This is a genomic window from Ruegeria sp. BHSB172 (assembly GCF_059613165.1).
Genome location: NZ_JBXWRZ010000002.1, coordinates 57,074 through 112,959, shown reverse-complemented (window position 1 = coordinate 112,959; position 55,886 = coordinate 57,074). Strand labels below are relative to the sequence as shown.

Sequence of the window (55,886 nt, the reverse complement as noted above, 5' to 3'; positions counted from 1 at the left end):
GACCATCGTCCTGCAGGACGGAGAGCCGGTTCTGGCGATCGGATCGCCCGGCGGCAGCCGCATCATCGGCTATGTCGCCAAGTCCATCATTGCCTGGGCCGACTGGGGCATGGACGCGCAGCAGGCGGTCGCCCTGCCGCATCTGGTCAACCGCTTCGGCACCTATGACGTGGAGGCCGGGACCGAGGCCGAGGGGCTTGCCGATGCGCTGGCCGGGCTGGGGTTCGAGGTGAACGCGCGCGATCTGACATCGGGTCTGCACGCAATCGAGATCCGCGACGGGTTGCGCGGTGGCGCGGACCCCCGGCGCGAGGGCATCGCGCTGGGCGAGTGATCACGTCGCAGGGGCCGGGGATTGCCTGCCGCGCGCGGGCAATCTAGTCATTGAAACGCTTTGCGCAGAGTGGATCAGAAAAGGGGGATGCCATGGGCCGTGCAGCCACATTGGAGAGAAACGCGGCGGGGATCGAGACCGCAATCGGCATTCTCAAGCAGCGTTTCGGCGACCGTTTGCAAACCGGCGCCTCGGTGCGCGAACAGCACGGGCACACCACGACCTGGATCGAGAACCAGAGCCCGGATGCGGTGATCTTTGCCGCCTCCACCGAAGAAGTGGCCGAAATCGTTGAAACTTGCGCCGCGCACAAGGTGCCGGTCATTCCGTTCGGAACGGGCACGTCGCTGGAAGGGCATGTGAACGCGCCGGCGGGCGGAGTCTGCATTGATCTGGGCCAGATGAACAGGATTCTGGCCGTGAACGAGGGCGATCTGGACTGCATCGTCCAGCCCGGTGTCACGCGTGAACAGTTGAACACCCACCTGCGTGACAAGGGGCTGTTCTTTCCAATCGACCCCGGCGCGAATGCCTCGCTGGGTGGCATGGCCGCAACGCGGGCATCCGGCACCAACGCGGTGCGCTACGGGACGATGAAGGACAATGTCCTGAGCCTGGAAGCCGTCATGCCCGACGGCCGGATCATCCGCACCGGCCACCGCGCAAAAAAAACCTCGGCCGGGTATGATCTGACCCGGCTGCTGATCGGCGCCGAAGGCACGTTGGGGGTGATCACCCAGTTGACCTTGCGCCTGCATGGCATCCCCGAGGCGATCACCTCAGCACGGTGTTCCTTTCCGTCCGTCGATGCGGCCTGCCAGGCGGTGATGGCCACCATCCAATACGGTGTGCCGGTGGCGCGGATCGAACTTCTGGACCAGCTGTCCGTCAGGGCCGCCAATGCCTATTCCGGCCTCGATCTGCCCGAGACGCCGCTGCTGCTGCTCGAGTTCCACGGCTCAGACGCGGGCGCCGCCGAACAGGCCGAGACTTTCGGCGACATCGCCGACGAATTCGGTGGGACCGGGTTCGCGGCAACCGCGACCGTGGAAGAGCGCAACAAGCTGTGGCAGGCGCGGCACGACATGTACTGGGCCTCGTTGCAGCTGCGGCCGGGCGCGCGCGGGATCTCGACCGATGTCTGCGTGCCGATTTCGCGCCTGGCGGAATGCGTGACCGCGGCTCAGGACAAGGCGGCAGAGCTTGGCCTGTTGGCGCCTGTCGTCGGTCACGTCGGCGACGGCAATTTCCATACGCTGCTGCTGATCGACATGGACAACCCGGACGAGGTCGCCAAGGCCGAGGACTTCGTCGGCTGGCTGAACGATCTGGCCATCTCGATGGAGGGAACCTGCACGGGCGAACACGGGATCGGGCAGGGCAAGAAGCCTTACCTGACGCGGGAACTCGGGCCGGCCGTCGATTACATGCGGGCGATCAAGGCCGCGCTGGATCCGCACAACATCATGAACCCGGGCAAGATCGTCTGATCTGAACCGGATGGTCGGTCTTGGCAAAGGCAGTCGGGAACAGGTGAAAGAGGCGCGGCGCTTCATCCGCCGTTGGGTCCCCGAACCACCCGTTTTGCCGAGCATTCTCCGGCGCTGAGGGCGCGCAGGTCGGTTTTGTACCGTTTTGCGTCGGATGGACTTGGCGGTTTGCCGTGCGCTTGGGCATAAACCTTGCCAAACAGACTCAATCCGGAGAGCGGGCACATGAAAACCCAAGTCAAAGCATTGATCGTTGGCGGCGGCGCCATCGGCACATCGATTGCCTATCACCTGGCCAAGGCGGGCTGGGACGATGTCATGCTGATCGAACGGGACGAACTGACTGCGGGGTCCACCTGGCACGCGGCGGGTCTGCTGCCGCTCTTCAACATGTCCTACGCGACGACCCACATCCACAAATACTCGGTGGATTTCTATAAGACGCTCGAGGCGGAAACGGGCCTGAATGCGGGCTTCTCGGTGGTGGGCAACCTGCGCATGGCCCAGACGCAGGAGCGTATGGACGAATACATGCTGTATGCCTCGACCGCCGAAACCTGCGGTGTGCCCTACGAATGGCTGAGCCCGGCCCAGATCAAGGAGCGGTGGCCGCTGGTGCGGACCGAGGATCTGGTCGGCGCGATCTATCATCCGACCGACGGCTACATCAACCCGGCCGACGTGACCATGGCGATGGCCAAGGGCGCCCGTCAGCGCGGCGTTATGATCGAGCGCAAGTGGCAGGCCGATGCCTTTGAATGGAAAGGCGACCACTGGGACGTGACCCTGACCAAGATGGTCGAGAAGGGCGGCAACCTGGTGCCGTCAGACGAGCAGATCGTCGTCTCGGCCGAGCATGTGGTGACCGCCTCGGGCAACCACGCGCAGCGCACGGCGCGGATGCTGGGGATCAAGATCCCCGCGATCCCGGTCGAGCATCAGTTCATCGTCACCGAACCCGACGCCGAGCTGGTCAAGTTCCGCGAGGCCGGCAACCCCGAGCATCCGGTTCTGCGCGACGCCGACGCCAAGTGGTATGTGCGCGAGGAACGCGGCGGCTGGATCCTGGGCCCCTACGAGCGCAACGCGCCGGCCCGTTTCGAATATGGCGTGCCCGACAGCTTCCGCGCCGACCTCTTCCCGCTGGATCTCGAGCGGATCGAAGAGGAATACATGAGCATGATCCACCGGATTCCGTCCACGGAAACGGTTGGCCTCAAGGACGATTTCAACGGCCCGATCTGCTATACCCCCGATGGCAACCCGCTGGTCGGCCCCGCGCCGGGTCTGCGCAACATGTGGCTGGCCGAGGGCTTCTCGTTCGGTATCACTGCCGCCGGCGGCACCGGTTATTACCTGGCGCAGTTGATGGTCGAGGGCGAGGCCGAGATCGACATGGCCTCGCTGGACCCGAAACGCTACTCCAGCAACTGGATGACCACCGAGTTCGCCGCGCGCAAGAACGAGGAATGCTACGAGCACGTCTACATCCTGCACCACCCGGACGAAGAGCGCGAGGCCTGCCGCCCGCTGCGCACCGCCCCGGCCTATGACCGCCAGAAGGCGCGCGGCGCGCAGTTCGGCTGGGTCAACGGCTGGGAGCGTCCGAACTACTACGGCCCGCTGGACGCGCCCGAGAATTTCGACCACGACGCCCGCAGCTTCCGCCGCGGCGGCTGGTGGCAATATGCCGTGGAAGAGGCCAAGGCGATCCGCAACGGGGTCGGCCTGATCGACGCCACCACCTTTACCAAGCACATCATCAAGGGGCCGGGCGCCACGCAGTTCCTCGACTGGTTCACCTGCAACAAACTGCCCAAGGTCGGCCGCATCAACCTGACCTATGCGCTGACCGATCACGGCACCACCCGCACCGAGTACACTATCGTGCGCCTGAAAGAGCACGAGTATTACCTCGTCTCGGCCGGTGCCTGGACCGAGTATGACGCCGACTTCCTGCGCAAGGCGGCCGAGGACAAGATGGCCGAGTTCGGCTATATCGAGATCCAGGACGTGACCACCCAGTGGGGCGTCTTTGCCATCGCCGGGCCCAAGTCGCGCGACGTGCTGAAAGAGGTCATCAAGGACGCCGAGCCCGAAACCGCCCTGTCGAACAAGCGCTTCCCGTGGCTGTCGGCCCGCCGGATCGAACTGGGCATGTGCCCGGTCAACGCGATCCGCGTGGCCTATACCGGCGAGCTGGGCTGGGAACTGCACCACCCGATCGAGATGCAGAACTACCTGTTCGACCTGCTGGAGAAAGCCGGAGAGAAGCACGGCATGAAGCTGGTCGGCGCCCGCGCGCAAAACTGGCTGCGGCAGGAGAAATCCTATCGCGCCTTCGGCACCGAACTGGGCCGCGACGCGACGCCGCTCGAGGCCGACCTGCCGCGTTTCGTCGATCTGAACAAAGAATTCCACGGCAAGGACAAGCTGATCGAGACCGGCGTGCGGGTGAAATGCTGCACCCTGCTTATCGACGGGCCCGAGGATGCCGACCCGTGGGGCCGCGAGGCGCTCTATACGCCCGAAGGCGAGCGTGTGGGCCGTCTGACCTCGGGTGGTTATTCGGTGGCCTTCGAGAAATCGATCGGCATGGGCTACGTCAAGCCCGAGCTGGCCGTGGAGGGCACCAAGCTGAAGGTCAAGATGTTCGACAAGCTGTGGGATGCGGTCGTGACCTGCGACAGCCCCTACGACCCGAAGAACGAAACCATCCGCAAGGACGGCTGATTGCTCCCCCTGCCTGGCGGCGCGCCCCGAATGCGCCGCCTGCGGCGGCCCATGCCTCCGGCGGAGGTATTTTCAAACAGAAGAAGCAGCCGGATCGAGAAATGATCCAGCCCCCCGCCTGTGGCAGGGGGCCTTCTCCTGTTGCGGTCATCGGCGCCTCCGCCTGTACCGCATCTCCAGACTTTCAGAGAATGGTAAACAAAACCCTTCTTCTGTTCAAAAATACCTCCGCCGGAGGCAAGCCTGCCTTGGCAGGCTTTCCCGGTGGGGCACCTGGCTCAGTCCGAGGTCAGTTCATCGAAACATTCCAGCGCCTTGGCCGCATACATCATTGACGGCCCGCCGCCCATCTGGATGCTCATCGCCAGAACATCCGCGACCTCTTCGCGGGTTGCGCCCGCCTTGATCAGGGCTTCGACATGCAGCGAGATACAGGGCTCGCACCGCACCGCGACCGAGATGCCGAGGGCGACGAATTCCTTGGTCTTGTAGTCGAGCGTTCCGCCTTCCTTGACGGATTTGCCCAACGCGCCAAAGGCGCGGGCGGTATCCGGGATCGCGCCGTTCAGGTTCCTAAGCCCCGATCGCGTGGCAGAGAGTTTTTCTTTCCAGCTCATGAGCAGCTACCTTTTGCAAACATCTCATTGTCTGCATGTGTAGCCGGGATTCGCGAGGCCTCCTTGATCTCGATCAGGTGGCCGGTTTTTCGGCGACAAGGGCCAGATTGTTTGCAGGCATCTCCACGACCTGCACCAGTTCCAGCCCTGCGTCCTGAATCAGGTCGATCGTGTCGAAATCGTCCTTGTAGCCGATTTCCGGGTCCTGCGCGGTCAGGGTGGCGTGAAATCGGGCATCGCCTTCGCTGGTCAGTTCCCCGGCCCGCATGAACGGACCATACAGGACGAGACGCCCGCCCGGAGCAAGGGCGCGGGCGGTCTCGGTGATGATGGTCTCTGCCTCGGGCTGGCTGATGAGGTGCAGCAGGTTGATCAGCACGATCAGATCCTGCCCACCGTGCCGGTCCGACCAGCCACGCTCGGTCGCGTCCAGCGCGATGGCCGGGGCCACGTTCGGCAGGTCGCTTGCATAGTCGTCGATGCTGGCGCGCCGCGCGGCGTCGATCTCGGTCGGCTGCCATTCGAGCCCGGGCAGCCGCTCGGCAAACGCAGCGACATGCTGACCGGTGCCGCTGGCCAGCTCCAGCGCGCGGCCTCGGTCGGGGGCGACCTCGGATAGCAGAGCGCACAGGTGTGCGACGTTCCTGCTGGCAGCCGGGGCGACCAGCCGGGCGCCATCGCCCGGAGTGGCGACGCTTGCGCACGGGGGAAGGGGGCGCCGGGTCATGATCGCAGTCGCGCTGGGGACAGCGCCGTGACGATCTCGGGCGGCAGCTCGGGCGGCAGGCCCAGCGCCAGGTCGGCGACCAGCCGCGCTGCCGCAGGTGCGGTCTGAAACCCATAGCCACCCTGCGCGGCCGACCAGACAAAGCTGGCATCCGCCGGATCCGGACCCAGAACCAGCGTGCCGTCGGGCGCAAAGCTGCGCAGACCGGCCCAATTGGTTTCCACCCGCACAACCGGGCAGATGACCATTTCCTCGTAACGCGCCAACCCTTCGGCCAGCACCATGTCATCGGCCCAGGCGTCCTGTGGGGCAACGGGGTCGGCGTCGGCCGGGGACACCAGCAGCTTGCCGGCGTCGGGCTTGGCATACCAGGTCTCGCCCGCGCCCAGCATCATTGGCCAGTGGCGCAGGTCATGGCCGCCGGGCGCGGGCAGGCGCGCCATCGAGCGACGCCGCGGCGTGATCCCGATCGGGTCGATCCCTGCCATCGTTGCCACCTCATCCACCCATGCGCCTGCCGCGTTGACGATGGTCCGGGCTTCGAATTCCTGCTCTGCCGTCACGATCCAGTGTCCGGCCTTGCGGATACCTGTCACCGCCTGCCCGGTCAGGACCGTCCCGCAATTGGCGCGGATCGTGCGGGCGAAATCCTGCAGGACGCGGTCGGTGTCGATGTCATGGGCGGCCTCGCTAAGCGCGGCGCGGGTCACCGTTTCAGGGTTCAGAATAGGGACATGCGCCAGTGCCTCTGAAATCGGGATTTCCGTCATGTTCAATTCGGCCACGTCCAGGGCGAACTGTTCGGCCTGATTCTGCTTGGCCAACAGCATCAGACCGCGCGGCGTCAGGTATCCGCTGTCGGCAAAGAACCCGGCACTGGCCCTGTTCAATGCAACCACCGAAGCGGGGCCATACCCCTCCTCGAATAGCGCGGCCGAGCGCCCCGAGGCGTGGTAGCCTAACGCGTCTTCGGCCTCGAGAACGGTGACCGAGCCGTGTTCCGACAGGCGGGCGCCTGCACTCAGCCCCGCGACGCCGCCGCCGATGACCAGAAAGTCGATCATGTGGCCTCCTCGAGCCTGTCGGTGGCGGGTGGCGGCGATACGCTGAGCGCGGTGATGCGGGCACAAAGATCGGGGGACATTTCGAAGGTCAGCGCGGCCAGCGACGGGTCCAGTTGTTCGCCGCTGCGCGCCGAAATGATGGGGGTCGGCGCATAGGGGCTGGCGGAGACCCAGGCCACCGCCAACGTCGCCGGATCGACCCCGGTTTCGGCCGCCAGATCGGCCAACCGGGTCGCGGTTTCGGCCATCCAGTCGGCCCCGTAGCGGCTGGCATAGCGTTCATCTTCGGCCAGCCGCCCGCCGCCGCCGCGCGCATACTTGCCGGTCAGCAGACCGCCGCCCAGAGGAGAATAGGAAAACACAGCGATTCCCTGATCGGAACACATGGGCAGGATCTCGACCTCGGCCTGACGCTTGACGAGGTTGTACATCGGCTGCAGCGCGTCGATCGTCAGATCGAACTGCGCGGCGATCTGTGAGGCTTTCATCACCTGCCAGGCGGCAAAGTTGGACAGGCCGACATAGCGGATCTTGCCGGCCTGTTTCAGGCGGGCGAAACACTCCATCGTCTCGGCCAGATCGGTTCCGGGGTCGAACCGGTGCAGGTACAGCAGGTCGATCACGTCCTGCCCCAGTCGGGCGCGAGAAATGTCAAACTGGCTTTCGATATTCGCCGCCCCCGCGCCACCCGTGTACCCGACCTTGGTCGCAATCAGCAGATCGTCGCGCTCGGGCGCGATCATCTGGCCCAGCAAGGTTTCCGAGGCGCCATCGGTGTAGGCATATGCCGTGTCGAAATGCGCGATCCCTGCGGCCCGGCAGGCATCATACATCGCTCGGCTCTGGTCCGCATCGGCGCGGCCGCCGAATTGCATCGTGCCGAAGGCAAATCCGCGCAAGGGGGCGCCGTTCAGGGTGGTAAGGTACTGGGTCATGTCTGCGTCCGATTGGTGATCGTTTGGACGAAACGCCGGAACAATCCGTCCCCCTTGTTTAAGCGGGGTTGAATTTGCGCATCAACCCATCAAGTCCCTTTCTGCAGGATTTTCCGGAGGCGGATTTTACCGGCGCAGATATTCACCCGATGGCCACGGGGCATATCCCCTCGTATGTGACAGAGGCGGTTGGAAGCGACTTTCTGTTCACCTTCATTGTGTTTTTCACCGTCGGCGTGGTCGTTCTGATCGGGGTCGGGTACCTGACCCTGAATTCGGTGCCGGAAAAGATGGCGCATGAAAACAACCACCCTCAGTTTAAATTGGTCAGGCTTCTGGCGCTGCTGGCACTGTTCATCCACGACGGCATCTTCTGGATTGCGGCGATCCTGATGGCGGGTTTCCAGTTTCCGAACTTCGCTGCTCCGCTGCGTTCGATTGCCGATGCCATCCGGTCATTGGCACCGGGCCGCGGCCAGCCACCCGACCCAGAGGCGCCCGCGGCACCCGTGACCGCCCAGGGGCCGCGCACTGACGGAGCTGCGGCCGATGCTTGAAACACTGATGTGCGCGCTGGTCACCGTGCTGCGGGATTTCCTGTTCCGCAGGTTCGTGCAGGGCAAGCGGATCGCGCATGAAATCACCCTGTTCACCATGTGGTACGAGCTGCGCTGGGACCTGACCACCTGCGCGATCCTCGCGCTCGTGATCACCATGTTGTTCTACTTTCATCCGGCCAGCAAGACCGCGGCGTCGTATTTCCGCACGGTGACGATCCTGCCGCAGCTAGGCGGGCGGGTGTCCGAGGTCTATGTGACCAACAACCAGATCGTCACCGCGGGGCAGCCGATCTTCCGGATCGAGGATTTCACCCAGAAGGCCCAGGTCGAGGCGGCCCATGCGCAGATCGCCCAGATCCAGGCCTCGTTGAAAGTGACCGAGACCGACTTGGCCGAAGCCGAGGCTGGCATTGCGGCGGCCAAGGCCGCGCTGGATCAGGGCCTTGAGGACCTCGAGCGCAACACGACCCGGCGCGACGAGGGCTCCAGCGCCGTGCGGCTGGCCGAGATCGACCGGCTGGAAAACCTGGTGGCCGAGCGCCAGGCCCAAGTGCGTGCGGCCGAATCGAAGAAGGCCGCTGTCGTTCAGCAGATCGAGGAATTGATCCCCGCCCAACTGTCCAGCGCCAATCCGCAGTTGGACGCGGCGTTGGCTGAGTTGGACAAGGCGGTCGTCAGTGCCGGCGTGACCGGCCGGGTCGAGCAGTTCGGGCTGCGGGTCGGCGACTATGTAAGCCCGCTTCTGCGTCGGGCGGGCATTCTGGTGCCCTTAAACTCGGGGCGCGACAGGTTCCAGGCCGCGTTCAACCAGAAGAGCGCGCAGGTGATCGAGCCCGGCAAGATCGGAGAACTGGGCTGCATGACCAAGCCGTTCACGGTGATCCCGGCCGTGGTGGTTCAGGTGCAGGACGTGATCCCATCGGGGTAGATCCGGCCCACGGACGAGTTGCGTGACGTGCAGGTCAATACCAATCCGGGTTCGATCCTCGTCTATCACGAGCCGCTGTATGGCGGCATGGCCGACACGATCCCGCCGGGCAGCAACTGCCTGGCCAATGTCTATACCGACAATCACCACAAGCTCGAGGATGAAAGCCTAGGGTTCTGGCAGAAGACGTTTTACCATGTGGTCGACACGATCGGTGCCTTGCATGCGGCGGGCCTGCGCCTGCGGTTGATCCTGATGCCGGTTAACACATTGGTGCTCAGCGGGCACTAGCCGCGTGCAGCAACTGCGCGCTCGCGCCATTGTGTCTGGCCAAAATCGGGATCGCAGGCTAGGAGCCGCGCATGTTCGATGCACAGATCCGACCCATTATTGATCCGGTGCTGAACGCGCAGGGGCGTGTTCTTGCCCGGCTGGGCTTTACAGCCAACCAGATCACGCTGATCGGGCTGGGGCTGGGGCTGGTGGCCTGCGGCCTGATCGCCGTTGGGGAAACGGCGTGGGCCTTGCTGCCGCTGCTGTTGTCGCGCTTGGCGGATGGGCTGGATGGCGCGGTGGCCCGCGCGCGCGGAGGGACCGATTTCGGCGGTTACCTTGATATCACCTGCGATTTCCTGTTCTACGGCGCGGTCCCGTTCGCATTCGTCGTCGCCGACCCTGCGGCCAACGGCTTTGCCGGGGCCTTTCTGCTGCTGTCCTTCTACGTTAACGGCACCAGCTTTCTGGGCTTTGCCCTGCTGGCCGACCGTCACGGACTGCGGTCCGAGGCGCGGGGGAAGAAGGCGCTGTATTTCACCGGCGGCCTGCTGGAAGGGGCAGAGACGATCGCTTTCCTGGTTCTGCTTTGCCTGCTGCCGCAGGCATTCGCGCCCATGGCTTGGGTGTTCGGGGGGCTGTGTTTCCTGACGGCGTCGTCGCGGGTTCTTCTGGCCTGGCGCAGTTTTCGGGACCAACTGTAAATAAAAAAGCCCGCCAGATGGGGCGGGCTTTCCGGTGTTTTTCAGATCCGGCTTACTGCGGAATTTCGCCTTCCAGGCCTTCGACATAGAAGTTCATGCCGGCCAGCGTGCCGTCATCGGCCACTTCGCCTTCTGCCAGCCAGGCGCTGCCGTCCTGCTTGTTCAGCGGGCCGGTGAAAGGATGGTATTCACCCGATGCGATCGCGTCCTTCAGAGCCAGAGCTTCAGCCTTGACGTCGGCCGGAACGGCATCGGAGATCTCGCCGATCTCGACCATGCCTTCCTTGATACCGTCCCAGGTGTTCACCGACTCCCAGGTGCCATCCATCACAGCCTGGGTGCGCGCGATGTAGTAAGGCGCCCAATTGTCGATGATCGAGCTGACGCGCGGCATCGGAGCATATTCGCTCATGTCCGAGGCTTGGCCGAAAGTGATCACGTTGCCGGCTTCTTGTGCGGCAGCCTGCGGTGCGGTCGAGTCCGTGTGCTGCAGGATCACGTCGGCGCCCTGTTCGATTAGAACCTTGGCGGCATCAGCCTCTTTCGCCGGATCGAACCAGGTGTAGGCCCAGACGATTTTGAACTCGACATCCGGGTTCACCTTCTTGGCGTGAATGAAGGCCGAGTTGATGCCGCGGATCACTTCGGGGATCGGGTACGAGCCGATATAGCCGATGATGTTCGACTTGGTCATCTTGCCGGCGATATGACCTTGGACAGCGCGACCCTCATAGAAACGCGCCGAGTAGACCGACACGTTGTCGGCGGTCTTGTAGCCGGTGGCGTGCTCAAATTTCACGTTCGGGAATTTCTTGGCCACGTTGATGGTCGGGTCCATGTAGCCGAACGAGGTGGTAAAGATCAGGTCGGCCCCTTCCAGCGCCATCTGGGTCATGACGCGCTCGGCATCCGGGCCTTCGGGCACCGATTCCACGTACACGGTTTCGACCTTGTCGCCAAAGTGCTTCTCGACAGCCTGACGGCCCTTGTCGTGCTCGTAGGTCCAGCCGCCATCGCCCACCGGGCCGACATAGACGAACCCGACCTTTGTCTTGTCCTCGGCCACGGCGCCCGTGGCAAGGCCAAGTGCCATGGCGGCGCTTGCCAGAAGTGAAGTGAATTTCATTTAGTTACTCCCCAATTTGGTACAGTTGGCCCCTAGTGCGAGGCGTGGAAGGTCCGGCCAAGTGAGGCAGGTGCCCTGCTCTTGTCGGCCGAAAGGATCACGAGCACAAGGATCGTTATGATGTAGGGCGACATTGCCAGATACTCGACAGGGATGGCAACGCCCGCTGCCTGCAAATTCAGCTGCAGAACGGTGATGCCGCCGAACAGATAGGCACCCAGCAAGGTGCGCCACGGTTTCCAGCTGGCGAACACCACCAGTGCCAGCGCGATCCAGCCGACGCCAGCGGTCATGCCTTCGGTCCATTGTGGTACCCGGATCAGGCTGATATAGGCCCCTCCCAGCCCGGCGCAGGCGCCGCCGAAGAGGATGGCCAGAATGCGGATCCGCACCACCTTGTAGCCCAGTGCATGGGCGGCATCGTGGTTTTCCCCCACCGCGCGCAGGATCAGACCCGCTCGGGTGTATTTCAACATCGCCCACACCCCTGCGGTCAGCGCGATGCCCACATACAGGATCGGATCATGCTGGAACAGGATGGGGCCGATCACCGGCAGGTTGCTCAGGACGGGGATGTGGATGTCGCCCATGCTGGGCGGCTTGATGCCCACATAGCTTTGCCCCAACAACGCGCTGAGGCCCAGGCCGAACAGCGTCAGGGCCAGGCCGCTGGCCACCTGGTTGGCCAGTGCGAACTGGGTCAGCAGCACGAACAGCAGCGACAGCAGCGCGCCGCCGATGGCCGCCGCCACGAAACCCAGCCAGGGCGAGCCGGTCTCGACCGAGATCGCAAAGCCGCTGATCGCGCCCACGATCATCATGCCTTCGACGCCAAGGTTCAGTACGCCAGCTTTCTCGACGACCAGCTCTCCGATTGCGGCCAGCAACAGCGGGGTGGCCGCCACCATCAGCGAGGCGATCAGCAGAATGGGGTTGATTTCACCAAGGTTCATGGGTCACGCCACCTCGCTGCGGGCCGCACGGATGCGGTAGTTGGTCAATAGGTCGAAGGCCAGCAGGAAGAACAGCAGCATCCCCTGAAACACCTGAATCGCGGCGGCGGGCAGCCCCAGCTGAGACTGCGCGATCTCGCCGCCGATATAGGTCAGCGCCATCAGGCCGCCGGCCAGAAGGATGCCCACCGGGTGCAGACGGCCGAGGAAGGCCACGATGATGGCGGTAAACCCGTAGCCCACGTTGAAGTCGATGCTCACCACGCCCGCGGGGCCGGACACTTCGAACATGCCCGCGAAGCCCGCCAGGGCACCCGAAAGCCCCAGGCAGAACAGGATCAGCCGGGGCGGGTTCACGCCTGCGAATCTTGCTGCGCGGGGGGCCTCGCCCGTCAGGCGGATGTGAAAGCCCAGCATGTGCCGGTTCAGCAGGACATAGGCAAAGATCACCGCAACGAAGGCCGCGACCACACCCCAGTGCATGCCCGATCCTGCGATCAGTTCCGCGTTGTGCGCGGCGTCATAGGATTGCAGGTTGCGCGAGCCCGGAAAGCCGAACCCCTCGGGGTTTTTAAGCAGCCCCAGCGAGACCGAGGCCAGGAATTGCTCGGCCACATAGACGAGCATCAGCGAGACAAGAATCTCGTTGGTGCCAAAGCGCACTTTCAGAAAGGCCGGGATCATCGCCCAGATCCAGCCCCCAAAGGCCCCGGCGAGGACCATCAGCGGAAATACATACCAAGCATCAAGCGGATAGAAGGCCAGCCCGATGCCCGCGCCGAAAATCGCCCCCATGATGTACTGACCCTCGGCGCCGATGTTCCAGATCCCGGCGCGAAAGCCCAGCGACAGCCCGATGGCGATCAGGACCAGCGGCGCGCCTTTCACCAACAATTGCGGCCGGTAATAGAATGAGAACTCGCCGAACAGGGGCTCCCAGAAGATCGTGCCGATCGCCTCGACGGGGTTTTTGCCCAAGATGGCGAACAGCAGCCCGCCGAACACCATCGTGGCCACCACCGCCACCAGCGGCGTGGCGTAGGACCACGCCTTGGACGGCTGTGGGCGTTTCTCCAGCACGATCATCCCGTGATCCCCCTGCCTGTTGCGTTCTTGTTGATGTGCGCCGGTCGAAAGCCGCGCCGAGGCCTATACATGCGCCACCTCCATGCCATGCGCGCCGCCCATCATCAGGCCGATCTCTTCGACGCTCAGGTTGGCCGTGGGCCGCGGCGCGCTCAGTCGCCCCTCGTTCAGCGCGGCGAAACTGTCCGAGATCTCCATCAACTCGTCCAGGTCCTGGCTGATGCAAACCACAGCCGTGCCCTGGGCCGCAAGGTCCAGAATAGCCTGACGGATCGCGGCGGCTGCGGCGGCATCGACCCCCCAGGTCGGCTGGTTCACCACCAGAACCTCGGGGTTTTGCAGCACCTCGCGGCCGATCACGAATTTCTGCAGGTTGCCGCCCGACAGCGACCGCGCGGCGTTCTCAGGGCCGGGCGTGCGGACGTCGAAGGTTTTGATGATCCGCTCGGCGAAATCCCGGGCTTCGCTCCATTTCAGAAAGCCCCGGGTTTCAAGGTTTTCCCGCACCGACCCGGTCAACAGGGCGTTCTCGGTCAGACTCATGTCCGGTGCCGCCGCATGGCCCAGACGTTCCTCGGGCGCGGTCAGTACGCCAAGCTCGCGCCGTGCAGTGGGCCCCAGCCGGCCGATGGGCTGGCCGTTGAATTTGATGGCGTCGGCCGTGGTCAGGATTTCGCCCGACAGCGCACCCAGCAACTCGTCCTGCCCGTTGCCGGCGACGCCGCCGATGCCCAGAACCTCGCCCTTGCGCACGGTCAGGTGCACGTTTTTTAGCGCCGTGCCGAACTCGGACGGAGACGGCACCGACAGGCCGGTCACATCCAGCGCCACCGGGCCGAACGCGCGCCCCGCGCGTTCCGGTGTCTGCAAGGCCGAGCCAACCATCAGTTCGGCCATGTCGCGGGCCGAGGTCTCGGACGGTACGCATTCGCCCACATTCTTGCCCAGCCGCAGGATGGTGGCGTGGTCGCACAGCGTGCGGATTTCTTCGAGCTTGTGCGAGATGTACAGGATCGAGGTACCCTCCGAGCGCAGCTTTTTCAGCGTCTCGAACAGGATTTCCACCTCTTGCGGTGTCAGAACCGAGGTGGGTTCGTCCATGATCAGCAGCTTGGGGTCCTGCAACAGGCAGCGGATGATCTCGACCCGCTGGCGTTCGCCCGCGGACAGGTCGCCCACGGTACGGTACGGGTCGAGCGGCAGGCCGTAATTTTCCGAAACTTCGCGAATACGCGCAGCCAGGTCGCCCATGGGAGGCGGGTTTTCCATGCCCAAGGCGATGTTCTCGGCCACGTTCAGCGCGTCGAACAGCGAGAAATGCTGGAACACCATCGCGACGCCGTCGGCGCGCGCCGCGCGCGGTTCGCTTGGGGCGTAGGGCTGGCCGCGCATCAGCATCGTGCCGCTGTCGGGCTTGACCAGCCCATAGATCATCTTGACCAGAGTGGACTTGCCGGCGCCGTTCTCGCCCAGCAGGGCATGGACTTCGCCTTCCGCTATGTCGAAGGACACATGGTCATTGGCCACGACGCCGGGATAGGCCTTAGTCAGTCCCTGCAGGCTCAGAAGTGGAGTGGTCACGCGCTCAGGTCCTTCTTCAAGTCATTCTGCCGGGCGGGGCGCAGGATATGTGCCGCCACACCGATTGCGATCATCTGCGGGTGCTTGCCCAGGGCCGGGTCCCCGATGGGGCAGGTGATCCGGCTGATCTGCGCCGGTGAATGCCCCAGCGCGGCAAGGCGCGAACGGAATCGCGCCCATTTCGTAGCCGAGCCGATCAGCCCCGCAAAGCGGAAATCATGCCAAAGCAGCCGGTTGCACAGTTCAAAGTCCAGATTGTGTGAATATGTCAGCACCAGGTGCTCGGCATCTGGCGGAGCGTGGTGCACCAGATCCGCCGGATTGGCTGCCGGCACTGCGGTAACACCCGGCGGAACCATCTCGGGAAAACGGTCGGGCGCGGTGTCCACCCAGGTGATCGCCAGATCGGGCAGGGGGGCCATCACACCGACCAGCGCCCGCCCGACATGTCCGGCCCCCCAGATCCACAGCTGGCGGAAGGGGCTGTGCACCGGTTCGATCATCCAGCCGTCGATCAGTTGGGGCTCGGGGCGCTGGCCCTGGTTGCGGGCCTGTGCCAGCAGCCGTTTCACCGAAAGCGGCATCGGAGCATCCGTGACGGGGCGGGCGATCACCTCGCGGTCCAGCTGCGCGACAGCTTCCGCGTCATAGACCTCGCTCAGCAGCGTGACGGCGCCGCCGCAGCATTGCCCAAGGTCCGGCCCCAGCGCATGTCGGGATAGGCGGGGCCGGTCTTGCTGGCCCCGGGCCGCCTCGGCCGCCTGAAACTCGAGCGTGCCGCCGCCGATCGTGCCCGACTGCCCGCCGTCCCAGACCAGCATCGCGGCGCCGACCTCGCGCGGGGACGACCCGCGTATCGCCGCGATGACCACGCGGGTCACCTTGCCGTGTTTTTCGACTGCCTCCCTCAATGTCTCCCGGTCAAATCCCATCAGGTGCCTCCACGCAGGCGTCGAATGGCACGCCAGACTTCTTCGGCGGTGGCCGGAGCGTTCAGACCCGGGTATCCATCGCCACAGGCCGCAACGGCATTCGACAGCGCCAGCCAGGCCGAAATTCCCAGCATGAAGGGCGGCTCGCCCACCGCCTTCGAGCGATAGATCGTGTCCTCGCGGTTCGCGCCATCCCAAAGCGCCACGTTGAACACGCCCGGCCGGTCCGAACAGGCGGGGATCTTGTAGGTCGATGGCGCATGGGTGCGCAGCCGGCCCTTGTCGTCCCACACCAGTTCCTCGGTCGTCAGCCAGCCCGCGCCCTGCACATAGCCGCCCTCGACCTGCCCGATATCCAGCGCCGGGTTCAGCGAGGCGCCGGCATCATGCAGGATATCCGCCCGCAGAATCCGGTTTTCCCCGGTCAGGGTGTCCACCGCCACCTCGGTCACCGCCGCGCCATAGGCAAAATAATAGAACGGACGCCCCTGACCCTTGATCCGGTCCCACTCGATCTTGGGCGTCTTGTAGAACCCGGTCGCCGACAGGCTGACGCGCCCCTGATAGGCCAGCGCCGCCGCCTCGGCAAAGCTGTAGCTTTCCTCGCCCACGGTAACCCGGCCATCGGCAAAGACGACCGCCGATGGGTCGGCCTGATGCCGCTGGCCCAGATAGGCGGCCATCCGGTCGCGGATCGTGTCGCAGGCGGCCTTCACGGCCATCCCGTTCAGATCGCTGCCCGACGACGCCGCCGTGGCCGAAGTATTCGGCACCTTCGCGGTATCGGTCGCCGTGATCTTCACCATCTCCAGCGGAATGCCGAACCGCGCGGCCGCGACTTGGGCCACTTTCTGAAACAGCCCCTGGCCCATCTCGGTGCCGCCATGGTTCAGATGCACCGAGCCATCCTGATACACATGCACCAGCGCCCCGGCCTGGTTCAGATGGGTCAGCGTAAAGGAAATCCCGAATTTCACCGGCGAAAAGGCGATGCCCTTCTTGACCAAGCGGTTCTCGGCATTCCAAGCCGCAACCGCCGCCTTGCGCGCGGCATAGTCGCTCGACGCCAGCAGGGCCTCGGTCATCTCGTGCAACTCGAAATCCTCGACCACCTGCCCGTAAGGCGTGGTGTTCCCCTTCATCTTTTCGGAAATACTCCGGGGGGCAGCGCCCCCCGCATCCGGAGCCGCATAGTAATTACGCCGCCGCAGCTCGACCGGGTCCAGCCCCAGCACATGCGCTGCGTGATCCATCACCCGCTCGATCCCCACCATGCCCTGCGGCCCGCCAAAGCCGCGAAACGCCGTGGCCGATTGCGTGTTGGTCTTCAGCCGATGGCTCTCGATCCGCGCGTTGGGCAACAGATAGGCGTTGTCGGCATGCAGCATCGCCCGGTCGGCCACTGGCAGCGACAGGTCCTGCGCCCAGCCGCAGATGGCGTAATGCTTGAACGAGACACCCTGAATGCGCCCCTCCGCGTCGAGCCCAGCCTTGTAGCTGATGCGAAACGCATGCCGCTTGCCGGTGATGATCATGTCATCGTCGCGGTCATAGCGCATCTTGCAGGCCCGCCCGGTCGCCCGCGCCGCGATGGCGCAGGCCACGGCCAGCGCGTTGCCCTGGCTTTCCTTGCCGCCAAAGCCGCCGCCCATCCGCCGGGTCTCGACCCGCACGGCGTTCATGGGAACACCCAGCGCCTCGGCCACCTTGTGCTGGATCTCGGTCGGGTGCTGGGTCGAGGAATGCACCAGCATGTCCCCGCCCTCGTTCGGCACCGCCAGCGCGGCCTGACCTTCCAGGTAGAAATGCTCCTGCCCGCCGATCTCGAACGTGCCTTCGATCACATGCGACGCCTGCGCGATGGCGGCGTCGGCGTCGCCCTTGGCGTAGATCCGCGGGCCGTCCTCGAACCGGCTGTCCGCGGCCAAGGCCTCCTCGATGGTCAGGATCGGCGTTTCCTCGGCATAGTTGATCCTGCCCAGCCGCGCCGCCTTGCGCGCCGCCAGATGGCTGGTGGCGACGACCAGAAACACAGGCTGGCCCACATAGTTCACCGTCCCGTCCGCCAGCAGCGGCTCGTCATGGACCGAGGGCGAGACGTCATTGGCAAAGGGCAGATCCTCGGCGGTCATCACCATCACGACGCCCTCGGCGGCCTTTACCGCCGACAGGTCCATCGCCGTGATCCGGCCCTTGGCGATCGGGCTGAACCCAAAGGCCAGGTGCAGCGTGCCTTTGGGCGTCGGAATGTCATCCACGTAACGCGCGGTTCCCGACACATGCAGATGTGCTGCGTCATGGGGCAGGGGCTTGGTCACGCTCATGCCGACACCTCCAGCACGTTGACCAACTCGCCCTGATCCTCTGCGAAATACCGCTCCAGCATCGCCTTGGCCGTCTCCAGCCGGTATTCGGCCGAGGCGCGCATGTCGGTCAGCGGGGTGAAATCCCCGTCAAACGCCGGCAGCGCGGCCTGAACGGTCTCATGCGTCCACGCCTTGCCGACCAAGGCGGCCTCGACCGCCGCGGCCCGCTTCGGAATGCCCGCCATGCCACCGAAGGCGATGCGCGCCTGCGCCACGACGCCATCCGAAACGGTGACGTTGAAACAGCCACACACGGCCGAGATATCCTGATCGAACCGCTTGCTCAGCTTGTAGCATTTCAGCCGGTCCGATTGACGGGCAAAGCTGACCGCCTCGACGAACTCGCCGGGCGCGCGGTCCTGCTGGCCGTAATCGACAAAGAAATCCTCCAGCGGGATCGACCGCCGCGCGTCCCCTTTGCGCAGATGCAGCGTCGCCCCCAGCGCGATCAGCGCGGGCGGGTTGTCCCCGATGGGCGAGCCGTTGGCGATGTTGCCGCCCACCGTGGCCGCATGGCGCACCTGAACGCTGGCATAGCGCCGGATCATCTCGGCATAGGAGGGGTGCAGATCAGCCATCGCCGCGCCCATGCGGTTCATGTCCACCATCGCACCGATGCGGACCTCGTCTTCGGCGATCGAGATCTCCTTCAGATCGTCGCACCCGCCCAGAAAGATCACCGGGTCCAGATCGCGCAACTGCTTAGTCACCCACAGGCCCACATCGGTGGCGCCGGCCACCAGAGTCGCCTCGGGATGGGCGGCATAGACCTCGGCCAGCTCGTCGGACGAGCGCGGCATCATCGGCGATGCGGGCTCGACCGCCACCGGCGTTTCCCTCACCCAGACCGGCACGGGCTGGCCTTCGACGGCCTTCGCGGCGCGGATGATCGGGGCATAGCCGGTGCAGCGGCACAGGTTGCCGGCCAGTTGCGTGTCGTGATCGGTCGCGCCATTGGCGTGGCTGGCCACCATAGACATCACGAAACCGGGCGTGCAGAATCCGCATTGCGAGCCGTGATGCTCGACCATCGCCTGCTGAACCGGGTGCATCTGGCCATCCGGCCCGCTCGCGCCTTCGACAGTGCGCACCGCCTTGCCATGCAGCTGCGGTAGAAACAGGATGCAGGCATTCAGCGCCTTGGCGCCGCCCTCATCCGTCACCATCATGGTGCAGGCGCCGCAGTCGCCCTCGTTGCAGCCTTCCTTGGTGCCGGTCAGGCCACGATCCTCGCGCAGCCAATCCAGCAATGTGGCCGTCGGATCAACATCCGCCAACTCCACAGTCTCTCCGTTCAGAAGAAACGTGATGTTCATTCTAGAAACCCGTCGCGTTACCCCGTTGCGCCCATCGGTGCCCTCTCTCGATGCGACGTAGAGAAAGAAGCGGGCTTGTAGCTTGCCGAAAGATGTTAGAAACAGCGCCGGACGGCTGGCAAGAAAAACCGCCCCTGGAATGCACCATTCCTATTCGTCTTGACAGGTGTATCGACCGCCTGATCCGGGCACGACTTTGAAACAAAACACCTTTTTGCCATTACGCCCAGATCTCAATTAAAGCACCTTCTGAAAAACCCGAATAATCGCTGATCATTGTTTGAGCAACCCGCCGGTATCCTTCTGTCTTTTGCCCGCGCGCCGAGTGGGATAGCCTGCGCTCATGAGCAGTTCTCCGCGATTCATCCACCTCCGCGTTCATACCGAATATTCCCTGCTGGAAGGCGCTGTGCGGCTGAAAAAGCTGCCGGGTCTGTGCGAGCAGATGGACATGCCCGCCGTTGCGGTCACCGATACCAATAACATGTTCTGCGCGCTGGAGTTTTCCGTCACCGCCAGCGGCGCGGGAATCCAGCCGATCATCGGCTGCCAGGTGGACCTCTGCTATGTGACCGCACAGCCGGGTGACAAGCCGACGCTGCCTGCGCCCGTTGTTCTGCTGGCCCAGTCCGAGACCGGGTATGAGAACCTGATGAAGCTCAGCTCGTGCCTCTATGTAGACAAGGGCGGGCAGCTGCCGCAGGTCACGCTGGATGAACTTCAGCGACATTCGGCGGGCCTGATCTGCCTGACCGGCGGGCCGGACGGCCCCGTGGGCCGCCTGTTGCAGCAGGGCCAGCGCCCGGCCGCCGAGGCGCTGGTGGACCGGCTGGCCGCGATGTTCCCCGATCGCCTGTATGTCGAACTGCAACGCCACCCCGGCGAGGATGGCCAGCCGGAGGCCGAGCGCCTGACCGAGCGCGGCCACGTGGAAATGGCCTATGCCAAGAACCTGCCGCTGGTGGCCACCAATGACGTCTATTTCCCGACCTCGGACATGTACGAGGCCCATGACGCCCTGATCTGCATCGCCGAGGGCGCCTACGTCGACCAGCAGGAGGGCCGCCGCCGCCTGACCGCTCAGCACTATTTCAAGTCACCGCAGGAAATGGCCACGCTCTTCGCCGACCTGCCCGAGGCGATCGAGAACACGGTCGAGATCGCCAAGCGCTGCGCCTTCATGGCCTACAAGCGCAACCCGATCCTGCCGAAATTCGCCGATGACGAGGTCGAGGAACTGCGGCGTCAGGCCAACGAGGGCCTGCAGAAACGCCTGGCGGTGATCCCCCATGCCGTCCCGCCCGAGGAATACCAGAAGCGTCTGGATTTCGAACTGGGCATCATCGAAAGCATGGGGTTCCCCGGCTACTTCCTGATCGTTGCCGACTTCATCAAATGGGCCAAGGAGCACAACATTCCGGTCGGGCCGGGGCGGGGCTCGGGCGCGGGCTCGCTGGTGGCCTATGCGCTGACGATCACCGACCTCGACCCGCTGCGCTACAGCCTGCTGTTCGAACGCTTCCTGAACCCCGAGCGGGTCTCGATGCCCGACTTTGACATCGACTTCTGCATGGACCGCCGCGAAGAGGTGATCCGATACGTTCAGCAGAAATACGGCCGCGACAAGGTAGGCCAGATCATCACCTTCGGCGCGCTCCTGTCCAAGGCGGCGGTGCGCGACATCGGGCGGGTGCTGCAGATGCCCTACGGCCAGGTGGACCGCCTGTCCAAGATGATCCCGGTCGAAGGGGTCAAGCCGGTCTCGATCGAAAAGGCGCTCAAGGACGAACCCCGCCTGCGCGAAGAGGCCCGCAACGAAGAGGTGGTGGACCGCCTTCTGACTTACGGCCAGCAGGTCGAGGGGCTGTTGCGCAACGCCTCGACCCACGCCGCCGGGGTGGTGATCGGCGACCGGCCGCTGGACGAGCTGGTGCCGCTCTACCAGGACCCGCGCTCGGACATGCCCGCGACCCAGTTCAACATGAAATGGGTGGAACAGGCCGGTCTGGTGAAGTTCGACTTCCTGGGCCTAAAGACCCTGACCGTGATCCAGAACGCGGTGGACCTGATCCGCAAGTCGGGCCGCGACCTGCACATCGCCGCTGATGGCACCCAGCTATACGACCCGCCCGAAGGCGCAGTGAACGAGATCAACGCGATCCCGCTGGACGATCCGGCCACCTACAAGCTCTATTCCGCGGCCAAGACCGTGGCGGTGTTCCAAGTTGAAAGCTCGGGCATGATGGACGCACTCAAGCGCATGAAACCCACCTGCATCGAGGACATCGTGGCGCTCGTGGCGCTCTACCGCCCCGGCCCGATGGAGAACATCCCCACCTATTGCGAGGTCAAGAACGGCCAGCGCCAGATCCAATCCGTTCACCCGCTGATCGACCACATCCTGGAAGAAACCCAAGGCATCATCGTCTACCAGGAACAGGTGATGCAGATCGCGCAGGTCATGGCGGGCTACAGCCTTGGCGGCGCCGACCTGCTGCGCCGCGCGATGGGTAAGAAGATCAAAGAGGCGATGGACGCCGAACGCCCGAAATTCGAGGCTGGCGCGGCCAAGAACGGCGTGGACGCCAAGAAGGCCTCCGAGGTGTTCGACCTGCTGGAGAAATTCGCCAACTACGGCTTCAACAAATCCCACGCGGCGGCCTATGCGGTGGTCAGCTACCAAACCGGCTGGCTCAAGGCGAACCACCCGGTCGAGTTCATGGCCGGCGTCATGAACTGCGATATCCACCTGACCGACAAGCTGGCGGTGTATTTCGAAGAGGTCCGCAAGGGGCTGGGCCTGCCTTACGTGCCGCCCTGCGTGAACCGCTCGCTGGCGACCTTCGACGTGGTGGATGGCCAGCTGGTCTATGCTCTGGGCGCGCTGAAAAACGTGGGCGTCGAGGCGATGAACCTCGTGGTGCAGGGGCGGGGCGACAAGCCTTTCGTCAACCTCTTTGACTTCGCCCGCCGGGTCGATCTGAAAAAGGTCGGCAAACGGCCGCTGGAGATGCTGGCCCGTGCGGGGGCCTTCGACGAGCTGGACAAGAACCGCCGCAGGGTGTTCGAAAGCCTCGAACAGCTGGTGCAGTATTCGGCGGCGATCCACGAGCAGAAGAATTCGAACCAGGTGTCGCTGTTCGGCGAGGCGGGCGACGATCTGCCCGAACCGCGCCTGTCGAAATCGCCAGACTGGCTGCCCGCCGAACGCCTGAGCGAGGAGTTCAAGGCCATCGGCTTCTACCTCTCCGGCCACCCGCTGGACGACTACATGCCCGCCCTGAAACGCAAGCAGGTGATGACGCTGGACGAGGTTACCGAAAAGGCACGCTCGGGTCCGTTGATCGCCAAGATGGCCGGTGTGGTCGCCGGACGACAGGAACGGAAATCGGCCAAGGGCAACCGGTTCGCCTTTGCCCAGCTGTCCGACCCGACGGGGGCATACGAGGTGACGCTGTTCTCGGAAACCTTGGAGAAATCACGCGAGTATCTGGAAACCGGCGCGCAGGTCGTGCTGACGGCCGAAGCCACGATGGAGGCCGACCAGCTGAAGCTGCTGGCGCGCTCGGTCGGTCCGGCGGATTCGGTGGTGGCCGAGGCCGGGGCAACGGGTCTGCGCATCTTCGTCGATCAGCCGCAGGTGGTGTCCACCGTGGCACGGGTTTTGCAGGACGCGGCGGGGGCGGCCCGAAATGCCGCGAAGGGGCCGGTTCACCTGTGCCTGATGGACCCGGGCCTGCCGGGCGAAGTCGAGATGGATCTGGGGCAGGATTTCCCCATCAACCCGCAGATCAAGGGTGCGATCAAATCGCTCGATGGCGTGATGGACGTGCAGGAGGTCTGACGCACCTTCAGTAATGCGGCGGGCGTTCGTCGCCCAGAATGACCCCGCCGGACCCCTCCTGCGCGCGTTCGGCTTCACGCTGCATCAGCATCGCGACGTGGCGGGTCAGGCGATCGATCTCGTCCTGCTGCTTGGCGACGACCATGCTCAGGTCATCCACGGTGCGGGTCAGGTGGGCGATTTTCTCTTCCAGATGCTGCATCGCTGGGGCTCCTGTGATCTGGTGCGGTCATACCGCTGTGGCGCACGCAATGCCAGCGCTGGCTTGCCCCGACCCAGACCATGGGATAGACCGCGCGCGCAAGTGATGAAATCCCAAGGACGCCCCACATGGCCAAGCCCAAGAAACAGCCCCGCCCCAAGGCCGTCACGCCGAAAGGGTTCCGCGACTATTTCGGCCAGGAAGTCACGCAGCGCACCGAGATGCTGCGGACGATTGCGGACGTCTATCATCGCTATGGGTTTGATGCGCTGGAAAGCAGCGCCGTGGAAACGGTCGAAGCGCTGGGCAAGTTCCTGCCCGATGTCGATCGCCCCAACGAAGGCGTGTTCGCCTGGCAGGAGTTTGACGAGGGCGGCAACGGCGACTGGATGGCGCTGCGCTATGACCTGACCGCGCCGCTGGCTCGGGTCTATGCCCAACATCGCAACGACCTGCCCACGCCCTATCGCCGCTATGCGATGGGTCCGGTCTGGCGCAACGAAAAGCCGGGTCCGGGGCGGTATCGCCAGTTCTATCAATGCGATGCGGATACGGTCGGTACGGCCAGCATGGCCGCGGATGCCGAGATCTGCGCCATGCTCTCTGACACGCTGGAGACCGTGGGCATCCCGCGCGGCGACTATCTGGTGCGGGTCAACAACCGCAAGGTCCTCAACGGCGTGCTCGAGGCCATGGGCCTGGGCGCGGACGCGGCGGCGCGCGATGACGTTCTGCGCACCATCGACAAGTTCGACAAGGTGGGCGAGCAGGGCGTGCGCGAGTTGCTGACCAAGGGTCGGCTGGACGCCTCGGGCGCGTTTATCGAGGGCGTGGGTCTGTCCGACGATCAGGCCGAGCCGGTGATCGCCTTCCTGACCTCGAAAGCCGATGACGCCGCCGGAACGCTGGCCAACCTGAGCGCGGCCGTGGGTGACAGCAAGATCGGCGCTGAAGGCATCTCCGAGCTGGAGCAGATCGGCGAATTGCTGGCTGCGGGAGGCTATGGAGCCGATCGCATCCAGATCGACCCCTCGGTCGTGCGAGGGCTGGGATACTACACCGGTCCGGTCTACGAGGCCGAGCTGACCTTCGAGATCTTCGATGAAAAGGGTCGCAAGCGGCAGTTTGGTTCCGTCGCAGGCGGCGGGCGCTATGATGATCTGGTCAAGCGCTTCACCGGGCAGGAAGTGCCCGCGACCGGTGTCTCGATCGGGGTCGACCGGTTGCTGGCCGCGCTGCGCGAGAAAGGGCGGATCAAGTCACATGACACCGGGCCGGTCGTCGTGACCGTGATGGACCGGGACCGCATGGCCGACTATCAGGCGATGGTGGCCGAACTGCGCAATGCCGGCATCCGCGCCGAGGTCTATCTGGGCAACCCCAAGAATTTCGGCAATCAACTGAAATACGCGGACAAGCGCAACTCGCCCGTCGCGGTGATCGAGGGCGGGGACGAGAAGGACCGCGGCGTTGTTCAGATCAAGGACCTAATCCTGGGCGCCAAGATCGCCGAGAGCGCCACGCTTGAGGAATGGAAGGAGCGCCCCAGCCAGTTCGAGGTACCCCGCGGCGATCTGGTCGCCAAGGTGCGCGAGATTCTGGACAGTCAGGACTGAGCCATGCCCAACCGATCCCAGATCCAGGCCCGGGCCGCGATGATGCGCGTGCGTTTCGAGGCCGCCGGGGCGCAGGTCGTCGACACGCCGCTGCTGCAATCGGCCGAGACGCTGCTGGACCTTTACGGCGAGGATATCCGCGCGCGCGCCTATGTCACCTCGGACGCGCTGCGCGGCGAACAGATGCTGCGCCCGGATTTCACTCTGCCGGTGGTGCAGATGCACATGCGCGACGGCGCCGAACCGGCCCGCTATACCTATTCGGGCGAGGTGTTTCGCCGTCAGGAACACGACCCCGACCGCGCCAATGAATACATCCAGGTGGGCTATGAGGTCTTTGACCGCGACGATCCGGCAGGCGCCGATGCCGAGGTGTTCTCGCTGTTTGCCCTGCAATTGCGGGGCCTGCCGCTGCGCGCGGCGACCGGCGACATCGGCATTCTGACGGCTGCAGTACAAGGCCTGCGCACCTCCGACCAACGCAAGGCCGCGCTGATGCGCCATCTGTGGCGGCCGCGTCGGTTCCGGGCTCTGCTGGACCGGTTCGCGGGCCGCAAGCCCGAGCCGGACCACCGCGCCGCGTTGCTCGCTGCGGCCGACCCGATGGCATGCGACGCGCCGATGATCGGCAAGCGCCTACCGGCCGAGATCGCCGCCCGCATCGACGCCCTGCGCGCCGACCGCGACACACCGCCGATTTCAGACACGGAAATGGCCGGGCTGGACTCGTTGCTGGGCGTGCGCGAGACCATGCCCTATGCGCTGGAGCATCTGCGCGACATCGCCGTCGATCTGCCCCAGATCACCCCCGCGCTGGACCGGCTCGAGGCGCGGATCGCCGCCCTGCAGGCGCGTGGCGTTGATGTCGGCAAGCTGGATTTCGAGGCCTCGTATGGGCGCACCTCGATGGAATATTACGACGGGTTTGTTTTCGGCTTCTACGCCGAGCGCCGCCCCGACCTGCCGCCCATCGCCACCGGCGGGCGCTATGACGCGCTGACGCGGCGGCTGGGTAACGGGGCCGAGATCCCGGCGGTGGGTGGCGTGCTGCGCCCCGACCTGATGCTGGAAATCGAGGAGGCGGGCCAATGACCCTGAAGCTGGGCGTGCCGTCCAAGGGGCGGCTGATGGAGAAAACCTTTGCCTGGTTCGCCCGCCACGGGATCGAGCTGTCGCGCGCCGGGTCCGACCGAGAGTACGCTGGCAAGGTGGACGGGATCGAGGATGTCTCGCTGATCCTGCTGTCGGCCGGAGAGATCCCGCGCGAACTGGCTGCCGGCCGTATTCACTTGGGTGTGACCGGCACCGATCTGGTGCACGAGAAACTGCCGCGCTGGGAACAGCAGGTCGAAGAAATCGCACCGCTGGGCTTCGGCCAGGCCGATTTGGTGATCGCGGTTCCGGCCTGCTGGGTCGATGTCGAAACGCTGGATGATCTGGACGCCGCCGCCGCCGCCTTTCGGGCCACGCATGGGCACCGCCTGCGGATCGCCACCAAGTACCACCGTCTGGTGCGAGAGTTCCTGACCGATTCTGGGGTTGCCGATTATACGCTGGTCGACAGCCAGGGGGCGACCGAGGGAACGGTGATGAACGAAACCGCCGAGGCGATTGCCGACATCACCTCGACCGGTGAGACCCTGCGCGCCAACCACCTCAAGATCCTGTCAGATGGGTTGATCCTGCAATCGCAGGCCACTTTGTGGCGCAGCCGGGTTGCGGAGTACGGGGGGGGCGAAAAGGCTGCTCTGGCAGAAGTAATGCGCCGTTTGGGCTGAGGCTAGAGCACTCCGATTTCAGCCAGCGCGCGGTTCAGATCCTCGGGCAGGGCGTCGTCCTGCGCGCGGCTTTCGGGCAAGTCTGCGGGGCTGTCCTCGGGTTTCAGATAGCGCCAGCCTTGAAAGGGCCGTTTCTGCGCACCCTGTGTGCGATGGACCTGCGGGTCCAGCACGATGGCGCAGCGGCGGATGCCATCCTCACCCGTCACCTCGTCCAGCCGCAAGATGCGCTGGCGGCACTGGATGACGCCCTTGATGACCCAGAAGATCGATCCGCCGTTCAGAATCTCGGCCTCGCGCTTGGGCCACATGCGGGTGATGTGGCGGGGCAGGCCGTCCGCAAAGCGCCGGCGATAGCTGTCCTGCCAGGCGATCAGGCTGTCCACGCTCTCGGACCCGACCGAGAGTTTCACGAGGTTGATGTACTTATCCACAGCTTTCCCACAGAGTCGTCCCATGGACCATCCTTATATTGTAGCCTACCGTTGCGCGCTATCAAGCTGTTGTGGTTCAGCGCGGGTTTGGTCTAATCTGGGTGCCTCTTTCAGAACAGGGAATCACCAATGAGCCGCTTTGCCGCCCCCATCGCCGAGCAGATCTGGGACATGAAATACCGCTTCAAAAAAGCGGATGGCACGCCGATCGACAAGTCGGTCGAGGATACGTGGCGGCGGATTGCGCGCGATCTGGCACGGGTGGAGAAGGACCCCGCGCATTGGGAACAGAAGTTCTACGAGGCGCTTGAGGACTTCAAATACCTGCCCGCCGGGCGCATCACAGCCGGAGCAGGTACCGCGCGGCAGGTGACCCTGTTCAATTGTTTCGTCATGGGCACGATCCCCGACAGCATGGGCGGCATTTTCGACATGCTGAAAGAGGCTGCTCTGACCATGCAGCAGGGCGGGGGGATCGGCTATGATTTCTCGACCATCCGGCCGCGCGGCGCGGATGTGCACGGGGTGGCCGCCGATGCCTCGGGGCCGCTGTCGTTCATGGATGTGTGGGACGCCATGTGCCGCACCATCATGTCGGCGGGCTCGCGCCGGGGCGCGATGATGGCGACCATGCGCTGCGACCACCCGGATATCGAACAGTTCATCACCGCCAAATCCGACCCGGCCCGCCTTCGTATGTTCAACATGTCGGTTCTGGTGACGGATGCCTTCATGGACGCGGTCAAGGCCGATGCTTCGTGGGACCTGGTCTTTGACGGTAAGGTCTATCACACGGTTCAGGCCCGCGACCTGTGGAACAAGATCATGCAGGCCACCTATGACTATGCCGAGCCGGGCGTGATCTTCATCGACCGGATCAACCAGGCCAACAACCTGAGCTATTGCGAGACCATCGCCGCCACCAACCCGTGCGGAGAGCAGCCACTGCCGCCTTATGGCGCCTGTCTGTTGGGTTCGATCAACCTGGCGCGGCTGGTGTCAGCACCGTTCGAAGACGCGGCTCGTCTGGACGAGGCGGCATTGCAGGAGCTTGTCGCCACGGCCGTTCGCATGATGGACAACGTGGTGGATGCCTCGAAATTCCCGCTGCCGCAGCAGGCCGCCGAGGCGCAGGCCAAGCGTCGTATCGGTCTGGGCGTGACCGGGCTTGCGGATGCGCTGTTGATGCTGGGTCTGCGCTATGGCTCGGACGAGGCGGCGCTTCAGACCGAGCGCTGGTTGCACGCGATCGCTCGCGCCGCGTATCTGGCGTCGGTGGACTTGGCCAAGGAAAAAGGGGCCTTTCCCCTGTTCGATGCCGAGAAATACCTGGCCAGCGGCACCATGCAGCAGATGGATGACGATGTCCGCGAGGCAATCCGCGAACACGGCATCCGCAACGCTTTGCTGACCTCGATCGCGCCCACGGGGACGATCTCTCTGTATGCGGGCAACGTGTCGTCGGGGATCGAGCCGGTCTTTGCCTATGCCTACACCCGCAAGGTGCTGCAGAAGGACGGCTCGCGCACCGAGGAAGAGGTGGTGGACTATGCCGTTCAGATGTGGCGCGACAAGTTCGGCGACGTCGAACTGCCCGACTATTTCGTGAACGCCCAGACCCTGACCCCGGCCGAGCATGTCAAGATGCAGGCTGCCGCGCAGAAATGGATCGACAGCTCGATCTCGAAGACGATCAACTGCCCCGAGGACATCTCGTTCGATGCTTTCAAGGACGTGTACATGCAAGCCTGGGATCAGGGCTGCAAAGGCTGCACGACCTATCGCCCGAACGACGTGACAGGTTCGGTGCTGACCGTTTCGGAAAGCGACGACAAGGTGCCAGGTGAAAGCGCGGATGCGCCGCACGAGGTGGATGGCGGCGATGTCATCTACATGTCCGAACCGCTGGACCGGCCGCAGTCGCTGGAAGGGTCGACCTACAAGCTGAAATGGCCCGATAGCGAGCACGCGATCTATTTGACGATCAACGACATCGTCATCGGTGGTCGGCGGCGTCCGTTCGAGGTGTTCATCAACTCGAAGAACATGGAGCATTACGCCTGGACGCTGGCCCTGACCCGGATGATCTCGGCCGTGTTCCGACGCGGTGGCGACGTGTCCTTTGTGGTCGAGGAACTGAAGGCCGTGTTCGACCCGCGCGGCGGGGCCTGGGTGCAGGGCAAGTACATACCCTCGATCCTGGCGGCGATCGGTGGCGTGATCGAGCAGCACATGATTGCGATCGGGTTCCTTGAGGGGGAAGGGATGGGACTGAAATCCGACCCGCAGGCGCAGGTGGTGAATATGGACGCTCCCCGCGGCAAGGCGTGCCCGTCCTGCGGTCAATATGAGATGCGCATGGTCGAAGGCTGCATGACCTGCGCAAGCTGCGGCCATTCGAAGTGCGGTTGACGGGGGAAGGCCGGAGTTGAGGTTGAGATGACAGGCTATTCAGTGCCATTTGGCGCGTCTAAATGACCTTCTTCCTAGCATTTGGTATCCATTTTTCAGTTTCAGGCCCGGGTGCCAATGTGTGTGGCCATAATGCTGAATTTTCTTGAACCCGCCACCTCGGTTGCTTGAGTATGGCCGACAAGCACCTCAACCTGCCGTGTGATTGGGGCTTGCGCGGCCCCACTCGGGCCACGGTCCCCTCACACCGTGACAATTTCTTCCGGCTTGTGTCTCCCCGTTGCCTTTCCGATTCTCCGTTTTCCTAAACATAACGGCGGATCTCTTCTTTGGGGGAGGGGCACCGGTACCTGATATTTTACAACACGCGGAGACCGCATTCATCGTTGGAAATGCAGACACCCGATCAGGCATATCTCAACCCGTCGTCACCAATCGCGGCGGCATAACCGAGCGGAAAACCAACCTACGAAACGGTTCAAACAAACCGAACCACCTCTCTGCACAAGCATCTTTCGCGGCGGGGATCCTGATCGAATGCCGGTTTCGGCATCAATCATTGGTCCGAGCAGAACAACTCGTACACCGTTTCGATCATCTTGCGCGGACGGTCGTCGGCCAGGCTATAGTAAATGGCTTTCCCCTCGCGGCGGGGAACCACCAGCCCCTCGAAGCGCAGACGCGCCAATTGCTGGGACACGGCGGCTTGTCGTGCGGACAGCAGTTCTTCGAGTTCGGTCACGGATTTCTCGCCCGAGGCCAAATGGCACAGGATCATCAGCCGCCCTTCGTGGCTTATGGCTTTCAGAAAACTCGCCGCACGGGCCGCGTTTTCTGCCATGCGGTCCATTTCTTCGTTGGACATGTCCGAAGAAAGCTTGGGAAGCGTCATCCTGTTTGACCTTTTTGACTGTAACTCGACGAGGGCGGCGTGCCCAAGGCTCCATGGGTATTGCTGGCGGTCCTTTACACTTAGTAATCGGGAATTTCCACAAGAACGCTTCGCAATCTTGTTATGCGAGCACAAGCAGCCTGGGCAGTTCGGCCTGTTGCGCGGATTGCAGAGGATGGCATACGGGCAACGTAGATTGGCGGTCATGTCCGCATCGCGAACTCTGGCGCGGCTGACCCCTTGCAGCCCCTCGGCGCCGACACTAAGACTCGTGTAACGTCTTTCCGGGTATGGTCCCGGTCCATAGCAAATCAGGCAGGTTCCGAATGTTCGATCCAGTTGACACCTACATGAACACGCTCGTCCCGATGGTCGTCGAGCAGACCAGCCGCGGAGAGCGTGCCTATGACATCTTCTCGCGCCTTCTGAAGGAGCGGATCGTGTTCATCAACGGCCCGATCCACGACGGGATGAGTCATCTGATCGTCGCGCAGCTGCTGCACCTCGAGGCCGAGAATCCGAACAAGGAAATCTCGATCTACATCAACTCGCCCGGTGGCGTGGTGACCAGCGGGTTGGCCATCTACGACACAATGCAGTACATCAAGCCGAAATGTTCGACCCTGGTGATCGGCCAGGCAGCCTCGATGGGGTCGGTTCTGCTGGCCGGGGGCGAGAAGGGGATGCGTTTTGCGCTGCCCAACAGCCGCATCATGGTGCACCAGCCCAGCGGCGGCTATCAGGGTCAGGCCAGCGACATCATGATTCACGCGGCCGAGACGCAAAAGCTGAAGGATCGCCTGTACGATATCTATGCCAAGCATACCGGACAGTCGAAAAAGACCATTGAAAAGGCGCTGGATCGTGACAATTTCATGAGCCCGGAAGAGGCCAAGGAATGGGGCCACATCGACGAAATCGTCGAAAGCCGGACGAAGGCCGAGCCCGACGAAGCGTGATGCCGAAACCCCGCACCCACAGGTGCGGGGTACGATTTTGAGATTGTAGCTGCCTTGGCGCTGGCCTAAGCTCGGTCCAAGGTGGCAAGCGCGGTCCGCACGGGGCCGCAGGGATGAAGCCCGAAAGGTAGATCATGGCGACGAATTCAGGCGGTGACAGCAAGAACACGCTCTATTGCAGCTTCTGCGGCAAGAGCCAGCACGAGGTGCGCAAGCTGATTGCTGGTCCGACCGTATTCATCTGCGATGAATGCGTCGAACTGTGCATGGACATCATCCGCGAGGAAACCAAGGCCAGCGGGCTGAAATCCACCGACGGCGTGCCGACGCCCAAAGATATCTGCGAGGTTCTGGACGATTATGTCATCGGCCAGGCGCGGGCCAAGCGCGTGCTGTCGGTAGCGGTGCACAACCACTACAAACGCCTGAACCACGCGCAGAAGGCCGGCAGTGACATCGAACTGGCCAAGTCGAACATCCTGCTGATCGGCCCGACGGGCTGCGGTAAGACCCTTCTGGCGCAGACTCTGGCGCGGATTCTGGACGTTCCGTTTACCATGGCCGACGCGACCACGCTGACCGAGGCCGGTTACGTGGGCGAGGATGTCGAGAACATCATCCTCAAACTGCTGCAAGCCAGCGAATACAATGTCGAACGCGCGCAGCGCGGCATCGTCTATATCGACGAGGTCGACAAGATCACCCGCAAGTCGGAAAACCCCTCGATCACCCGAGACGTTTCGGGCGAGGGCGTGCAGCAGGCGCTGCTGAAACTGATGGAAGGCACCGTTGCCAGCGTGCCGCCGCAGGGCGGCCGCAAGCACCCGCAGCAGGAATTCCTGCAGGTGGACACCACCAATATCCTGTTCATCTGCGGCGGCGCATTCGCGGGACTCGACAAGATCATCGCGCAGCGTGGCAAGGGTTCGGCCATGGGCTTTGGCGCCGATGTGCGCGACAATGACGAACGCGGCGTGGGCGAGATCTTCCAGGATCTGGAACCCGAGGATCTGCTGAAATTCGGTCTGATCCCGGAATTCGTCGGCCGTTTGCCGGTTCTGGCCACGCTCGAGGATCTGGATGAGGACGCTCTGGTCACTATCCTGACCAAGCCCAAGAACGCGCTGGTCAAGCAGTATCAGCGCCTGTTCGAGTTGGAAAACGTCGAGCTGGACTTTACCGAGGACGCGCTGAAGGCAATCGCCAAGAAGGCGATCGAGCGCAAGACGGGTGCGCGCGGTTTGCGCTCGATTCTGGAAGACATCCTGCTGGACACGATGTTCGAACTGCCGGGCATGAAGAACGTGACCAAGGTGGTCGTGAACGAAGAGGCGGTGACCTCGGACGCGCAGCCGCTGATCATCTATGCCGACGCCGAGCCGGAAACGGTATCGGCAGGCTGATCCACGTGAAATTGGAAAACCTGCGGCGCGGCATTGTCCGCGCCGTTTTCGTATGAGGGCAAAATGACGATTCGGCGAATTTCCTCGGGGGGCGAGTTTGAGGCGAAGGTCGGCTATTGCCGGGCCGTGGTCGCCGGCGGCTGGGTGCATGTGGCGGGTACCGTGGGGCAGGGCGATGACGTTGTCGATCAATGCCGCTCGGCCTTGGAGATCATTGGCAACGCGCTGTCCGAGGCCGGGGCATCATTTGCCGATGCGGTCCGCGTGACCTACATGCTGCCGGACCGCACCGAGTTCGCGCCCTGCTGGCCCATTCTTGCCGACACCTTCGGGCCAAACCCGCCGGCGGCCACGATGATCGAATGTGGCCTGATCGACCCGAAATACCGGATCGAAATCGAGGTGACGGCCTTGCTGCCGACATGACGGGTGCGGTCTTTGTGGCACTGGACCTCTGCGTGGGTTTGGTCCATATCTGCGGGGACAGAAATGCCGGAGGCAGCCGATGGGAATCCTGAACACTCTATTGCGGGCCGTGACCTGGTGGAACGGAGCAACCCTGAACACCCAGATCTACACCGCGCGCAAGGGGATCAAGGTGGGCGAGGACGATCAGGGCAACGTGTTCTATCGCAATGCCGATGACAGCCAGCGCTGGGTGATCTTCAACGGCGAGGCCGAAGCCAGCCGAATCGATCCAGAATGGCATGGCTGGCTGCACCGGACATGGGACGAGCCGCCCACCGAAAAACCGCTACGCCACAAGTCGTGGGAGAAACCGCATCAGGAAAACCTGACAGGCACGCCGATGGCCTATGTGCCGGCCGGATCCCTGCGCCGCCCCGAACCGGTGGAGCGCAAGGATTACGAGGCATGGCGCCCGGAATAAGCGAGGCATAGATGTCGACCCACAACATGACCGAAGTTCTGGTCGGCGGCGTCGTGCTGGCCTTCGCCATCGGCTTTGGCGTTTATGCCAGCCAGTCGACCGGCTGGTCTCAGGATACCTCTGGCTATGAACTGGGCGCCTCGTTCCGGTCGCTAGAAGGGGTTGGCGTGGGCACCGATGTACGGCTGGCCGGGGTCAAGATCGGTACGGTCACGAACGTCAAGCTGAACGCGGAAACCTACCGCGCCGATACCACCATCTCGGTGGCTGATGACATTCAGATCCCCGATGACAGCGCCATCGTGATCTCGTCCGAGGGCCTTCTGGGTGGCAACTTCGTCGAAGTCATGCCCGGTGGTTCGCCGTTCTATTTCGAGCCCGGCGATCAGATCGAGGACACGCAGGGCGCGGTCAGTCTGATCTCGTTGCTGGTCAAGTTCGTGGCCGGGGACAGCGCCGAATGATGATGCGTGCGGCCCTGTTTGTGCTGCTGGCGGCCGGCGCGGCCCAGGCACAGCAGAAGGTCACCTCGGGGGCCGGGGCTCTGCTGCGTGGGCTGGACAAGGTCAATGGCCAGACTGTCGACGTGCAGATGAAACCCGGCGAGACGGCCTCGATCTTCGGGCTGGATGTGGCGCTGGGGGATTGCCGGTATCCGACCGAGAACCCGACCGGCGACGCCTTTGCCTTTCTGACGATCTGGGAAAAGGGCGAGGCCGAACAGCTGTTCGATGGCTGGATGATCGCGACGTCGCCCGCGCTGAACGCCTTGGACCATTCCCGTTACGACGTCTGGGTGATCCGCTGTATCACGCCCTGAGGCGTTTGTGACAGCGGTGCGGTGAAATCAGCGCTGCCGGCGGTGGCCTGATCCAGAAGCCTGCGATATTCGTGCCGGGGAACCTCAATCGCCCCCAATGACGCCAGGTGCGCGGTCAGGAATTGCGTGTCGAACAGCTGAAACCCTGTCTGGCGCAGTCGGTCGACCAGATAGGCCAGTGCGATTTTTGATGCGTCCCTGCGGCGTGAGAACATGCTTTCCCCGAAGAAGGCCGCCCCCAGCGTCACACCGAAAACACCGCCGACCAAAGTGTCGCCCTCCCACAATTCCAGTGAATGGGCGTGGCCCGTCTCTTGCAGCTGCGCATACAGGCGGCGGAGTTGGCCGTTGATCCAGGTGTCGGCCCGGTCGGCGCAGCCGTCCACGACGGCCTGGAAATCGCGGTTGACGGTGACGGAGAACCCACAGTTGCGGATGCGTCGACGCAGGCTGCGCGAAATATGGAACCCGTCCAGAGGGAACACGCCGCGCAGCCGAGGATCGACCCAGAAAAGCTCCGGATCGTTTCGATGCTCGGCCATCGGGAAGATGCCGACGGAATAGCCATGCAGCAGAAGGTCGGGCGTCAGGCTCATGCGGAGCCCAAGCGAAAGGCGCCCGGAGAGCGTTTCTCCGGGCGGCCTGAATTACTGGGACATGTTCTCCGCAAGCCAGTGCTCCAGCCAGTGGATGTTGTAGTCGCCGCTGTGGATGTCGGGCTCTTGCAGCAGGGCGCGGAACAGCGGAATGGTGGTGTCGATGCCGTCCACGATCAGTTCGCCCAGGGCCCGGTTCAGGCGCGCCAGGGCTTCGGGGCGGTCGCGGCCGTGCACGATCAGCTTGCCGATCAGAGAGTCGTAGTAGGGCGGGATCGAGTACCCGTCATACAGGGCTGAATCCATCCGCACACCCAAGCCGCCCGGCGCGTGGTAGGCCGTGATCTTGCCCGGGCAAGGCGAGAAGTTGGGCAGTTTTTCCGCGTTGATCCGCACCTCGATTGCATGGCCATTGATCTTGAGGTCGTCCTGACCGAAGGACATGGGCTCGCCTGCGGCTACAAGGATTTGCTCGCGCACCAGATCGACGCCGAAGATGGCCTCGGTCACGGGGTGTTCCACCTGCAGGCGGGTGTTCATCTCGATGAAATAGAACTCGCCGTTCTCATAGAGGAACTCGATCGTACCGGCGCCGATATAGTTGATCTTGGCAACTGCCTCGGCGCAGATCTTGCCGATGCGCGCGCGCTCCTCGGGGGTGATGCAGGGGCCTGGGGCCTCTTCGAACACCTTTTGGTGGCGCCGCTGCAGCGAGCAGTCGCGCTCGCCCAAATGGACCGCGTTGCCCTTGCCGTCGCCAAAGACCTGGATCTCGATATGGCGGGGCGTGGTCAGGTATTTCTCGATATAGACCTCGTCATTGCCGAAGGCGGCCTTGCCTTCGGCCCGCGCGGTCATGAAGGCGCTTTCCATCTCGTCGGCGGTCTGGGCAACCTTCATGCCGCGCCCGCCGCCGCCGGCGGTGGCCTTGATGATGACCGGATAGCCGATTTCTTCACCGATCCGCTTGGCCGTGGCCAGATCGGGCACACCTCCGTCCGAGCCGGGCACGCAGGGCACGCCCAGTTCCTTCATCGTATCCTTGGCGGTGATCTTGTCGCCCATGATGCGGATGTGTTCCGCAGTGGGGCCAATGAAGGTGATGCCGTGGTCTTCGACGATCTGCACGAAATCGGCGTTTTCAGACAGGAAGCCATAGCCGGGATGGATCGCCTGCGCGCCGGTGATCTCGCAAGCCGAGATGATGGCGGGAATGGATAGATAGCTTTGCGGGCTGGGTGCCGGGCCGATGCAGACGGATTCGTCGGCCATGCGCACATGCATGGCGTCGCTGTCGGCGGTCGAATGCACCGCGACCGTCGCAATCCCCATCTCGCGCGCGGCACGGATCACACGCAGGGCGATCTCGCCTCGGTTGGCAATCAGGATCTTGTCGAACATGGGCCCGCCTTACTCGATGATGACCAGAGGTGTGCCGAACTCCACCGCGTCGCCGTCGGCGACCAAAATGCGTTTGACGGTGCCCGACTTGGGGGCGTGGATGTGGTTCATAGTCTTCATCGCCTCGACGATCAGCAGCGTGTCGCCCTCGGAAACCGATGCGCCCACGGTCACGAACGGGGCCGCGCCCGGCTCGGGCTGCATGTAGACGGTGCCGACCATGGGCGAGGTGACGGCACCGGGGTGGCTGGCCGGATCGTCGGCCGGAGCGGCGGCCTCGGCCGGGGCGGCGGCCGGTGCCGCCGGAGCAGCGGGCGCCGCCGGGGCAGCGGCCGGTACCGCCACCTGAACCGGTGCCGCGGGCGCCGGAGCGACACGGCTGACGCGCACGTTCAGGCTGTCTTCCTCGCCATATTCCCGTTTGACCTGCAGTTCCGTCAGATCGTTTTCGCGCAGCAATTCAGCCAATGCCTTGATGAACGCCACATCCGCTTCGTGTCTGGTATCTGTCATGAGTGTCCTCGAAGGTTCCCCTATGGCCCGTCTGTCTGCGCGGGCTTTGCTCAATTACGCTGCGTTATAGGGCAACGCGACGGCCATGAAAAGCGCAGTCTGGGCTGGGTTCGGCCATGAAACGCCAGCACAGCGTCGGCTAAAGTGGCGTGCCCGATAGCTTGGCCACCAATTCAGGCAGCTTGCGGGCCCCGAACTTTTCCAGAAGCCGAGCGCGATAGGCCTCGATGGTGCGGTAGCTGAGCCCAAGTTCGGCGCCGATCTCCTTGGCCGACAGGCCGCGGCACGACAGGATGGCAACCTCGCGTTCGCGCTTGGTCAGCTCGACCAGCGGGCGCTCTTCGGAAATGTCGGAAAAGCTCCAGATTCCATGGCGAAACGGGTCGTCGGGCGTCAGCGAGCGCCCGCGTGCCCGGCACCAGAACAGGTCGCCATTGCGGCGACGCATCACCCGCTCATCGGAGTAATATCCCGTGTCGCGCATCACCTGCAGGCTGCGGGCGCCGATCCTCTCCCAATCGGCGACCGAAGGGTAGAGATGCAGCAACGGCATGTTCCGATAGTCGGTCTCCTCGCCGCCGAAGGTGCGGGCGAATTGCAGGTTGCAGCGCCGGATGATCCGGTTCTCAAGTTCGACCAGGCCGATGGGCGCATATTCGAATGCGGGATCGCTCATGCCGGTATGGTGGCGGGATTTTCGGCCGAATTGAAGGGGAGAGTTGCCCACGCGTCGCAAGACTTCGGCAGGAATTGAGTAAATCCTGTAAATCAGGTTTGAAAACACTCGCGTAACCCCTTTAAATCAAGGCAGGTATCAGCAAAACCTGTCTTGGAGCGGTGTGCTTGCCGGGCATCAGCTGAGGAGGAAGATCATTGTGAGAGATATGTTGACCGGAAGTCGTATCCGCGAGAGGCGCCAGATTTCCGGGCTGAAGCAGGCGCAGCTGGCGCGCCAGGTGGGAATTTCGGCATCCTATCTAAACCTGATCGAACACAACCGGCGCAGAATCGGCGGTAAGCTTCTGGTCGACATCGCGGCGGCACTTTCGGTCGAGCCGTCGGTGCTGACCCAGGGGGTCGAGGCCACGCTGATCGCGGCCCTGCGCGAAGCCGCTGCCGACGCGGTGGGGCAACGCGCCGAGATCGATTCGCTTGACGAATTTGCCGGACGGTTTCCGGGCTGGGCCGGTGTGCTGGCCCAGATGCACCGTCGTGTGGTGTCGCTTGAACGTACGGTCGAGACCCTGTCGGACCGGCTGACCCACGACCCGCATCTGGCGGGCTCGATGCACGAGGTCCTGTCGACGGCAGCTGCGATCCGCTCGACTGCCGCGATTCTGGCCGAACCCGGCGAACTGGATGCCGAGTGGCGCGACCGGTTCCATCGTAACCTGCACCAGGATGCCGAGCGCCTGGCGGAAAGCTCGAAGGCCCTGGTCGCCTATCTGGATCAAAGCGAAAGTCCCGGCGACCGGCGCGGATTGCCCATGGAGGAAGTCGAGGCCTTTTTGGACCAGCGCGGATTTCACCTGCCCGAGCTGGAGGACGGTGAATACGGCGATGACATGGTGCAGCATGGTCTGCGGTCGGCGGCGGCCAAGTCGCTGGTCCGGCAGGTGCTGAAGCAATATGCGCAGGACGCGCGGGCCATGCCTTTGGGCCGGCTGCGCGAGGCCCTGCAAGCGGATGGGCTGGATCCGCTGACACTTGCCGCGCGGTTTTCGGTCGATCTGGCCACGGTGCTGCGGCGGCTGGCCTTCCTGCCCGAGGATGTGTTGCCGCGACCGGCGGGATTGGCGGTGTGCGATTCGTCCGGCAGCATCATCCTGCTCAAGCATGTCCCCGGTTTCGCCATGCCCCGGCACGGCGATGCCTGCCCTTTATGGCCCGTGTTCTCTGCGTTGAACCGGCCCTTGGTGCCGGTTCACAGCCGTGTCACCCTTCTGGGCCGCAGCGCCGCCGAGTTCGAGTGTTTCGCCATCGCCTGGCCGCAGCCCGTGTCGGGGTTCGGACGCGAGCCGGTCTATCGCTCGGTGATGCTGGTGGTGCCGCCGGGCGACGACAAGACCCAGTCAGGGGCAGAGGTGCAGGTCGGGGCAAGCTGCCGGATCTGCCCCAAGACGGACTGCGCCGCCCGGCGCGAGCCGTCGATTCTGAGTGAAGGTTTTTGACAGTTTCGCGACGCACCGCTTAATCTGCATGCGACCGTCCGCCAAACGTCGCGGCCGGTCTTGGGGAGGGAATACCAACATGAGCCGCAGGGTTCTTTTGATCGAGGATGAGCCGAACATCACCGAGGCCATCCGGTTTCTGCTGACCCGCGAAGGGTGGGTGGTGGAAACCCATGCCGAAGGTGGGAACGCGGTCGAGACGATTCTGGCTGCGCGGCCCGATCTGGTCATATTGGACGTGATGCTGCCCGGCAAAAGCGGCATGGACGTGCTGCGCGAACTGCGCGAGCACGCCGACATGAAGGCGCTGCCGGTCCTGATGCTGACCGCCCGCGGACAATCGCGCGACCGCGAGATGGCCGAGAAGGCCGGGGTCAGCCGGTTCATGACCAAACCGTTTTCGAATGTCGAAGTGCTGACCGCCGTACGAGACCTGTACGCACAGGCGTCGCGGTCATGAGCGCGCCCGGCCCCGAGCGACCGACAGCAGAGGGGCCGCGCCCGTCGGTCTTTTTGGAGCGCCAAAGCTATCGCCGCCGCCGGTTGGCGGATGCGGCGCGAATGCTGCCCTTTCTGGGCGCTGCTCTGGTCGTGATCCCGTTGTTGTGGCCGCGCGCCGATGTCGAGGGGCAGGGGATGCCACTGTCGTCCGCCATGCTGTACATCTTCATCAGCTGGGCCGGGATGATCGCGGTCAGTTTCCTGTTCGGTCTGGCGGCGCGGCGCATGGCTGCGCGTGAAGACGCCAGTTCTGAGGGTGCCCCATGGCGACCATGAACATTCTGATCCTGGTCTGTCTGGGCTATGTGGTGCTGCTATTCGGCGTCGCCTTCGCAGCCGACCGGATGGCCGCGGCCGGACGCGGCCGCTGGCTGCGCTCGCCCTTGATCTACACCCTGTCGCTGTCGATCTACTGCACGGCCTGGACGTTCTATGGCGCCGTGGGCAGCGCGGCCCGGTCGGGTTTGGAATTCGTCACGATCTATCTTGGTCCGACCCTGGTGATGATCAGCTGGTGGTGGGGCCTGCGCAAACTTGTGCGGGTGGGGCGCAGTCAGCGGGTGACCTCGATCGCCGACCTGATCTCGTCGCGCTACGGCAAGTCGAACACGCTGGCGATCTGCGTCACGATCCTAGCCGTGCTGGGGGGCACCCCGTATATCGCGCTTCAGTTGCAGTCGATCACGTTGTCCTTCTCGATCTTCGCCGAGGCTGACCCGTCGGGCCTATACCGCGAAGGGGCCAGCGTGTTCTGGGTGGCGGCCGGGCTGGCGGTGTTTGCAATTTTGTTCGGCACCCGCAACCTCGATGCGAACGAACGACATCACGGCGTGGTCACGGCCATTGCGTTGGAATCGGTGGTCAAATTGTTTGCGCTGCTGGCGGTGGGCATCTTCGTCGTCTGGGGCATTGCCGGCGGAGTGACTCCGATGATGGAGCGGATCGACGCCTCGGAGATCGGGCGCTGGAATGTGGATGCGGGGCGGTGGATGACGATCACCTTCCTGTCGGCTGCGGCCTTCGTCTGCCTGCCGCGCATGTTCCAGGTGATGGTTGTCGAAAACGACGACGAGGCGCATCTGCGTACGGCCGCCTGGGCCTTTCCGTTGTACCTGCTGTTGATGAGCCTGTTCGTGGTTCCCATCGCCGTTGTCGGGCTGGATCTGCTGCCGGCCGGGTCAAACCCCGATCTGTTCGTGCTGACCGTACCCCTGTCGCAGGGCAATGACTGGCTTGCGATGCTGTCCTTCATCGGCGGGTTTTCCTCGGCCACGTCAATGGTGATCGTCACCGCCATGGCGTTGTCGACGATGGTGTCGAACCATGTGGTCATGCCGATCTGGCTGAACACGCGCGAGCGGCGCAGCTCGATTTCCGGTGATGTGCGCAACGTGGTTCTGATGGCGCGGCGGATTTCGATCGCCGCGATCATGGCGTTGGGCTTTTTCTACTATCGTCTGTCCGGCGGCGGGGCGGCGCTGGCCTCGATCGGATTGGTGGCCTTTGCCGGGATCTCGCAGATCCTGCCCGCGCTGGTCGGCGGGCTGTTCTGGCGCGGCGCCACCCGGACCGGCGCGTTGGTCGGGCTGAGCGTGGGGTTCTGCCTGTGGGTCTACACGCTGCTGCTGCCGGGAATGGGCGGGGGCATCATGTCCGCGTCCGTTATCGAAAACGGCCCGTTCGGCATGGGTTGGCTGCGGCCGCAGGCCCTGTTCGGGTTGGAGGGTCTGGACCCGATGACCCATACGGTTCTGTGGTCGCTGTCGCTGAACGCGCTGGCCTTCTGCGTGGCTTCACTGCTCAGCTTTCCCAGCCCTTTGGAACGCCTTCAGGGCGCGCAGTTCGTCAACGTGTTCGACCACTCGGTGGCGCCCGGCGGTTGGACCGGATCGGTGGCGCAGAGCGAAGACCTGATGATCATGACCCAGCGGATACTTGGCGCAGCCCCCGCGCAGGAGTTCTTTCAGGCCGAAGCCGAACGCCAGGGCGTTCGCGGCCGCCTGCCCGAGCCTACGCCCGGCTTCCTCGAACGGCTCGAGCGCGAGCTGAGCGGGTCGGTCGGCGCGGCGACGGCCCACGCGATGATCGGGCAGATCGTGGGCGGGTCTTCGGTGTCGGTCGAGGACCTTCTGGCGGTGGCCGACGAATCGGCTCAGCTGCTGGAATACTCCAGCCAGCTCGAGGCGAAATCGGCCGAGCTTACCCGGACCGCCCGCAAGCTGCGGGAAGCGAATGAGAAGCTGACTCAAATTTCAATGCAGAAGGATGCCTTTCTGGGGCAGGTCAGCCACGAACTGCGCACGCCCATGACTTCGATCCGGGCGTTTTCCGAGATCATGCGCGATACCGACGGTCTGAGTGCGGATGAAACCCGCCACTACGCCACCATCATCCATGACGAGGCGCTGCGCCTGACCCGCCTTCTGGATGATCTGCTGGATCTCAGCGTGCTGGAAAACGGGCAGGTAAATCTGAACATGGGCGACGCCAGCCTGCGGACGGTTTTGGACCGCGCGGTGTCCACTGCTTTGGCTGGGGCCGAACGGCGGTTGAAAGTGCGTCGGTCACTGCCTTCCGAACGCGTTGCACTGCACACTGATCTGGACCGGCTGGGGCAGGTATTCATCAACCTGATCTCGAATGCGCAGAAATACTGCGACGCCGCCGAGCCGACGCTGACCATTTCCGCCCATGATGTGGGCGGGCAGCTCGTGATCGATTTTGTCGACAATGGCAGCGGCGTGCCGGCTGATGCGCAGTCCATGGTGTTTGAGAAGTTCGCGCGTGTGGGATTCGACAAGGCCGGAGGCGCCGGGCTGGGCCTGGCGATCTGCCGCGAGATCATGCAGCGGCTGGGGGGCGAGATCGTCTATCTGCCGGGCCAGGGCGGAGCGGCGTTTCGGGTCAGCTTGCCGCTGGCACATCGGCAGGCGGCGCAATGACGTCAGTCTAAAGACATTGGTAACGGTCCGGGGTGTAGACCTGAGGGCGAAGTGTTTCAAAACGATGGAACGATGTGATGTCGAAATCGGTCAGCTCTGTGCTGGCGCGCAAATTGTCTGCGACTCAGCGTGGTGCGATGGCGGCGTCCCGGGCCGTTCTGCGGGCTCTGCGTTTGGCGCTGGCGCGGTCCGCCGTCGAAGGTTTTCGCCTTGCGATTTCGGTGATCGGTGCAAAGCAGGCTGGCCGCAAGTCCGAAAACCTGACCGAAGGGCTGGATGAAAGCTGGCTGTTTCTGCTGGTCGCTGCCGGTGAGGAGCGCCTTGCAGCTGTTGCACTCGATCCGGGTTTGGTGTCGGCTGTGATCCAGCAACAGACGATTGGCGAGGTCTTGCCCGATCCGCCCGAGCCGCGCCTCTTCACCGATACCGATGCCGCAATCGTCGCGCCGCTGATCGACGGCATGTTCGCCCGCGCGACGGAATTGCTTGAGGATCCGCAGGATGTCGCGCTGCTGTCGGGGTATGAATACGTCTCACGCGCGGCGGATCTGAGGGCGGTTTCCCTGGCCTTGGTCCAGGAGGCATACGGCCGATATGAGCTGACCGTCGAACTGGGCCGAGGTGCCCGGCAGGGGATGGCCGTCATGCTGTTGCCCGATCCGTCGGACGGTCCGGGCCCTGACGATTCACGCAGCAACCCCGCCAAGAAGCTTCTGGCCGAGGCCGCGGGCATCATGCGGGCGGAACTGAACGCCGTGATCACCCGGTTGCAATTGCCCTTGGCGGAACTCTCCGGGTTGAGCGCCGGAGATGTGCTGCCGCTGACGGGGGCTGGGCTGGGGCAAATCGATGTATTGTCCATCGATCGGGCGCGTGTGGGCACTGGCCGATTGGGCCAATGCGGCGGCATGCGCGCCCTGCGTCTGACTGGCAAAACAGTGAGCCCGTCCGTTTCGGCCAAGGATGCCGGGGCATTTGTCGAGCATGCGGGGAACAGGTTCGGCCCTGACAAATCAGAGCCCCTGCAGGTGGACGAATCCGAGTCGGGACATGACGTTCTGGTCTCGGAAACGTCTGTGTCCGAACTGGACCGCGACGACCTGGATGCGATCGGAACGGATCAGCTGGCCGAGAAGATCTCGGAATTGTCGGGCTTGCCCGTGACCCGTTCGTCTTCTTGACGGGAAAGTCCGGCGATCAGGCGGTCGGGCGCATCTGTTCCAAGGCCGGGCGGAGCTGTTCAAGTTCATACCCGGCCTTGCGGGTGGCTTCGAGAATCTCGTCCACCGGCAGGCTGTCCGTCTGCCCAAGTGCCCAGACAACCGAGCACCGCGTACCTGATGCGCAATAGGCCAGAACCGGACCGGGGCCGCTTTCGATCAGCGTTTTCTGGTGGGACACGTTGACCGGAGTCATCGTCTGATGAGTCAGTTCCAGCACCTCGAACTCCAGTCCGGCCTCGCGTATGGCGCGTCCGATCACGTCGGACTGCATGTGCGGCGGCACTTCGGCATTGGGCCTGTTGCAGATGACCTTTGCAAAACCCGCAGCCTTGATCGCAGGGATGTCCTCGACCGTGATCTGCGGTGAAACTGAATAGCGGGGCGTGATTTGGCGAATTTCCATGCCGAAGCTTTAGGCTGCGTTTCCGGTTCTGTCCAGTTTTCACGGGACTGTTAGGGTCAGACCGTTTTTGATGTCCGTCAAGGGCCGTTGCGTCATGATGGTGTAGTATCCATGGTATCATTTCTTGGTGAGGGGCTCGCGATGCGCAAAAACCTGCCAGAGGGCCGAGGCTTGGATGGCGGTTCGCAAAGCCCCTCCCCATATCAGGGATGCTGGCAACATGCGGGAGGATGCCGATGACTGCACATGATTTCTCTGCCGAGATCGCGAGGTTGGAAAGAAAATTGCGTGGGGCAAACCTGGAAACACGCCTGGCCCTTCAGCCGTCGGTAAGCAAGGTCATTGATCGCATGCGCGCGGAAGGCGTGCCCGTCCCGACTCGACTGCGCCTGTTGGATGCCGCCTTGGCTGAGGACGCCCTTGAGGCGAAATTCGACAATCTGCCGATCTGAGAGGGCCTTCAGCCCAGGGAAATCCCCAGTATCACCAGCATCAGCCCGATGACGGATAGAAACAGCGCGCCCAAGTTCCAGGGGAGAACGCCTTGGACCGTTGCGCGCAGTTCGTCATCCGACAGGTTTGACCTGCGCGCCTTCATCACGCGAAGGATGCACCAGACCAAGCCTGTAAGCCCCGCGACGGACAGGCTTGCGCCGCCCCAGATGAAAAAGTCGAACATGGCTCGCCTCGTGTTTCATGCCGTGCAGTTGCGGATACCGGATCGTCCGGGGCGGCACAAGTCACGGCTTGGCTGGTCTCTTGCGACCGCTGCCGCCCCGATGTATCCGGCAGGGTGACCGTCACGCCGGAAACACCAATCACCACTTGGGAGAGACGCCAATGGAAGACATGACCGAAAACCAGGCCGCAGCGAACTATCGCGTCACCGCTGGCGAGTTGCGCCAGTTCATCGAGCGGTTCGAGCGTCTGGAGGCCGAAAAGAAAGACATCGCCGATCAGCAAAAGGAAGTGATGGCCGAGGCCAAGGCCCGCGGTTACGACACCAAGGTCATGCGTAAAGTCATCGCGCTGCGCAAGCGCGACAAGGACGATATCGCCGAGGAAGAGGCGGTGTTGGAAATGTACAAGGAAGCTTTGGGCATGTAGCCGCGGCGTGCCATGCCGGGCGGTGCGGGCCTCAGAGGCCCAGAACACGTATGCCCGGCATGGATTTAAGCCGCGCAAGGTCCTGTGCATACAGTTCCGTAAAGGCCTCGACGATGTCCGTATTCCACCCGGGCAGGTCCAGTTCTTCCTCAACCTCATGCGGCAGCGCGTGATCTTCGAACAAGGCGGAAAGATCGGCCAGCAGGGCCGGTCGGTCACCCGCGTTTTCCGGCCGGATCAGTTCTTCCAGCCTGTCGCGGCCTTCATCGTCCAATAGCGATGCCAGCAGCGCAAATTCGTTCTCGATCGGCGTTTCGCGTGGCAGGCCACAGATGGCACAGACGATATCTCCGAAAATCACCGGCAGATCTTCGTTGGCCCAAAGGGTGATGGCCACGTTCGGCGCGAGGTCGCGGATGTCCTCGATCATCGTCAGCCAACTCAGGCAACTGACATCGGTGTTCGCCAAGGTTTCGGCCCGATCCTCGGGCGGCAAGGCCATCAGGACCTTGGGGATGAAGCTTCCGGGGTTCCTCACGCCGACAAAAAGCTCAATCCCGGCCGGCGCAAAGGTTTGCTCGAGAAATGCCACGCGTTGACCGGCCAAGGGATAGAATTGCCCATCCCTCAAGGCCGTGGGAGTCTCTCCGATGAAGTCCGGGGATGTCAAAACGGTTCTTTGATACTCGATGTCGTCCGGTATCAAGCTGCGAAGTCGATCGACGGTTTCCGGCTCCACTTGGCCGTTGGTCAGGTCTTGCAAGGGCGACATGAACATCTGACGACAGCGTCGCGGTCCATACAGCACGACGCCGACATCGGTCAGAAGGTCGGAATTCGCGCGCAGGGCATGAAGCAGAAGGCCCTCGTCGGTGAAATCTGCGCCAGAATGAATGGCTAGATGCATTGCTGATGCGGTCCTGCGGTTTCCGGTCTTTGTTCACCGGGTACAGTCTGTTTGGGATGAGGTCAAACCTACAGGGCAATTCGAGACCGGCCACGCGTCTTGCCGGATACGATCCGGCAAACAAGTTGGAGATTCAGGCTTGCAGTCTGTAACGCGAGGCGGTAACCGACATTCGGAGCCCCTATAGCTCAGCTGGTAGAGCAACTGATTTGTAATCAGTAGGTCCGCGGTTCGAGTCCGTGTGGGGGCACCAGGATCTTTTCTCTGAGCCCCTGTACATATTGGCAACAACCTCCTGCTTTGTTGATGCCAAGCCATTTGGGAACATCTGCACTGCCTCCGAGCCGGCTTGCAGACCGGCAGTGATCTCCTCGACACTCAAGGTATTAAGCGCGGTCTTGCCCGTCGCGTTGTTAATCGGCACGCTGCAAATTGCAGCATGCGTCACTACCCGGGTCTTGCCGGAGAATAGCTCAATCCGCTTTGGAAGATCCAATCCGGACGAATGGTTGACCACCATGTTCGAGGTGTGATTTTGGTTTCGTCGCATCCCATTCGGCAATATGGCGCAGGGGAGAAAAAAACGACGGTGGAGGGTCGGGCACATGAAACTTGTACGCTACGGAGATGCCGGGGCAGAAAAACCGGCGCTGTTGGACGGCGAAGGCAGATTGAGGGATCTTTCGGCGCATGTTGCGGACATCTCGGGGGACACTCTGGATGATGCCAGCCTGGCCCGGTTGCGCCGCCTGGACCCCGAGGCCCTTCCTTTGGTCGAGGGCAACCCGCGGATCGGCCCGTGCGTCGGGAATATCGGAAAATTCCTGTGCATTGGTCTGAACTACTCGGACCATGCCGCCGAAACCGGCGCAGCCATTCCCGAACATCCCATTCTGTTCCTCAAGGCAAATTCGGCCATCGTCGGTCCCTATGACGACGTGGTGATCCCGCGCGGGTCGACGCATACCGATTGGGAAATCGAGCTGGGCGTGGTGATCGGCAAGACGGCCAAATATGTCGACCGTGCAAACGCGCTGGACCACGTCGCCGGATATTGCATCGTCAATGACGTGTCCGAGCGCCATTTCCAGATGCAGTTGACCGGGCAGTGGACCAAAGGAAAATCCTGCGACACATTCGGACCGACTGGCCCCTGGCTGGTGACGCGTGACGAAATCGCCGACCCGCAGACCTTGGGAATGGCGCTTGAAGTCAACGGCAAGCGCATGCAAACCGGAAACACGGCGACCATGATCTTTACAGTGGCCGAGATCATCGAGCATTTGAGCCAACTGTTCACTCTGCATCCGGGCGACGTGATCTCGACGGGTACGCCGCCGGGGGTCGGGATGGGAATGAAGCCTCAGCCGGTCTACCTGAGGGATGGAGACGTGATGGAACTGAGGATCGACGGTTTGGGGCATCAGCGTCAGAGGGTGCGCAGCGACGACTGATCCGGGCATGGATCAGCGCCGTGGCACGCGGGCGGCAGGCAGGGTACGCTTGCGCGCCGCAACCGGTCTGAACAAAGGCCCCTCTCGGACTGGCTTGGCCGGCGCGCGCTTCTCACGCGCCGGCGATCTTGGCTGTCACGCTGCGATGATGTTGTGTTCCGGTCCGTAAGGAAAGCCGGTGATGTTCTCGGCCCCATCCTCGTGCACCACCAGGATGTCATGCTCGCGATAGCCGCCCGCGCCGGGCTGACCTTCGGGAACCCACAGCATCGGCTCGATGGACACCACCATGCCCGGCTCGAGCACCGTGTCGATGTCCTCGCGCAGTTCAAGACCGGCCTCGCGGCCGTAATAGTGGCTGAGGATGCCGAAGGAATGCCCATATCCGAACGAGCGGTATTGCAGCAGGCCCTGATCGGCGAAGAACCGGTTGATCTCGGCGGTAATGCCGGAACAGGTGGCGCCGGGTTTGATCAGGCTCAGCCCCAGTTCGTGGCCGGCGACATTGGCCTGCCAAAGGCGCAGGCTGTCGGCGTCGGGTTCGCCCAGGAACAGGGTGCGTTCCAGCGCCGTGTAATAACCCGAGATCATCGGGAAGGTGTTGAGTGACAGAATATCGCCTTTCTGCAACGCCCGTTTTGTGACCGGGTTGTGCGCGCCGTCGGTGTTCAGCCCTGACTGGAACCAGACCCAGGTGTCGCGGTACTCGGCGTCGGGATAGGCGCGGGCGATCTCGATCTCCATCGCGTCGCGGCCCGCCATGGCAATCTCGATCTCGGTGGCACCTTCACGGATCGCGGCATGGATGGCCGCGCCGCCCACATCCGCCGTGCGTGCACCGCCCTTGATCAACTCGATCTCTTCGGCCGATTTGACCATCCGCGCGGCCATCGTGTCGGGGGCGATGTCCACAAGCTCGGGCTGGTTCAGCATGGCCAGGGCCGTATCGCGTGCGGCCAGCGTCATGTGGTCGCTTTCGATGCCGATCCGGCGGGCATTCCCGATCAGGCTGGCTACGGCGCGCCAGTAGTTGTCGCGCTTCCAGTCGGTGTAGATCACGTTGTCCTCGACCGACCGGCGCCAGGGCTGGCCCGCGTCGATATTCGCCGACACGGTGGTGCAGCTGTCCTGCGTCACCACACAGCCATAGGGCCGGCCGAAGGCACAGTACAGAAAGCCCGAGTAATAGGCGATGTTCTGCATCGAGGTCAGCAAAACGACCGGGATGTCCCGCTGCGCCATGATGGCGCGCAGTTTGGTCAGCCGGCGGTCGTACTCGGCCCGGCTGAAGGGCAGGGGCGCCTTGTCGCCGTTGTGGCAGGTGAAGAATTCGGGGCGATTTGAAGGGTCTGTCATGTGCTCTCTCGTTTCTTTGCCGGACGTGCAAAGCCCGGCCACATGTCCCGGCGTACAGGACAGGCGGTCTCGGGGTCCGAGAGCCGATCACCCCTTTGGGTGCTGCGACGCCATCGCAGCAGAGGGTGAACAGAAAAATCGTTAGATCAGCAAATGCCGCCGGTCAAGCCGGTGTCAGCCCGCGCAGACGTTCTGACCGCCGCCGCAGCAGCTCGACCGTGGTCAGCAGCGCGATCGAGATGACGACGAGGATCGTGGCCACGGCCAGGATGGTGGGGCTGATCTGCTCGCGCAGGCCGGTGAACATCTGCCAGGGCAGGGTCTTCTGGCTGGCCGATCCGACGAACAGCACCACGACCACCTCATCGAACGAGGTGATGAAGGCGAACAGCCCGCCCGAGATCACACCGGGCAGGATCAGCGGCATCTGAATCTTGAAGAAGGTCCGGACCGGACCCGCGCCCATGTTCGCGGCGGCCCGCGTCAAAGACCGGTCAAAGCCCACCAGGGTGGCGGTCACGGTGATGATGACGAAGGGAATGCCCAGAACCGCGTGGGCCAGGATCACCTTGAGGTAGCCCACGAAGGTCTTGTTCATGCCCAGAGTGCCCTCGAGGAACCGCCCGATGTCGCTGTAGAAGAAGAACATGCCCGTGGCTGAGATGATCAGCGGCACGATCATCGGCGAAATCAGGATGGCCATGATCGCCCGCCGCCCGGGCACATGCGACTGGCTCAGACCGATGGCGGCCAGCGTGCCCAGCGAGACCGAGATGATCGTGGCGATGGGTGCGATGATCAGCGAGTTCTTGAAGCTGCGCTGCCATTCGTTGTTGGTAAAGAAATCCTGATAATGCTTCAGCGAATACCCCTCGGGGTCCAGTCGCAGCATTTCCGGGGTGAAGGTAAAGAAGTCCTGCGCGTTGAACGACAATGGCAGTACCACCAGGATCGGAGTGATCAGGAATACGAAGATCGCGCCGCAGATCACCCGGAACAAGTAGTGATAGAACACCTGCTGCGCCGTCAGGTAAGGCAGCAGTTTGCGGCGATACCGGCCCTCGTACAGCCAGTATGTGAACCAGACAAAGAACCAGCCGCCCAGCAGACCCAGAATACCGCCCGCGATGCCCGCGAACAGAAAGCCAGCCAAGCCGAAGCCAAGGATGTTGATCCAATAGGCCAGCCGCTCGTTCTTCAGCAGCGCGATGTAGATCCAGGCAAGCCCGGCGATCAGAATGGCGCCGCCGATCATGCCGGTCGGCACCGAACCGTTGCCCGCGCCGACAAAGATACCGGCGAAGGCTCCGGCCAGGGCGACGCTGGGCAGGACCATCGACAGGGGTTTGCGCGAAATCGGAGTCAGAGCGGCCATGTCGGTTATCCCAGCTTCACGTTGTCGATGCCCACGATCTTGTCGTAGACCCAATAGAGGATCAGAACCACCGCCAGCAGGATCGTTCCCAGCGCCGCGGCCAGCCCCCAGTTCAGCGACGACGAGATGTGGTAGGCGATCCGGTTCGAGATGAAGACGCCCTTGGTGCCGCCGACGATTTCGGGCGTGATGTAATAGCCGATGGCCAGAATGAACACGAGGATCGAGCCCGCCCCGATGCCCGGAATGGACTGCGGGAAATAGATCCGCCAGAACGTGGTCCAGTTCGTCGCGCCCATGGATTTGGCCGCGCGAGTGTAGGATGGCGGGATCGTCTGCATCACCGAGTACATCGGCAGGATCATGAACGGCAGCAGGATATGCGTCATCGCGATGATCGTGCCGATCTGGTTGTTGATGATGATCAATCGCGCGTCATCGGCCACAAGGCCCAGCCAGACCAGCGTGTCATTGATCACGCCCTGTTGTTGCAACATGACCTTCCAGGCGGAAGTTCGCACCAGAAGCGATGTCCAGAACGGCAGCAGAACCAAGATCATCAGCATGTTCGACACGCGCATCGGCAGCGTCGCCAGCAGGTAACTGACTGGATAGGCCAGCAGTATGCAGGCGCCGGTGATGACCAGCGACATGAACAATGTGCGGCCGAACAGTTTTACCAGAATGCGCTTGTCTTCGGGTTGAGCCTGCGCACCTTCGGGGGTACGTCGCATGTCAATTGCGTTCAGGAAATACCCATTGGTGATCGGCACCGCGTGGGTCTTGATCACCTGCCAAGTCTTCACGTCACCCCAGCCATCATGGATGTCGATCAGCTTGTCCTTGAACGGCCCGTCGGTTTCGGGGTCCAGCTTTTTGATTTGCCTGCCCGAACGACGGAACAGCGACGACATGCCGGTCTCTTCATAGTTCAACCGCGTGCCAAGACGGGTATGTTCCTTGTTGTCGATCGCGACGATCATGTCGCGGACAAAGGCTTCGTAAACGTTTTCGTCCGGCAGTTCACCGCTTTTTTCGTCCCAGCTTTGCAAGGCCTCGATGGTCAGCGGCAGCGTGTCCTTGACGATGCTGTTTTCCACCGAACGGAACAGCATCGAGCCGATCGGAACGATAAACGAGACCAGAACGAAGATCAGCAAGGGGGCAATCAACAACAGTGCGCGCAGTTTCTGTCGCCTCAGCGAGCGCGCCAGAGACTGTTTCAGTGGCGTTCCATCCGCCGCCAGCATTGGCCCTGCGGTTTGGCTTGCGTCAGTCATTCGTGCCCCTTGGGTTAGCTTGGGTCGGGTTGGGGCGGCAGGCCGCCCCAACCGTTATTAGTTGTGTAAGCTGCGCTTACTGCGCCAGCCACGCCTGGAATTTGGCGTCGATGTCATCGCGGTAGTCGGCCCAGAACTCGTAGTTGTACAGGAAAGTGTTCTGGGCGTTGTTCGGATCGGTCGGCATGTGCGGCGCCATGTCGATGCCCAGTTCGGCGTGTTGACCGACCAACGGGGCCGACGATTTGCGTGCCGGGCCGTACGAGATGTACTTGGCCTGATCCGCCAGACGCTGCGTGTCGGTCGCGAAGTAGATAAAGTCCAACGCGCGCTGCTTACGCTCGTCGCTGAGGCCCGCGGGAATGATCCAGCCGTCCAGATCGAACACCTGCGCATCCCACAGCATGGCGACGGGCTGCTTCTGCTCTTCGATCAGGCTGAACAGACGGCCATTGTAAGTCGAGCCCATGACGACCTCGCCATCGGCCAGCAACTGCGGAGTGTCAGCCCCGGCTGACCACCACACGACGCTGTCCTTGATGGTGTCCAGCTTCTTGAGGGCACGGTCCTGACCTTCGTCGGTTGCCAGAACGTCATAGACTTCGTCCTTTGCCACGCCGTCGCACAGCAGCGCCCATTCCATGTTGTTGATCGGGCGCTTTTCCAGCGAGCGCTTGCCCGGGTAGGCCTCGAGGTCGAACACGTCGCAGATGTCGTCCGGCGGCGTGTCGCCGACCAGATCGGTGCGATAGCCGAAGGTGGTCGAATAGACGATCTGCGGGATGAAGCAATCACTGACCAGCAGATCGCCGAAATCCTCGGATGCTGTGGTGCCATCGGGTGCCGGGGCCAGTTGGGTGTCCGGGTCGATTTCCATCGCCAGACCTTCGTCACACAGGCGAATGGCGTCCGAGGCGACCACGTCGACCACATCCCATGTGATGTTGCCCGCCTCGTTCATGGCGCGCAGCTTGGCCACGGCCTCGGCCGAGCTTTCATCCCAGACGATGTTCACGCCCGGGTTCATTTCCATGTACGGCTCGGCATAGGCTTTTTGCTGCGATGCCTGATAGGCGCCGCCCCAGGACACGAGGGCCATGTCCTGGGCCGAAGCCGCGCCGGCCGAGATGGCTGCGGCCGCAGCCGACAGCAGGAATTTTGTTGGTTTCATGTTCAGCTCCCAGTTTTCCCCGTTGTTGTCACTGGTCGACCGACGCACGGGTTTTCGTCGGCCGATCCTTCCAAGTTGACCGTCTGGCGCGGCAGGACGCTCACGCGTCCAGCGCGCGACAGTCTCGTGCCAGCCAGCCGATCTCGATCTCCTGGCCGGGTTGCAAGCGGACCGCATCCGGGGCGTTGCGGGTCTTGACGATGAACTCGTCATTGCCGGCCACCGACATGCGGAAACGGAATACGTCGCCCATATAGATGAACTCGCGAACCACCGCCTTGAGCGTATGCGCGTCCGGGCTCAGACGATCCTTGTTGAACTCGACCCGCTCGGGCCGGATCGACACCTTGGTGCGCTCGCCGGGCTGGCGGACGTTGATCGGCACCGCGTCGATTTCCGATCCGTCGTCCAGGGTCACGATGCAAGTGTCCCCGTTGATGGACTTCACCACACCTTCCAAGGTGTTGTTTTCGCCGATGAATTGCGCGACGAAACTGTTTTCCGGTTCCTCGTACAGTCGATCGGGCGGGGCCAGCTGCTGGATGCGGCCGTCATCGAAGACTGCGACACGATCCGACATCGTCAGCGCCTCGGTCTGGTCATGGGTCACATAGACCGTGGTGATGCCCAGCTCGTGTGCCAGGCGGGTAATCTCGAACTGCATGTGTTCGCGCAGTTGCTTATCCAACGCGCCCAGCGGCTCGTCCATCAGCACCAGTTCCGGCTCAAACACGAGCGCCCGCGCCAGGGCGATGCGCTGTTGTTGGCCCCCCGACAACTGCGCCGGCCGGCGATTGCCGAATGCGCCCATCTGTACCATGTCCAGCGCCCGCTGCACCTTCTGTTCGCGCTCGGATTTGCCGATCTTGCGCACTTCAAGCGGGAACGAGAGGTTCTCGGCCACGGTCATATGCGGAAACAGAGCGTAGTTTTGGAACACCATGCCGATCCCGCGCTTGTGCGGCGGAATGTTGTTGATCGGCTTGCCGCCCAGAAGAATTTCGCCATGGGTGGCGGTTTCGAACCCGGCCAGCATCATCAGGCAAGTCGTCTTGCCCGAGCCCGACGGGCCCAGCATGGTCAGAAATTCGCCTTTCGGCATGGCAAGATTGAGATCTTTCACGACGAGCGTTTCGCCGTCATATGATTTTTGCACGCGCCGAAATTCGACAAACGCGGCGTCGCTGGTTGTTTCGGTCACAAGACCCCCTGTCGCGTCAATTCCAGATCCGGTTGGCCCGGATTCCATTGATCCTGCACCAAATTAAAACGTAGCGTCCGGCGGCTTGCAACCAATTTAATCGTCCCAGCGCGGAAACGGCCGTGAGTTTCAGGGGAACCGATCATCGTTTAGCCGTGCCATATGCCATGCAAGCGCCGTGTTGCTGGACAGGACCGGCTTGCGGATGAGGGCCTGAACGTGAGGGATCGCATCCAGGGTTCGCAAGTTCGTGCAACTCAGAAATACCGCATCAACCGCGCTGTCTTGCCCAAGTGCAACCGCCGCCTCGACGATCGACGAACACGAAATCCGCGCCACTTTCGACTCTTCTGCCACGCAGAAAGTGCCGAATACATCGGTCGAAAGCCCGGCGGTCGAGAAGGCTGTTCGCAACGAGTCGCTGACTTCCTCGACATAGGGGGACAACAGGGCAAACCGCGAAACGCCCAAGTCGCAAGCGCGGGCGATCGTCGCACGCAGTGGGTCGGTTACCGAACGGGTGACGCAGGATCCGCGGACAAGAGATTCGACCTCGGCCGATCCGATCACCGAACTGGCCGACGTGCAGCCATAGCCCACAACGCCGTATTCGCGGCCCTTCGGAAACAGGTCCGCGGCCGCCGGCAGGGCCTGCTTCATTCGGCTCAGCGTCTGGGGCGTCACCTCCAGCCCGCTGGGGATGCGCGCAACATGAAGCGGTGCGGAGCTTTCCGCGAACAGACGCCTGAAGTCGCCTTCGATGGTTTCGTCGGCCTGCAGAACGATCAAGCCCATCGGTCGGTTGGCGTGGTCTTCCACGTCGAGTGCGTAGGGCAATGTGGTCATATCCGGGGCACCTCGCGCCCGGCGCGCGGGCTAAGAAACCGGGCGCCGTTCTCGGTGATCACAATGTTTTCTTCGTGAACGAGAATCCCGCCCGGGACGGCGATACCCGGTTCGAGCGTCAGCACCATCCCTGGCCGCAGAACCGTTGTGTCGGTGGGAATCAGCGATGGCCATTCGGTCAGGGACATGCCCAGCCCATGCCCCAGGCGCCCGGCCTGGGTGCCGGGTCCGCCATCGGTCAGAATGTCGTTCATCGCTTGGAACAGGTCTGCGGCCGTCGCTCCGGGCCGTGCCGCGTCAAAACCTGCTTCGATCGCGTCGACCAACCGCGCATGCGCCGTGCTGACGGCCGGTTCGGGCGGGCCGACCGACCAGTTGCGGTCGAAATCGCAAAAGTAGCCGTCCCATACCAGACCGGTGTCCAGCATCAGTATGTCCCCTGGCGCCAGGGGGCTCTCGGACGCG

Annotated in this window: 52 protein-coding genes, 1 tRNA gene and 1 pseudogene (2 of these 54 running past the window's edge); 26 read left to right on the top strand and 28 right to left on the bottom strand. The window is 63.2% G+C overall.

Going from position 1 to position 55,886, the window contains the following annotated elements:
- From ggt to AC2FM3_RS01540, 3 genes are all read left to right on the top strand, one after another.
- Positions 1-334: the 3' portion of a gamma-glutamyltransferase gene (gene ggt, locus AC2FM3_RS01550; RefSeq protein ID WP_496678520.1), read on the top strand. It extends 1,457 nt beyond the left edge of the window; 334 of the gene's 1,791 nt are visible here — the last part of the coding sequence; the start codon falls outside the window, past its left edge; the stop codon is at positions 332-334.
- Positions 335-426: 92 nt separating this feature from the next.
- Positions 427-1,824 (top strand): FAD-binding oxidoreductase, encoded by a 1,398-nt coding sequence (locus tag AC2FM3_RS01545; protein ID WP_496678518.1) that lies wholly within the window; start codon positions 427-429, stop codon positions 1,822-1,824.
- Positions 1,825-2,049: 225 nt separating this feature from the next.
- Positions 2,050-4,557, top strand: coding sequence for a GcvT family protein (locus AC2FM3_RS01540; protein WP_496678517.1), 2,508 nt, complete (start codon positions 2,050-2,052; stop codon positions 4,555-4,557).
- Positions 4,558-4,835: 278 nt separating this feature from the next.
- Here the strand turns inward: AC2FM3_RS01540 and AC2FM3_RS01535 are convergent, their stop codons facing one another.
- The 4 genes from AC2FM3_RS01535 to AC2FM3_RS01520 all read right to left on the bottom strand — a co-directional run bounded on the left by AC2FM3_RS01535 (position 4,836) and on the right by AC2FM3_RS01520 (position 7,900).
- A complete protein-coding gene (locus AC2FM3_RS01535; RefSeq protein WP_496678515.1) occupies positions 4,836-5,174 on the bottom strand; it encodes a carboxymuconolactone decarboxylase family protein in 339 nt (112 codons plus the stop codon).
- Between the two features lie 73 nt (positions 5,175-5,247).
- Positions 5,248-5,901, bottom strand: coding sequence for a DUF938 domain-containing protein (locus AC2FM3_RS01530; protein WP_496678513.1), 654 nt, complete (start codon positions 5,899-5,901; stop codon positions 5,248-5,250).
- Complete coding sequence (locus tag AC2FM3_RS01525; RefSeq protein ID WP_496678511.1) at positions 5,898-6,965, bottom strand: NAD(P)/FAD-dependent oxidoreductase; 1,068 nt, start codon at positions 6,963-6,965, stop codon at positions 5,898-5,900. The genes AC2FM3_RS01530 and AC2FM3_RS01525 overlap by 4 nt, the downstream gene beginning before the upstream one ends.
- Positions 6,962-7,900: an aldo/keto reductase gene (locus tag AC2FM3_RS01520; RefSeq protein ID WP_496678509.1), complete on the bottom strand. Its 939-nt coding sequence runs from the start codon at positions 7,898-7,900 to the stop codon at positions 6,962-6,964. Before AC2FM3_RS01520 ends, AC2FM3_RS01525 begins: the two co-directional genes overlap by 4 nt.
- A 149-nt stretch (positions 7,901-8,049) precedes the next feature.
- On the opposite strand from AC2FM3_RS01520, the gene AC2FM3_RS01515 reads away from it, so the two are divergent.
- The 3 genes and pseudogenes from AC2FM3_RS01515 to AC2FM3_RS01505 all read left to right on the top strand — a co-directional run bounded on the left by AC2FM3_RS01515 (position 8,050) and on the right by AC2FM3_RS01505 (position 10,365).
- A complete protein-coding gene (locus AC2FM3_RS01515) occupies positions 8,050-8,457 on the top strand; it encodes a hypothetical protein (protein WP_496678508.1) in 408 nt (135 codons plus the stop codon).
- Positions 8,450-9,679: pseudogene (locus AC2FM3_RS01510) on the top strand (HlyD family secretion protein). The gene AC2FM3_RS01515 and the pseudogene AC2FM3_RS01510 overlap by 8 nt, the downstream one beginning before the upstream one ends.
- A gap of 71 nt (positions 9,680-9,750) precedes the next feature.
- The gene (locus AC2FM3_RS01505; RefSeq protein WP_496678506.1) at positions 9,751-10,365 is read left to right on the top strand and encodes a CDP-alcohol phosphatidyltransferase family protein; all 615 of its coding nucleotides are present in this window, start codon (positions 9,751-9,753) and stop codon (positions 10,363-10,365) included.
- 52 nt (positions 10,366-10,417) lie between these two features.
- Here AC2FM3_RS01505 and AC2FM3_RS01500 read toward each other — a convergent pair whose 3' ends face one another.
- From AC2FM3_RS01500 to xdhA, 7 genes are all read right to left on the bottom strand, one after another.
- Positions 10,418-11,491, bottom strand: a complete 1,074-nt coding sequence (locus tag AC2FM3_RS01500; RefSeq protein WP_496678504.1) for a BMP family ABC transporter substrate-binding protein — start codon at positions 11,489-11,491, stop codon at positions 10,418-10,420.
- Between the two features lie 32 nt (positions 11,492-11,523).
- Complete coding sequence (locus AC2FM3_RS01495) at positions 11,524-12,444, bottom strand: ABC transporter permease (protein WP_496678503.1); 921 nt, start codon at positions 12,442-12,444, stop codon at positions 11,524-11,526.
- Between the two features lie 3 nt (positions 12,445-12,447).
- Complete coding sequence (locus AC2FM3_RS01490; protein WP_496678501.1) at positions 12,448-13,530, bottom strand: ABC transporter permease; 1,083 nt, start codon at positions 13,528-13,530, stop codon at positions 12,448-12,450.
- Between the two features lie 63 nt (positions 13,531-13,593).
- Positions 13,594-15,111: an ABC transporter ATP-binding protein gene (locus tag AC2FM3_RS01485; protein ID WP_496678499.1), complete on the bottom strand. Its 1,518-nt coding sequence runs from the start codon at positions 15,109-15,111 to the stop codon at positions 13,594-13,596.
- Positions 15,108-16,043: a xanthine dehydrogenase accessory protein XdhC gene (gene xdhC, locus AC2FM3_RS01480; RefSeq protein WP_496678497.1), complete on the bottom strand. Its 936-nt coding sequence runs from the start codon at positions 16,041-16,043 to the stop codon at positions 15,108-15,110. Before xdhC ends, AC2FM3_RS01485 begins: the two co-directional genes overlap by 4 nt.
- A complete protein-coding gene (gene xdhB, locus AC2FM3_RS01475; protein WP_496678495.1) occupies positions 16,043-18,367 on the bottom strand; it encodes a xanthine dehydrogenase molybdopterin binding subunit in 2,325 nt (774 codons plus the stop codon). The genes xdhC and xdhB overlap by 1 nt, the downstream gene beginning before the upstream one ends.
- Positions 18,364-19,725, bottom strand: coding sequence for a xanthine dehydrogenase small subunit (gene xdhA / locus AC2FM3_RS01470; protein ID WP_496678493.1), 1,362 nt, complete (start codon positions 19,723-19,725; stop codon positions 18,364-18,366). Before xdhA ends, xdhB begins: the two co-directional genes overlap by 4 nt.
- 343 nt (positions 19,726-20,068) lie before the next feature.
- Between xdhA and dnaE the strand changes: the two genes are divergently transcribed.
- Positions 20,069-23,569 carry a DNA polymerase III subunit alpha gene (gene dnaE, locus AC2FM3_RS01465; protein WP_496678491.1) on the top strand — a complete coding sequence of 1,167 codons (3,501 nt, stop codon included), beginning with the start codon at positions 20,069-20,071 and terminating at the stop codon, positions 23,567-23,569.
- Between the two features lie 7 nt (positions 23,570-23,576).
- Here the strand turns inward: dnaE and AC2FM3_RS01460 are convergent, their stop codons facing one another.
- Positions 23,577-23,771 carry a SlyX family protein gene (locus AC2FM3_RS01460; RefSeq protein ID WP_093964614.1) on the bottom strand — a complete coding sequence of 65 codons (195 nt, stop codon included), beginning with the start codon at positions 23,769-23,771 and terminating at the stop codon, positions 23,577-23,579.
- A 128-nt stretch (positions 23,772-23,899) separates the two neighbouring features.
- Here AC2FM3_RS01460 and hisS point away from each other — a divergent pair, with 128 nt between their 5' ends.
- From hisS to hisG, 3 genes are read left to right on the top strand one after another with little or no spacing between them, the layout of a single operon-like run.
- Positions 23,900-25,387 carry a histidine--tRNA ligase gene (gene hisS / locus AC2FM3_RS01455; RefSeq protein ID WP_496678490.1) on the top strand — a complete coding sequence of 496 codons (1,488 nt, stop codon included), beginning with the start codon at positions 23,900-23,902 and terminating at the stop codon, positions 25,385-25,387.
- 3 nt (positions 25,388-25,390) lie between these two features.
- Positions 25,391-26,479 carry an ATP phosphoribosyltransferase regulatory subunit gene (locus AC2FM3_RS01450; protein ID WP_496678488.1) on the top strand — a complete coding sequence of 363 codons (1,089 nt, stop codon included), beginning with the start codon at positions 25,391-25,393 and terminating at the stop codon, positions 26,477-26,479.
- Positions 26,476-27,165, top strand: coding sequence for an ATP phosphoribosyltransferase (gene hisG, locus AC2FM3_RS01445; protein ID WP_260064940.1), 690 nt, complete (start codon positions 26,476-26,478; stop codon positions 27,163-27,165). The genes AC2FM3_RS01450 and hisG overlap by 4 nt, the downstream gene beginning before the upstream one ends.
- Positions 27,166-27,167: 2 nt before the next feature.
- On the opposite strand, the gene AC2FM3_RS01440 is transcribed toward hisG, so the two are convergent.
- Positions 27,168-27,599: a DUF1489 family protein gene (locus AC2FM3_RS01440; protein ID WP_149776173.1), complete on the bottom strand. Its 432-nt coding sequence runs from the start codon at positions 27,597-27,599 to the stop codon at positions 27,168-27,170.
- 129 nt (positions 27,600-27,728) lie between these two features.
- Between AC2FM3_RS01440 and AC2FM3_RS01435 the strand changes: the two genes are divergently transcribed.
- Positions 27,729-30,011, top strand: a complete 2,283-nt coding sequence (locus AC2FM3_RS01435; RefSeq protein WP_496678487.1) for an adenosylcobalamin-dependent ribonucleoside-diphosphate reductase — start codon at positions 27,729-27,731, stop codon at positions 30,009-30,011.
- Positions 30,012-30,567: 556 nt separating this feature from the next.
- Here AC2FM3_RS01435 and AC2FM3_RS01430 read toward each other — a convergent pair.
- The gene (locus AC2FM3_RS01430; protein ID WP_496678485.1) at positions 30,568-30,903 is read right to left on the bottom strand and encodes an ArsR/SmtB family transcription factor; all 336 of its coding nucleotides are present in this window, start codon (positions 30,901-30,903) and stop codon (positions 30,568-30,570) included.
- Between the two features lie 326 nt (positions 30,904-31,229).
- Between AC2FM3_RS01430 and AC2FM3_RS01425 the strand changes: the two genes are divergently transcribed.
- The 6 genes from AC2FM3_RS01425 to AC2FM3_RS01400 all read left to right on the top strand — a co-directional run bounded on the left by AC2FM3_RS01425 (position 31,230) and on the right by AC2FM3_RS01400 (position 34,974).
- The gene (locus AC2FM3_RS01425; protein WP_149777001.1) at positions 31,230-31,862 is read left to right on the top strand and encodes an ATP-dependent Clp protease proteolytic subunit; all 633 of its coding nucleotides are present in this window, start codon (positions 31,230-31,232) and stop codon (positions 31,860-31,862) included.
- A gap of 134 nt (positions 31,863-31,996) precedes the next feature.
- Complete coding sequence (gene clpX, locus AC2FM3_RS01420; RefSeq protein WP_496678483.1) at positions 31,997-33,265, top strand: ATP-dependent Clp protease ATP-binding subunit ClpX; 1,269 nt, start codon at positions 31,997-31,999, stop codon at positions 33,263-33,265.
- A 63-nt stretch (positions 33,266-33,328) separates the two neighbouring features.
- Complete coding sequence (locus tag AC2FM3_RS01415; protein WP_496678481.1) at positions 33,329-33,691, top strand: RidA family protein; 363 nt, start codon at positions 33,329-33,331, stop codon at positions 33,689-33,691.
- Positions 33,692-33,770: 79 nt separating this feature from the next.
- A complete protein-coding gene (locus AC2FM3_RS01410; RefSeq protein WP_496678479.1) occupies positions 33,771-34,154 on the top strand; it encodes an NADH:ubiquinone oxidoreductase subunit NDUFA12 in 384 nt (127 codons plus the stop codon).
- 11 nt (positions 34,155-34,165) lie between these two features.
- A complete protein-coding gene (gene mlaD / locus AC2FM3_RS01405; RefSeq protein ID WP_496678477.1) occupies positions 34,166-34,618 on the top strand; it encodes an outer membrane lipid asymmetry maintenance protein MlaD in 453 nt (150 codons plus the stop codon).
- Complete coding sequence (locus AC2FM3_RS01400) at positions 34,615-34,974, top strand: DUF2155 domain-containing protein (RefSeq protein ID WP_149777006.1); 360 nt, start codon at positions 34,615-34,617, stop codon at positions 34,972-34,974. Before mlaD ends, AC2FM3_RS01400 begins: the two co-directional genes overlap by 4 nt.
- On the opposite strand, the gene aat is transcribed toward AC2FM3_RS01400, so the two are convergent.
- The 4 genes from aat to AC2FM3_RS01380 all read right to left on the bottom strand — a co-directional run bounded on the left by aat (position 34,938) and on the right by AC2FM3_RS01380 (position 38,160).
- Positions 34,938-35,570, bottom strand: a complete 633-nt coding sequence (gene aat, locus AC2FM3_RS01395) for a leucyl/phenylalanyl-tRNA--protein transferase (RefSeq protein ID WP_496678475.1) — start codon at positions 35,568-35,570, stop codon at positions 34,938-34,940. The genes AC2FM3_RS01400 and aat overlap by 37 nt on opposite strands.
- A 51-nt stretch (positions 35,571-35,621) precedes the next feature.
- Positions 35,622-36,971: an acetyl-CoA carboxylase biotin carboxylase subunit gene (gene accC / locus AC2FM3_RS01390; RefSeq protein ID WP_496678473.1), complete on the bottom strand. Its 1,350-nt coding sequence runs from the start codon at positions 36,969-36,971 to the stop codon at positions 35,622-35,624.
- A gap of 9 nt (positions 36,972-36,980) precedes the next feature.
- A complete protein-coding gene (gene accB, locus AC2FM3_RS01385; protein ID WP_490361562.1) occupies positions 36,981-37,484 on the bottom strand; it encodes an acetyl-CoA carboxylase biotin carboxyl carrier protein in 504 nt (167 codons plus the stop codon).
- A 139-nt stretch (positions 37,485-37,623) separates the two neighbouring features.
- A complete protein-coding gene (locus tag AC2FM3_RS01380; protein ID WP_149777010.1) occupies positions 37,624-38,160 on the bottom strand; it encodes a LuxR C-terminal-related transcriptional regulator in 537 nt (178 codons plus the stop codon).
- Between the two features lie 196 nt (positions 38,161-38,356).
- Between AC2FM3_RS01380 and AC2FM3_RS01375 the strand changes: the two genes are divergently transcribed.
- The 5 genes from AC2FM3_RS01375 to AC2FM3_RS01355 all read left to right on the top strand — a co-directional run bounded on the left by AC2FM3_RS01375 (position 38,357) and on the right by AC2FM3_RS01355 (position 44,279).
- Complete coding sequence (locus AC2FM3_RS01375) at positions 38,357-39,655, top strand: short-chain fatty acyl-CoA regulator family protein (RefSeq protein WP_496678667.1); 1,299 nt, start codon at positions 38,357-38,359, stop codon at positions 39,653-39,655.
- Positions 39,656-39,734: 79 nt separating this feature from the next.
- The gene (locus AC2FM3_RS01370; RefSeq protein WP_496678470.1) at positions 39,735-40,115 is read left to right on the top strand and encodes a response regulator transcription factor; all 381 of its coding nucleotides are present in this window, start codon (positions 39,735-39,737) and stop codon (positions 40,113-40,115) included.
- A complete protein-coding gene (locus AC2FM3_RS01365; protein WP_496678468.1) occupies positions 40,112-40,432 on the top strand; it encodes a hypothetical protein in 321 nt (106 codons plus the stop codon). The genes AC2FM3_RS01370 and AC2FM3_RS01365 overlap by 4 nt, the downstream gene beginning before the upstream one ends.
- Positions 40,420-43,098 (top strand): ATP-binding protein, encoded by a 2,679-nt coding sequence (locus AC2FM3_RS01360; protein ID WP_496678466.1) that lies wholly within the window; start codon positions 40,420-40,422, stop codon positions 43,096-43,098. Before AC2FM3_RS01365 ends, AC2FM3_RS01360 begins: the two co-directional genes overlap by 13 nt.
- Before the next feature lie 77 nt (positions 43,099-43,175).
- Positions 43,176-44,279, top strand: a complete 1,104-nt coding sequence (locus tag AC2FM3_RS01355) for a flagellar motor switch protein FliM (protein WP_496678464.1) — start codon at positions 43,176-43,178, stop codon at positions 44,277-44,279.
- A gap of 16 nt (positions 44,280-44,295) precedes the next feature.
- Here the strand turns inward: AC2FM3_RS01355 and AC2FM3_RS01350 are convergent, their stop codons facing one another.
- Entirely contained in the window at positions 44,296-44,724 is a 429-nt protein-coding gene (locus AC2FM3_RS01350; protein WP_496678463.1) for a protein tyrosine phosphatase family protein, read from the bottom strand.
- 236 nt (positions 44,725-44,960) lie between these two features.
- On the opposite strand from AC2FM3_RS01350, the gene AC2FM3_RS01345 reads away from it, so the two are divergent.
- A complete protein-coding gene (locus tag AC2FM3_RS01345; RefSeq protein ID WP_496678461.1) occupies positions 44,961-45,176 on the top strand; it encodes a hypothetical protein in 216 nt (71 codons plus the stop codon).
- A gap of 8 nt (positions 45,177-45,184) precedes the next feature.
- Here the strand turns inward: AC2FM3_RS01345 and AC2FM3_RS01340 are convergent, their stop codons facing one another.
- Positions 45,185-45,403: a hypothetical protein gene (locus AC2FM3_RS01340; protein WP_496678459.1), complete on the bottom strand. Its 219-nt coding sequence runs from the start codon at positions 45,401-45,403 to the stop codon at positions 45,185-45,187.
- A gap of 161 nt (positions 45,404-45,564) precedes the next feature.
- On the opposite strand from AC2FM3_RS01340, the gene AC2FM3_RS01335 reads away from it, so the two are divergent.
- Positions 45,565-45,831, top strand: coding sequence for a DUF2312 domain-containing protein (locus AC2FM3_RS01335; protein WP_149777019.1), 267 nt, complete (start codon positions 45,565-45,567; stop codon positions 45,829-45,831).
- Between the two features lie 31 nt (positions 45,832-45,862).
- Here AC2FM3_RS01335 and AC2FM3_RS01330 read toward each other — a convergent pair whose 3' ends face one another.
- Entirely contained in the window at positions 45,863-46,738 is an 876-nt protein-coding gene (locus tag AC2FM3_RS01330) for a hypothetical protein (protein ID WP_496678457.1), read from the bottom strand.
- 177 nt (positions 46,739-46,915) lie between these two features.
- On the opposite strand from AC2FM3_RS01330, the gene AC2FM3_RS01325 reads away from it, so the two are divergent.
- A tRNA-Thr gene (locus AC2FM3_RS01325) sits at positions 46,916-46,991 on the top strand.
- A 352-nt stretch (positions 46,992-47,343) separates the two neighbouring features.
- Positions 47,344-48,192, top strand: a complete 849-nt coding sequence (locus AC2FM3_RS01320; RefSeq protein WP_496678455.1) for a fumarylacetoacetate hydrolase family protein — start codon at positions 47,344-47,346, stop codon at positions 48,190-48,192.
- Between the two features lie 135 nt (positions 48,193-48,327).
- On the opposite strand, the gene AC2FM3_RS01315 is transcribed toward AC2FM3_RS01320, so the two are convergent.
- The 7 genes from AC2FM3_RS01315 to AC2FM3_RS01285 all read right to left on the bottom strand — a co-directional run.
- The gene (locus AC2FM3_RS01315; RefSeq protein ID WP_496678453.1) at positions 48,328-49,548 is read right to left on the bottom strand and encodes an aminopeptidase P family protein; all 1,221 of its coding nucleotides are present in this window, start codon (positions 49,546-49,548) and stop codon (positions 48,328-48,330) included.
- 163 nt (positions 49,549-49,711) lie between these two features.
- On the bottom strand, positions 49,712-50,923 hold the full coding sequence (locus AC2FM3_RS01310) for an ABC transporter permease (RefSeq protein WP_496678452.1): 1,212 nt from the start codon (positions 50,921-50,923) through the stop codon (positions 49,712-49,714).
- 5 nt (positions 50,924-50,928) lie between these two features.
- The gene (locus tag AC2FM3_RS01305) at positions 50,929-52,203 is read right to left on the bottom strand and encodes an ABC transporter permease (protein ID WP_496678450.1); all 1,275 of its coding nucleotides are present in this window, start codon (positions 52,201-52,203) and stop codon (positions 50,929-50,931) included.
- Between the two features lie 76 nt (positions 52,204-52,279).
- A complete protein-coding gene (locus AC2FM3_RS01300) occupies positions 52,280-53,374 on the bottom strand; it encodes an extracellular solute-binding protein (protein ID WP_496678449.1) in 1,095 nt (364 codons plus the stop codon).
- Positions 53,375-53,474: 100 nt separating this feature from the next.
- Positions 53,475-54,575, bottom strand: a complete 1,101-nt coding sequence (locus AC2FM3_RS01295; RefSeq protein WP_496678447.1) for an ABC transporter ATP-binding protein — start codon at positions 54,573-54,575, stop codon at positions 53,475-53,477.
- A gap of 129 nt (positions 54,576-54,704) precedes the next feature.
- Complete coding sequence (locus AC2FM3_RS01290) at positions 54,705-55,421, bottom strand: maleate cis-trans isomerase family protein (protein WP_496678446.1); 717 nt, start codon at positions 55,419-55,421, stop codon at positions 54,705-54,707.
- A protein-coding gene (locus AC2FM3_RS01285) for a M24 family metallopeptidase (protein ID WP_496678441.1) crosses the window boundary here: on the bottom strand, positions 55,418-55,886 show its final stretch. The gene runs 677 nt beyond the window's last position; the window shows 469 of its 1,146 coding nt (coding positions 678-1,146); its start codon lies beyond the right edge, outside the window; it ends in the stop codon at positions 55,418-55,420. Before AC2FM3_RS01285 ends, AC2FM3_RS01290 begins: the two co-directional genes overlap by 4 nt.

Excerpts from the sequence above, each read along its gene's own strand:
- AC2FM3_RS01290 (WP_496678446.1), bottom strand. The coding sequence starts at position 55,421 with ATGACCACATTGCCCTACGCACTCGACGTGGAAGACCACGCCAACCGA.
- AC2FM3_RS01540 (WP_496678517.1), top strand. The coding sequence starts at position 2,050 with ATGAAAACCCAAGTCAAAGCATTGATCGTTGGCGGCGGCGCCATCGGC.
- AC2FM3_RS01460 (WP_093964614.1), bottom strand. The coding sequence starts at position 23,771 with ATGCAGCATCTGGAAGAGAAAATCGCCCACCTGACCCGCACCGTGGAT.
- AC2FM3_RS01515 (WP_496678508.1), top strand. The coding sequence starts at position 8,050 with ATGGCCACGGGGCATATCCCCTCGTATGTGACAGAGGCGGTTGGAAGC.
- AC2FM3_RS01330 (WP_496678457.1), bottom strand. The coding sequence starts at position 46,738 with ATGCATCTAGCCATTCATTCTGGCGCAGATTTCACCGACGAGGGCCTT.
- AC2FM3_RS01365 (WP_496678468.1), top strand. The coding sequence starts at position 40,112 with ATGAGCGCGCCCGGCCCCGAGCGACCGACAGCAGAGGGGCCGCGCCCG.
- AC2FM3_RS01350 (WP_496678463.1), bottom strand. The coding sequence starts at position 44,724 with ATGGAAATTCGCCAAATCACGCCCCGCTATTCAGTTTCACCGCAGATC.
- AC2FM3_RS01335 (WP_149777019.1), top strand. The coding sequence starts at position 45,565 with ATGGAAGACATGACCGAAAACCAGGCCGCAGCGAACTATCGCGTCACC.
- AC2FM3_RS01530 (WP_496678513.1), bottom strand. The coding sequence starts at position 5,901 with ATGACCCGGCGCCCCCTTCCCCCGTGCGCAAGCGTCGCCACTCCGGGC.
- AC2FM3_RS01320 (WP_496678455.1), top strand. The coding sequence starts at position 47,344 with ATGAAACTTGTACGCTACGGAGATGCCGGGGCAGAAAAACCGGCGCTG.
- AC2FM3_RS01425 (WP_149777001.1), top strand. The coding sequence starts at position 31,230 with ATGTTCGATCCAGTTGACACCTACATGAACACGCTCGTCCCGATGGTC.
- AC2FM3_RS01355 (WP_496678464.1), top strand. The coding sequence starts at position 43,176 with ATGTCGAAATCGGTCAGCTCTGTGCTGGCGCGCAAATTGTCTGCGACT.
- AC2FM3_RS01340 (WP_496678459.1), bottom strand. The coding sequence starts at position 45,403 with ATGTTCGACTTTTTCATCTGGGGCGGCGCAAGCCTGTCCGTCGCGGGG.
- AC2FM3_RS01545 (WP_496678518.1), top strand. The coding sequence starts at position 427 with ATGGGCCGTGCAGCCACATTGGAGAGAAACGCGGCGGGGATCGAGACC.
- xdhC (WP_496678497.1), bottom strand. The coding sequence starts at position 16,043 with ATGGGATTTGACCGGGAGACATTGAGGGAGGCAGTCGAAAAACACGGC.
- AC2FM3_RS01435 (WP_496678487.1), top strand. The coding sequence starts at position 27,729 with ATGAGCCGCTTTGCCGCCCCCATCGCCGAGCAGATCTGGGACATGAAA.
- AC2FM3_RS01415 (WP_496678481.1), top strand. The coding sequence starts at position 33,329 with ATGACGATTCGGCGAATTTCCTCGGGGGGCGAGTTTGAGGCGAAGGTC.
- AC2FM3_RS01305 (WP_496678450.1), bottom strand. The coding sequence starts at position 52,203 with ATGACTGACGCAAGCCAAACCGCAGGGCCAATGCTGGCGGCGGATGGA.
- hisS (WP_496678490.1), top strand. The coding sequence starts at position 23,900 with ATGGCCAAGCCCAAGAAACAGCCCCGCCCCAAGGCCGTCACGCCGAAA.
- aat (WP_496678475.1), bottom strand. The coding sequence starts at position 35,570 with ATGAGCCTGACGCCCGACCTTCTGCTGCATGGCTATTCCGTCGGCATC.
- AC2FM3_RS01500 (WP_496678504.1), bottom strand. The coding sequence starts at position 11,491 with ATGAAATTCACTTCACTTCTGGCAAGCGCCGCCATGGCACTTGGCCTT.
- xdhB (WP_496678495.1), bottom strand. The coding sequence starts at position 18,367 with ATGAGCGTGACCAAGCCCCTGCCCCATGACGCAGCACATCTGCATGTG.
- AC2FM3_RS01360 (WP_496678466.1), top strand. The coding sequence starts at position 40,420 with ATGGCGACCATGAACATTCTGATCCTGGTCTGTCTGGGCTATGTGGTG.
- AC2FM3_RS01300 (WP_496678449.1), bottom strand. The coding sequence starts at position 53,374 with ATGAAACCAACAAAATTCCTGCTGTCGGCTGCGGCCGCAGCCATCTCG.
- AC2FM3_RS01315 (WP_496678453.1), bottom strand. The coding sequence starts at position 49,548 with ATGACAGACCCTTCAAATCGCCCCGAATTCTTCACCTGCCACAACGGC.
- AC2FM3_RS01495 (WP_496678503.1), bottom strand. The coding sequence starts at position 12,444 with ATGAACCTTGGTGAAATCAACCCCATTCTGCTGATCGCCTCGCTGATG.
- mlaD (WP_496678477.1), top strand. The coding sequence starts at position 34,166 with ATGTCGACCCACAACATGACCGAAGTTCTGGTCGGCGGCGTCGTGCTG.
- AC2FM3_RS01535 (WP_496678515.1), bottom strand. The coding sequence starts at position 5,174 with ATGAGCTGGAAAGAAAAACTCTCTGCCACGCGATCGGGGCTTAGGAAC.
- xdhA (WP_496678493.1), bottom strand. The coding sequence starts at position 19,725 with ATGAACATCACGTTTCTTCTGAACGGAGAGACTGTGGAGTTGGCGGAT.
- AC2FM3_RS01490 (WP_496678501.1), bottom strand. The coding sequence starts at position 13,530 with ATGATCGTGCTGGAGAAACGCCCACAGCCGTCCAAGGCGTGGTCCTAC.
- AC2FM3_RS01310 (WP_496678452.1), bottom strand. The coding sequence starts at position 50,923 with ATGGCCGCTCTGACTCCGATTTCGCGCAAACCCCTGTCGATGGTCCTG.
- clpX (WP_496678483.1), top strand. The coding sequence starts at position 31,997 with ATGGCGACGAATTCAGGCGGTGACAGCAAGAACACGCTCTATTGCAGC.
- AC2FM3_RS01520 (WP_496678509.1), bottom strand. The coding sequence starts at position 7,900 with ATGACCCAGTACCTTACCACCCTGAACGGCGCCCCCTTGCGCGGATTT.
- AC2FM3_RS01450 (WP_496678488.1), top strand. The coding sequence starts at position 25,391 with ATGCCCAACCGATCCCAGATCCAGGCCCGGGCCGCGATGATGCGCGTG.
- AC2FM3_RS01345 (WP_496678461.1), top strand. The coding sequence starts at position 44,961 with ATGACTGCACATGATTTCTCTGCCGAGATCGCGAGGTTGGAAAGAAAA.
- AC2FM3_RS01370 (WP_496678470.1), top strand. The coding sequence starts at position 39,735 with ATGAGCCGCAGGGTTCTTTTGATCGAGGATGAGCCGAACATCACCGAG.
- AC2FM3_RS01380 (WP_149777010.1), bottom strand. The coding sequence starts at position 38,160 with ATGAGCGATCCCGCATTCGAATATGCGCCCATCGGCCTGGTCGAACTT.
- hisG (WP_260064940.1), top strand. The coding sequence starts at position 26,476 with ATGACCCTGAAGCTGGGCGTGCCGTCCAAGGGGCGGCTGATGGAGAAA.
- AC2FM3_RS01505 (WP_496678506.1), top strand. The coding sequence starts at position 9,751 with ATGTTCGATGCACAGATCCGACCCATTATTGATCCGGTGCTGAACGCG.
- AC2FM3_RS01400 (WP_149777006.1), top strand. The coding sequence starts at position 34,615 with ATGATGATGCGTGCGGCCCTGTTTGTGCTGCTGGCGGCCGGCGCGGCC.
- accC (WP_496678473.1), bottom strand. The coding sequence starts at position 36,971 with ATGTTCGACAAGATCCTGATTGCCAACCGAGGCGAGATCGCCCTGCGT.
- accB (WP_490361562.1), bottom strand. The coding sequence starts at position 37,484 with ATGACAGATACCAGACACGAAGCGGATGTGGCGTTCATCAAGGCATTG.
- AC2FM3_RS01525 (WP_496678511.1), bottom strand. The coding sequence starts at position 6,965 with ATGATCGACTTTCTGGTCATCGGCGGCGGCGTCGCGGGGCTGAGTGCA.
- dnaE (WP_496678491.1), top strand. The coding sequence starts at position 20,069 with ATGAGCAGTTCTCCGCGATTCATCCACCTCCGCGTTCATACCGAATAT.
- AC2FM3_RS01430 (WP_496678485.1), bottom strand. The coding sequence starts at position 30,903 with ATGACGCTTCCCAAGCTTTCTTCGGACATGTCCAACGAAGAAATGGAC.
- AC2FM3_RS01410 (WP_496678479.1), top strand. The coding sequence starts at position 33,771 with ATGGGAATCCTGAACACTCTATTGCGGGCCGTGACCTGGTGGAACGGA.